54 protein-coding genes and 1 pseudogene are annotated in these 55,970 nt (G+C 66.3%); 22 read left to right on the forward strand and 33 right to left on the reverse strand.

Translation table 11 applies throughout. The annotated features are described in order from the left end of the window. The first annotated feature begins 133 nt into the window (after positions 1-133). Entirely contained in the window at positions 134-385 is a 252-nt protein-coding gene (locus B2X67_RS06415; protein WP_090231002.1) for an Lpp/OprI family alanine-zipper lipoprotein, read from the forward strand. Positions 386-494: 109 nt separating this feature from the next. Here B2X67_RS06415 and B2X67_RS06420 read toward each other — a convergent pair whose 3' ends face one another. From B2X67_RS06420 to B2X67_RS06430, 3 genes are all read right to left on the reverse strand, one after another. Further along, on the reverse strand, positions 495-1,451 hold the full coding sequence (locus B2X67_RS06420; RefSeq protein ID WP_286784977.1) for a L,D-transpeptidase family protein: 957 nt from the start codon (positions 1,449-1,451) through the stop codon (positions 495-497). An 88-nt stretch (positions 1,452-1,539) separates the two neighbouring features. Beyond that, positions 1,540-1,821, reverse strand: a complete 282-nt coding sequence (locus B2X67_RS06425; RefSeq protein ID WP_273231561.1) for a hypothetical protein — start codon at positions 1,819-1,821, stop codon at positions 1,540-1,542. A 67-nt stretch (positions 1,822-1,888) separates the two neighbouring features. Then, complete coding sequence (locus tag B2X67_RS06430) at positions 1,889-2,494, reverse strand: arylesterase (protein ID WP_286784978.1); 606 nt, start codon at positions 2,492-2,494, stop codon at positions 1,889-1,891. Positions 2,495-2,504: 10 nt separating this feature from the next. On the opposite strand from B2X67_RS06430, the gene B2X67_RS06435 reads away from it, so the two are divergent. Genes B2X67_RS06435 through greB form a run of 3 tightly spaced genes read left to right on the forward strand, consistent with a single transcriptional unit; the run spans position 2,505 to position 6,230 of the window. Further along, on the forward strand, positions 2,505-3,188 hold the full coding sequence (locus tag B2X67_RS06435; RefSeq protein ID WP_273231564.1) for an ABC transporter ATP-binding protein: 684 nt from the start codon (positions 2,505-2,507) through the stop codon (positions 3,186-3,188). Further along, on the forward strand, positions 3,188-5,692 hold the full coding sequence (locus B2X67_RS06440; protein WP_286784979.1) for an ABC transporter permease: 2,505 nt from the start codon (positions 3,188-3,190) through the stop codon (positions 5,690-5,692). The genes B2X67_RS06435 and B2X67_RS06440 overlap by 1 nt, the downstream gene beginning before the upstream one ends. A 40-nt stretch (positions 5,693-5,732) precedes the next feature. Continuing rightward, a complete protein-coding gene (gene greB, locus B2X67_RS06445; RefSeq protein WP_273231566.1) occupies positions 5,733-6,230 on the forward strand; it encodes a transcription elongation factor GreB in 498 nt (165 codons plus the stop codon). 22 nt (positions 6,231-6,252) lie between these two features. On the opposite strand, the gene B2X67_RS06450 is transcribed toward greB, so the two are convergent. Continuing rightward, positions 6,253-6,561, reverse strand: coding sequence for a hypothetical protein (locus B2X67_RS06450; RefSeq protein WP_090231009.1), 309 nt, complete (start codon positions 6,559-6,561; stop codon positions 6,253-6,255). A gap of 430 nt (positions 6,562-6,991) precedes the next feature. Between B2X67_RS06450 and B2X67_RS06455 the strand changes: the two genes are divergently transcribed. After that, positions 6,992-7,408 (forward strand): lipase secretion chaperone, encoded by a 417-nt coding sequence (locus tag B2X67_RS06455; protein WP_286784980.1) that lies wholly within the window; start codon positions 6,992-6,994, stop codon positions 7,406-7,408. A 1-nt stretch (position 7,409) separates the two neighbouring features. Here B2X67_RS06455 and B2X67_RS06460 read toward each other — a convergent pair whose 3' ends face one another. Beyond that, positions 7,410-8,828: a transglycosylase SLT domain-containing protein gene (locus B2X67_RS06460; RefSeq protein WP_286784981.1), complete on the reverse strand. Its 1,419-nt coding sequence runs from the start codon at positions 8,826-8,828 to the stop codon at positions 7,410-7,412. 184 nt (positions 8,829-9,012) lie between these two features. Here B2X67_RS06460 and B2X67_RS06465 point away from each other — a divergent pair, with 184 nt between their 5' ends. The 4 genes and pseudogenes from B2X67_RS06465 to B2X67_RS06475 all read left to right on the forward strand — a co-directional run bounded on the left by B2X67_RS06465 (position 9,013) and on the right by B2X67_RS06475 (position 11,918). Continuing rightward, positions 9,013-9,849 (forward strand): TatD family hydrolase, encoded by an 837-nt coding sequence (locus B2X67_RS06465; RefSeq protein ID WP_286784982.1) that lies wholly within the window; start codon positions 9,013-9,015, stop codon positions 9,847-9,849. A gap of 587 nt (positions 9,850-10,436) precedes the next feature. Then, a pseudogene (locus tag B2X67_RS20790) lies at positions 10,437-10,598 on the forward strand (HAMP domain-containing protein); the annotation flags it as partial. Positions 10,599-10,712: 114 nt separating this feature from the next. Next, entirely contained in the window at positions 10,713-11,468 is a 756-nt protein-coding gene (locus B2X67_RS20795; RefSeq protein WP_414704003.1) for a methyl-accepting chemotaxis protein, read from the forward strand. Positions 11,469-11,570: 102 nt separating this feature from the next. After that, a complete protein-coding gene (locus B2X67_RS06475) occupies positions 11,571-11,918 on the forward strand; it encodes an Mpo1-like protein (protein ID WP_286784983.1) in 348 nt (115 codons plus the stop codon). A gap of 12 nt (positions 11,919-11,930) precedes the next feature. On the opposite strand, the gene B2X67_RS06480 is transcribed toward B2X67_RS06475, so the two are convergent. The 6 genes from B2X67_RS06480 to B2X67_RS06505 all read right to left on the reverse strand — a co-directional run bounded on the left by B2X67_RS06480 (position 11,931) and on the right by B2X67_RS06505 (position 17,800). Beyond that, the gene (locus tag B2X67_RS06480; RefSeq protein WP_286784984.1) at positions 11,931-12,728 is read right to left on the reverse strand and encodes an acyl-CoA thioesterase; all 798 of its coding nucleotides are present in this window, start codon (positions 12,726-12,728) and stop codon (positions 11,931-11,933) included. Positions 12,729-12,835: 107 nt separating this feature from the next. Next, positions 12,836-14,845: a transglutaminase TgpA family protein gene (locus B2X67_RS06485; protein WP_286784985.1), complete on the reverse strand. Its 2,010-nt coding sequence runs from the start codon at positions 14,843-14,845 to the stop codon at positions 12,836-12,838. Next, entirely contained in the window at positions 14,842-15,819 is a 978-nt protein-coding gene (locus B2X67_RS06490; protein ID WP_286784986.1) for a DUF58 domain-containing protein, read from the reverse strand. The genes B2X67_RS06485 and B2X67_RS06490 overlap by 4 nt, the downstream gene beginning before the upstream one ends. Then, on the reverse strand, positions 15,819-16,736 hold the full coding sequence (locus tag B2X67_RS06495; RefSeq protein ID WP_286784987.1) for an AAA family ATPase: 918 nt from the start codon (positions 16,734-16,736) through the stop codon (positions 15,819-15,821). The genes B2X67_RS06490 and B2X67_RS06495 overlap by 1 nt, the downstream gene beginning before the upstream one ends. Positions 16,737-16,851: 115 nt before the next feature. After that, positions 16,852-17,460 (reverse strand): flavin reductase family protein, encoded by a 609-nt coding sequence (locus B2X67_RS06500; RefSeq protein WP_286784988.1) that lies wholly within the window; start codon positions 17,458-17,460, stop codon positions 16,852-16,854. Positions 17,461-17,521: 61 nt separating this feature from the next. Next, a complete protein-coding gene (locus B2X67_RS06505) occupies positions 17,522-17,800 on the reverse strand; it encodes a hypothetical protein (protein WP_090231018.1) in 279 nt (92 codons plus the stop codon). Between the two features lie 139 nt (positions 17,801-17,939). On the opposite strand from B2X67_RS06505, the gene B2X67_RS06510 reads away from it, so the two are divergent. The 3 genes from B2X67_RS06510 to B2X67_RS06520 all read left to right on the forward strand — a co-directional run bounded on the left by B2X67_RS06510 (position 17,940) and on the right by B2X67_RS06520 (position 20,819). Further along, positions 17,940-18,965 (forward strand): patatin-like phospholipase family protein, encoded by a 1,026-nt coding sequence (locus B2X67_RS06510; protein ID WP_090231019.1) that lies wholly within the window; start codon positions 17,940-17,942, stop codon positions 18,963-18,965. A gap of 100 nt (positions 18,966-19,065) precedes the next feature. Next, a complete protein-coding gene (locus tag B2X67_RS06515; RefSeq protein ID WP_273231591.1) occupies positions 19,066-19,800 on the forward strand; it encodes a response regulator in 735 nt (244 codons plus the stop codon). Next, positions 19,800-20,819, forward strand: coding sequence for an ATP-binding protein (locus tag B2X67_RS06520; protein ID WP_376747763.1), 1,020 nt, complete (start codon positions 19,800-19,802; stop codon positions 20,817-20,819). Before B2X67_RS06515 ends, B2X67_RS06520 begins: the two co-directional genes overlap by 1 nt. 43 nt (positions 20,820-20,862) lie before the next feature. Here B2X67_RS06520 and B2X67_RS06525 read toward each other — a convergent pair whose 3' ends face one another. The 11 genes from B2X67_RS06525 to B2X67_RS06575 all read right to left on the reverse strand — a co-directional run bounded on the left by B2X67_RS06525 (position 20,863) and on the right by B2X67_RS06575 (position 30,518). Next, a complete protein-coding gene (locus B2X67_RS06525) occupies positions 20,863-21,942 on the reverse strand; it encodes an AI-2E family transporter (RefSeq protein ID WP_273231593.1) in 1,080 nt (359 codons plus the stop codon). 78 nt (positions 21,943-22,020) lie between these two features. After that, positions 22,021-22,818, reverse strand: a complete 798-nt coding sequence (locus tag B2X67_RS06530; protein WP_286785024.1) for a DUF4892 domain-containing protein — start codon at positions 22,816-22,818, stop codon at positions 22,021-22,023. A 20-nt stretch (positions 22,819-22,838) separates the two neighbouring features. Then, positions 22,839-23,498, reverse strand: a complete 660-nt coding sequence (locus B2X67_RS06535) for a glutathione S-transferase family protein (RefSeq protein ID WP_286784989.1) — start codon at positions 23,496-23,498, stop codon at positions 22,839-22,841. A gap of 50 nt (positions 23,499-23,548) precedes the next feature. Then, positions 23,549-24,412: an alpha/beta fold hydrolase gene (locus B2X67_RS06540; protein ID WP_286784990.1), complete on the reverse strand. Its 864-nt coding sequence runs from the start codon at positions 24,410-24,412 to the stop codon at positions 23,549-23,551. Continuing rightward, positions 24,409-25,221 (reverse strand): alpha/beta fold hydrolase, encoded by an 813-nt coding sequence (locus B2X67_RS06545; protein ID WP_286784991.1) that lies wholly within the window; start codon positions 25,219-25,221, stop codon positions 24,409-24,411. The genes B2X67_RS06540 and B2X67_RS06545 overlap by 4 nt, the downstream gene beginning before the upstream one ends. Before the next feature lie 124 nt (positions 25,222-25,345). Further along, positions 25,346-25,987 carry a LysE family translocator gene (locus B2X67_RS06550; protein ID WP_286784992.1) on the reverse strand — a complete coding sequence of 214 codons (642 nt, stop codon included), beginning with the start codon at positions 25,985-25,987 and terminating at the stop codon, positions 25,346-25,348. A gap of 49 nt (positions 25,988-26,036) precedes the next feature. Beyond that, complete coding sequence (locus B2X67_RS06555) at positions 26,037-26,840, reverse strand: AraC family transcriptional regulator (protein WP_286784993.1); 804 nt, start codon at positions 26,838-26,840, stop codon at positions 26,037-26,039. Positions 26,841-26,913: 73 nt separating this feature from the next. Then, the gene (locus tag B2X67_RS06560; protein WP_286784994.1) at positions 26,914-28,581 is read right to left on the reverse strand and encodes an AMP-binding protein; all 1,668 of its coding nucleotides are present in this window, start codon (positions 28,579-28,581) and stop codon (positions 26,914-26,916) included. 107 nt (positions 28,582-28,688) lie between these two features. Further along, positions 28,689-29,150, reverse strand: a complete 462-nt coding sequence (sixA, locus tag B2X67_RS06565; protein ID WP_286784995.1) for a phosphohistidine phosphatase SixA — start codon at positions 29,148-29,150, stop codon at positions 28,689-28,691. Beyond that, positions 29,147-29,479 (reverse strand): DUF4389 domain-containing protein, encoded by a 333-nt coding sequence (locus tag B2X67_RS06570; protein ID WP_286784996.1) that lies wholly within the window; start codon positions 29,477-29,479, stop codon positions 29,147-29,149. The genes sixA and B2X67_RS06570 overlap by 4 nt, the downstream gene beginning before the upstream one ends. Before the next feature lie 16 nt (positions 29,480-29,495). Continuing rightward, a complete protein-coding gene (locus tag B2X67_RS06575; RefSeq protein WP_090231032.1) occupies positions 29,496-30,518 on the reverse strand; it encodes an NAD(P)H-dependent glycerol-3-phosphate dehydrogenase in 1,023 nt (340 codons plus the stop codon). Between the two features lie 138 nt (positions 30,519-30,656). Here B2X67_RS06575 and B2X67_RS06580 point away from each other — a divergent pair, with 138 nt between their 5' ends. The 6 genes from B2X67_RS06580 to B2X67_RS06605 all read left to right on the forward strand — a co-directional run bounded on the left by B2X67_RS06580 (position 30,657) and on the right by B2X67_RS06605 (position 38,527). Then, positions 30,657-32,807, forward strand: coding sequence for a TonB-dependent receptor plug domain-containing protein (locus B2X67_RS06580; protein WP_376747764.1), 2,151 nt, complete (start codon positions 30,657-30,659; stop codon positions 32,805-32,807). Position 32,808: 1 nt separating this feature from the next. Beyond that, positions 32,809-33,726 (forward strand): ABC transporter substrate-binding protein, encoded by a 918-nt coding sequence (locus B2X67_RS06585; RefSeq protein ID WP_286784998.1) that lies wholly within the window; start codon positions 32,809-32,811, stop codon positions 33,724-33,726. Next, complete coding sequence (locus B2X67_RS06590; protein ID WP_273231617.1) at positions 33,723-35,648, forward strand: response regulator; 1,926 nt, start codon at positions 33,723-33,725, stop codon at positions 35,646-35,648. The genes B2X67_RS06585 and B2X67_RS06590 overlap by 4 nt, the downstream gene beginning before the upstream one ends. Before the next feature lie 176 nt (positions 35,649-35,824). After that, on the forward strand, positions 35,825-36,340 hold the full coding sequence (gene fabA, locus B2X67_RS06595) for a 3-hydroxyacyl-[acyl-carrier-protein] dehydratase FabA (RefSeq protein ID WP_090231035.1): 516 nt from the start codon (positions 35,825-35,827) through the stop codon (positions 36,338-36,340). An 11-nt stretch (positions 36,341-36,351) separates the two neighbouring features. Then, the gene (fabB, locus tag B2X67_RS06600) at positions 36,352-37,569 is read left to right on the forward strand and encodes a beta-ketoacyl-ACP synthase I (protein ID WP_090231036.1); all 1,218 of its coding nucleotides are present in this window, start codon (positions 36,352-36,354) and stop codon (positions 37,567-37,569) included. Positions 37,570-37,756: 187 nt separating this feature from the next. Further along, entirely contained in the window at positions 37,757-38,527 is a 771-nt protein-coding gene (locus B2X67_RS06605; protein WP_286784999.1) for a DODA-type extradiol aromatic ring-opening family dioxygenase, read from the forward strand. A gap of 66 nt (positions 38,528-38,593) precedes the next feature. On the opposite strand, the gene B2X67_RS06610 is transcribed toward B2X67_RS06605, so the two are convergent. The 4 genes from B2X67_RS06610 to B2X67_RS06620 form a co-directional block, all read right to left on the reverse strand. Next, a complete protein-coding gene (locus B2X67_RS06610) occupies positions 38,594-40,288 on the reverse strand; it encodes a DEAD/DEAH box helicase (RefSeq protein ID WP_273231622.1) in 1,695 nt (564 codons plus the stop codon). Between the two features lie 404 nt (positions 40,289-40,692). Next, positions 40,693-41,736 carry a methyl-accepting chemotaxis protein gene (locus B2X67_RS20800; RefSeq protein WP_376747766.1) on the reverse strand — a complete coding sequence of 348 codons (1,044 nt, stop codon included), beginning with the start codon at positions 41,734-41,736 and terminating at the stop codon, positions 40,693-40,695. A 2-nt stretch (positions 41,737-41,738) separates the two neighbouring features. Next, positions 41,739-42,836 carry a hypothetical protein gene (locus B2X67_RS20805; RefSeq protein WP_376747765.1) on the reverse strand — a complete coding sequence of 366 codons (1,098 nt, stop codon included), beginning with the start codon at positions 42,834-42,836 and terminating at the stop codon, positions 41,739-41,741. 155 nt (positions 42,837-42,991) lie between these two features. Continuing rightward, on the reverse strand, positions 42,992-43,741 hold the full coding sequence (locus B2X67_RS06620) for a spermidine synthase (protein ID WP_286785000.1): 750 nt from the start codon (positions 43,739-43,741) through the stop codon (positions 42,992-42,994). A gap of 142 nt (positions 43,742-43,883) precedes the next feature. Between B2X67_RS06620 and B2X67_RS06625 the strand changes: the two genes are divergently transcribed. Beyond that, positions 43,884-45,230 carry a class II 3-deoxy-7-phosphoheptulonate synthase gene (locus B2X67_RS06625; protein ID WP_286785001.1) on the forward strand — a complete coding sequence of 449 codons (1,347 nt, stop codon included), beginning with the start codon at positions 43,884-43,886 and terminating at the stop codon, positions 45,228-45,230. Positions 45,231-45,234: 4 nt separating this feature from the next. On the opposite strand, the gene B2X67_RS06630 is transcribed toward B2X67_RS06625, so the two are convergent. From B2X67_RS06630 to B2X67_RS06640, 3 genes are all read right to left on the reverse strand, one after another. Further along, positions 45,235-46,440, reverse strand: a complete 1,206-nt coding sequence (locus B2X67_RS06630) for a winged helix-turn-helix domain-containing protein (protein WP_286785002.1) — start codon at positions 46,438-46,440, stop codon at positions 45,235-45,237. Then, entirely contained in the window at positions 46,427-47,368 is a 942-nt protein-coding gene (locus B2X67_RS06635; RefSeq protein WP_286785003.1) for a DMT family transporter, read from the reverse strand. The genes B2X67_RS06630 and B2X67_RS06635 overlap by 14 nt, the downstream gene beginning before the upstream one ends. Before the next feature lie 162 nt (positions 47,369-47,530). Then, positions 47,531-47,785: a DUF1127 domain-containing protein gene (locus tag B2X67_RS06640; protein ID WP_286785004.1), complete on the reverse strand. Its 255-nt coding sequence runs from the start codon at positions 47,783-47,785 to the stop codon at positions 47,531-47,533. 202 nt (positions 47,786-47,987) lie between these two features. Here B2X67_RS06640 and B2X67_RS06645 point away from each other — a divergent pair, with 202 nt between their 5' ends. Continuing rightward, complete coding sequence (locus tag B2X67_RS06645) at positions 47,988-48,842, forward strand: LysR substrate-binding domain-containing protein (RefSeq protein WP_090231044.1); 855 nt, start codon at positions 47,988-47,990, stop codon at positions 48,840-48,842. A gap of 12 nt (positions 48,843-48,854) precedes the next feature. Here the strand turns inward: B2X67_RS06645 and B2X67_RS06650 are convergent, their stop codons facing one another. Together B2X67_RS06650 and B2X67_RS06655 are read right to left on the reverse strand one after the other, a co-directional pair. After that, positions 48,855-49,601, reverse strand: a complete 747-nt coding sequence (locus B2X67_RS06650) for a sulfite exporter TauE/SafE family protein (RefSeq protein WP_286785025.1) — start codon at positions 49,599-49,601, stop codon at positions 48,855-48,857. A gap of 100 nt (positions 49,602-49,701) precedes the next feature. Then, on the reverse strand, positions 49,702-50,874 hold the full coding sequence (locus B2X67_RS06655) for a mandelate racemase/muconate lactonizing enzyme family protein (protein ID WP_286785005.1): 1,173 nt from the start codon (positions 50,872-50,874) through the stop codon (positions 49,702-49,704). Positions 50,875-50,974: 100 nt separating this feature from the next. Here B2X67_RS06655 and B2X67_RS06660 point away from each other — a divergent pair, with 100 nt between their 5' ends. Beyond that, positions 50,975-51,844, forward strand: coding sequence for a LysR family transcriptional regulator (locus tag B2X67_RS06660; RefSeq protein WP_286785006.1), 870 nt, complete (start codon positions 50,975-50,977; stop codon positions 51,842-51,844). A 59-nt stretch (positions 51,845-51,903) separates the two neighbouring features. On the opposite strand, the gene efp is transcribed toward B2X67_RS06660, so the two are convergent. Continuing rightward, entirely contained in the window at positions 51,904-52,470 is a 567-nt protein-coding gene (gene efp, locus B2X67_RS06665) for an elongation factor P (protein WP_090231047.1), read from the reverse strand. Between the two features lie 124 nt (positions 52,471-52,594). Then, positions 52,595-53,737 (reverse strand): elongation factor P maturation arginine rhamnosyltransferase EarP, encoded by a 1,143-nt coding sequence (earP, locus tag B2X67_RS06670; protein WP_286785007.1) that lies wholly within the window; start codon positions 53,735-53,737, stop codon positions 52,595-52,597. A 185-nt stretch (positions 53,738-53,922) separates the two neighbouring features. On the opposite strand from earP, the gene B2X67_RS06675 reads away from it, so the two are divergent. Then, positions 53,923-55,557: a methyl-accepting chemotaxis protein gene (locus B2X67_RS06675; RefSeq protein ID WP_286785008.1), complete on the forward strand. Its 1,635-nt coding sequence runs from the start codon at positions 53,923-53,925 to the stop codon at positions 55,555-55,557. The last annotated feature ends 413 nt before the right edge of the window (positions 55,558-55,970 follow it).

Consider the following 55,970-nt stretch of genomic DNA (forward strand, 5'->3'; position numbering starts at 1 on the left):
AACTTCTTCAAAAAACTACCTATACCTTGCGCTTGCCGCGTTTACTTGGCCCAAGTTATAGGTAACATATAGCCCGCAAATTTCCTGGTTCGGGAAATTGCTTGAATAGATTGTCCACCTTAAGGGGAACACGATGAACAACGTTCTGAAATTCTCTGCTCTGGCTCTGGCCGCAGTTCTGGCTACCGGTTGCAGCAGCGTCACCAAAGAAACTGAAGCCCGTCTGACCGCCACCGAAGACGCCGCTGCTCGCGCTCAGGCTCGTGCCGACGAAGCCTACCGCAAAGCCGACGACGCCATGGCCGCTGCTCAGAAGGCTCAGCAAACTGCTGACGAAGCCAACGAGCGCGCTCTGCGTATGCTGGAAAAAGCCAGCCGCAAGTAATAGTCTCCGGACTATCGAAGCCGACCCCTGGGTCGGCTTTTTAATGCCCGCGATTCGCCCAATAAAAAGCCCCGCCGGCAATGCACGGCGGGGCTTTTTGTCAGAGAGATCACTGAACGCCGGGAAGGCTCGCGGCGTGCAGGACGCTCTCGGCGACTTCGATCGGCAGGCCGTCTTCGGCCGCCACCACCTCGCGAACGATTTCCCAGTCCATCTGCTGGTTGGCGGCGATGTCCTGACGCTGCAGCAGCGTGTTGATCACCGCGGTGTGCTTGTCGACGTGCGAAGGGTCACCGTGGTCATTCAGTGGCTGATGGGCTTCGAGATAGATCTTTCCGCCGCTGACGCCGAACTTGTAGGGCTCGTTGATGATGCGTACCGGCGTGCCCACCGGCGCCATCTTGGCCAGTTCCAGCACGTTCTGGTTGAGCATGCGGAAACAGCCGTGGCTGACGCGCATGCCGATGCCGAACTTCTTGTTGGAACCGTGGATCAGGTAACCGGGCAGGCTCAGGCTGAACTTGAACGGACCCAGCGGGTTGTCCGGCCCCGGCGGCACCACCGCCGGCAGCGGGTCACCCTCGGCGGCGTGTTCGGCGCGGATCGAGGCCGGCGGATACCAGGCCGGGTTGGCGGTCTTGGCGGTCACCTTGGTCAAGGTGATCGGCGAACCCCAGCCCTCGCGACCGATGCCCAGCGGGTAGGTGTGCACCACGTTCTCGCCTTTCGGGTAGTAGTACATGCGGTACTCGGCGAGGTTGATGACGATGCCTTCGCGCGGACCGGGCGGAAGGATGAAGCGCGTCGGCAGGATGATTTCTGTGCCGGCACCTGGCAGCCACGGGTCGACACCGGGGTTGGCGGCGACCATTTCCAGGTAGCCGAGGTCGTTGGCCTCGCCGACGTCGGCGAAGGTGTCCTCGTATTTGGCGGTGACCACCTGAATCTGCCCGACCACGTCCTCACCCGGCGGCGGCAGGGGCAGCTCCAGTGCGGAGGCGGAACCCGCGACACTCAGCGCGGTGACGAACAATGAGCAGGCGACCGCAGGAACGCGCGACGACATCCGAAAAATCCTTGAGGGGTATGACGGGAAAGAGGCGAAATTGTACACGCAGGCCTCTGCCTCGGGGAGTCCTCGGGGCGGCCCGACCTCAGGCCATCGGCCATTCGGGGCGGCTACCGCGCCGGTGCTGCTGCAGCATGGCCTTGCAGTGCACGCACAGGCGCCGATCGTGCAGCGCGGCTCGCTCCATGCTCCGCCAGCGCGGCATGGCCGGCAACAAACCGCCGCACAGGGTGCGATCGGCATGCCCGCTCAATTCGAGTTGGCGTTCGACGATATGCAGGCGTATCTCGCGACAGGCGAACAGGTCGAGCTGTTCGTCCGGCTCGATCAGTTGATAGGCATGCAGAGACCAGGCGGGACGCGGCATCGGGGGCTCCAGAACGGGGCCGCCACCTTAGCCGAAAGGCCCCGCGCGGAAAAGATGGCGCCGCGCGTTAAAGCAGCGGTTCCAGGGTCGGCCACAGGTTGTCGAGCATGCGCGGCTGACCCACCGCCGCCGGATGGATGCCGTCCGCCTGCATCATCCCCGGCACGCCGCCGACGCCTTCGAGGAAGAACGGCACCATCGGCACCTTCTCCTGCTCGGCCAGCGTCGCGAAAACCTGCTCGAAGTTGCGGTTGTAGCGCGTGCCATAGTTCGGCGGCAGACGCATGCCCAGCAGCAGCACGCGAGCACCACTGTCCTTGGACTTCTCGATCATGGCAGCAAGATTCTGTTGCAATTGCAGGGGGGGCTGGCCACGCAGCCCGTCGTTGCCGCCAAGCTCGATGATCACCAGCTCCGGCTTGTGTTCGGCGAGCAGCGCGGGAAGCCTGGAAAGCCCGCCGGCGCTGGTGTCGCCGCTGATCGAGGCGTTCACCACCTGATGATCCACGCCCTTCTGCTGCAGGCGTTTTTCCATCAGGGCGACCCAGCCCTGGCTGGTATCCAGTCCCAAACCCGCGCTGATACTATCGCCGACGACCAGCAGGGTGCCGGCAGTCGCCCCTTGGGCCCACAGCAGCAAGGCGATGGCGGTACCGAAAAACCACGTACGCATTGGATTCTCCATGAGCGCAAGCATTCTCAAAGCGCAGAACCTTAGCAAAGTGGTCCCCAGCGCGGAAGGCGCGCTGACCATCCTCCACGACCTCTCCCTCGATCTTCAGCCCGGCGACAGCATGGCCATCGTCGGCAGCTCCGGCTCCGGCAAATCGACCCTGCTCGGCCTGCTCGCCGGGCTCGATCTGCCCAGTTCAGGTGAAGTGACGCTGGCCGGGAACAGCCTCAACGACCTAGACGAAGACCAGCGCGCCCAGGTGCGTGCCGATCACGTCGGGTTCGTCTTCCAGTCGTTCCAATTGCTCGACAGCCTGAGCGCGCTGGAGAACGTGATGTTGCCGCTGGAACTCGACGGCCGTCGTGATGCCCGTGAACGCGCCCGCGACCTGCTCGACCGCGTCGGCCTGGGCCAGCGTCTCACCCACTACCCACGGCAGCTTTCCGGCGGCGAGCAGCAGCGCGTGGCGATTGCCCGCGCCTTCGCCGCCGAACCGGATGTGCTGTTCGCCGACGAACCCACCGGCAACCTGGACAGCCACACCGGCGCGCACATCAGCGACCTGCTCTTCACGCTGAACCAGGAAAACGGCACCACGCTGGTCCTGGTCACCCATGACGAACGCCTGGCCCAGCGCTGCCGCCGCGCGATCCGCCTGGAGGGCGGCCAGCTGGTGGATCGTCGGGAGCCCTGATGAAACGCCTGCCCCTGACCCGCCTGTTCGCCCTGGCCTGGCGCCAGTCGCTGCGCGATGCCCGAGCCGGGGAGTTGCGCGTGCTGTTCTTCGCCTTGCTGGTCGCCGTGGCAGCGAGCACCGCCATCGGCTACTTCGGCGCCCGCCTGAACGGCGCCATGCTGATGCGCGCCACCGAATTTCTCGGCGCCGATCTGGTACTGCGCGGCTCCTCGCCGGCGTCCCCGGAGCAAGTCGAGGCCGGCACCGCGCTCGGCCTGGACCACGCCCAGGCGGTGGAATTCTCCAGCGTGATCGCCACGGACAGCGGTATCCAGCTGTCCAGCGTCAAGGCGGTGGACAGTGCCTACCCGCTGCGCGGTGAACTGAAGAGCGCCGCCGAGCCCTACACAGAGGAACGCGCCGGCGGCGGCCCGAAACCCGGCGAAGCCTGGGTCCAGAGCCAGTTGCTCGCCGCACTCGACCTGAAGATCGGTGACTCCATCGATGTCGGCGAGAAGACTTTGCACCTGACCCGTGTGCTGACCTACGAGCCGGACAGCAGCGCCGACTTCTACAGCCTGACGCCACGCGTGCTGATGCACATCGACGACCTCGCCGCGACCGGGATCATCCAGCCCGGCAGTCGCGTGCGCTACCGCGAGCTCTGGCGCGGCGACAGCCAGGCGCTGGCGCGCTACCGCGATGCGGTGACCCCGCAACTGCAGCCCAACCAGCGGCTGGAAGATGCCCGCGACGGAAACCGGCAGATCGGCGACGCCCTGGGCCGCGCCGAACGCTACCTGAACCTCGCCAGCCTGGCCGCCGTGCTGCTCGCCGGGGTTGCCGTGGCGCTGTCGGCGGCACGCTTCGCCGCGCGGCGCTTCGATGCCAGCGCGCTGCTGCGCTGCCTCGGCCTGTCGCGCCGCAGCACGCTCGGCCTGTATGCGCTGCAACTGGCGCTGGTCGGTCTGCTCGCCTGCACGCTTGGCGCGCTGCTCGGCTGGCTGGCCCAGTACGCGCTGTTCCATCTGCTGCGCGGCATGCTGCCGGCCACCCTTCCAGGCGGTGGCGTGGGGCCGGCGCTGGCGGGGATCGCCACCGGCATGGTCGCCCTCGCCGGCTTCGCCCTGCCGCCATTGGCGGCACTCGGTCGCGTTCCGCCGCTGCGCGTGCTGCGCCGCGACATGCTTCCGGTGGCCCCGAGTTCCTGGTTCATCTACGGCGCCGCCTTGCTCGCCCTTGGCCTGATCATGTGGCGGATGAGCCTCGATCTGATGCTCACCTTCGCCCTGCTCGGGGGCGGGATCGCCGCGGCGCTGTTGCTCGGCGGCCTGTTGTTGCTGGCGATGCGCGGACTCCGTCGGCTGCTGGCGAAGGCTTCGCTGCCTTGGCGACTGGGTCTTGGCCAGTTGCTGCGCTATCCGCTCGCCGCGGCCGGCCAGGCGCTGGCCTTCGGGCTGATCCTGCTGGCGATGTCCTTGATCGCGCTTCTACGCGGCGAGCTGCTGGACACCTGGCAGAACCAGTTGCCGGCGAACGCGCCGAACCACTTCGCGCTCAACGTGCTGCCCGCCGACAAGGATGCCTTCGCCGCACGCCTTGCCGAGCTGTCGCCGCATCCGGCCCCGTTGTTCCCGATCATTCCCGGTCGCCTGCTGACGATCAACGGCGAGCCGGTGCGCGAACTCGTGAGCAAGGACACCCAGGGCGATCGCGCGGTGCGCCGCGACCTCAGCCTGACCTGGGCGCAGGACCTGCCCAGCGACAACATGCTCACCGCCGGCACCTGGTGGGACGCGCCACCGGCCGGCGGGCTGCCCGGCCTGTCGGTGGAAACCCAGCTGGCCGAAAGCCTCGGCCTGAAACTCGGCGACCGCCTGCGCTTCAACATCGGTGGGTTGGAGCGCGAGGCCCAGGTCACCAGCCTGCGCGACGTGCATTGGGACAACTTCCAGCCGAACTTCTACATGATCTTCCAGCCCGGCACGCTGCAGGATCTGCCGGCCACCTATCTGACCAGCTTCTATCTGCCGCCCGGCAACGACAAGGCGCTGGTCGGGCTCGCCCGGCAGTTCCCGGCCGTGACGCTGCTGCAGGTCGAGGCGCTGCTCGCGCAGTTGCGCAGCATCCTCGCGCAGGTCACCGCGGCGGTGGAGTTCGTCCTGCTGTTCGTTCTCGCCGCCGGTCTCGCGGTGCTCTTTGCCGGCCTGCAATCGACGCTGGACGAGCGCATCCGCCAGGGCGCGCTGCTGCGCGCGTTGGGCGCCGGCCGGTCGCTGCTGCTGAAGGCCCGCCGCGCGGAGTTCGGCCTGCTCGGCGGCTGCGCGGGCGTGCTCGCCGCGCTCGGCTGCGAACTGGTCAGCGCCCTGCTCTACCGGCTGGTCTTTGACCTGCCCTGGCATCCGCATCCGTGGCTGCTGCTGTTGCCGATGATCGGTGCGCTGCTGGTTGGCGGCGCCGGCGTGATCGGCACCCGTCGCGCACTGAATGCCAGCCCGCTGACCGTTCTGCGCGAGGGTTGAGCTTGCTAGACTCCGCGCCCCACACCTCGCTGCGAACCCCATGAGCCGCTATCGCCCACCGCGTACCGCCGGAACCCCGCTGATCACCCCCGAAGGCGAGGCACGCCTGCGCGCCGAACTGCACGAGCTGTGGCACGTGCGTCGGCCGCAGGTCACCCAATCGGTGAGCGAAGCCGCCGCGCAGGGCGATCGTTCGGAAAACGCCGAGTACACCTACGGCAAGAAGATGCTGCGCGAAATCGACAGCCGCGTGCGCTTCCTGACCAAGCGCCTGGAAAGTCTAAAGGTGGTGGATGCGCGCCCTGCCGATGCCGGCAAGGTGTATTTCGGCGCCTGGGTGACGCTGGAGGACGAGGATGGCGTCGAGTCGCGCTACCGGATCGTCGGCCCGGACGAACTGGACCTGAAGCAGAACCTGATCAGCATCGATTCGCCGCTGGCCCGCGCGCTGGTCGGCAAGGCGCTGGACGCGGAAGTCAGGGTCCATACCCCGACCGGCGAGAAGACCTGGTACATCGTCGCCATCGACTATCCGTGAGCACGCGGCGAACTCGTTGACCTCAGCGCCGGGTGATCAGTCCCTGCCGCGCGACGCGGGTCAGTTCATGTATGCAGGCTTCCAGATTCTTCGCATCCGGCGCAGGTAGCACCGCGAAATCGAAGCTGTCGCTGGCGAGGTCGGCCAGGGATTCGTCGGCACGCACGAACTGGATGAGGAAGTTGCAGGCCTTGTTGCGATCCTTCGGCCAACCATCGAGGTAGCGCAGCAGTCGCGGCTGGTTGTCGCCGGCGAGAAGGATCTTGGGGTTGCGCGGTAGCAGCCTCGAGGTGATCGGGGCCAGGCGCAGATTGGAAGGAGAAGGAATCACGTCTATTAATCTCTGCCTCGGGGTCCGCTGGGCAGCGGCGAGAGGCATCACCGAACCAGCGCTTTAGCGGTATTTCGAAGCCTTCGGCCCCCGGCGCCCCGCAAGTAGCTGACTAAATCGGCGCAGGGGTGAAATGCTAGAGAACCGCGCCCGCCACTGTCAACCGCCGGACGACCCGCAGGTCACCCTGAACCATCGGGCGTTAACCAAAGCGGCGCATACGCGGGTAATGCTGCAACCCTCGCCGCACATGGCGTTCCACCTCGTAACAACCGGTTGTCTGGCGCGCGGCCTGGCCAGCATTTGGCCATGCCGCCAGGGACCGCGTCATAGAGGCATCGGGCCTTAAAACACGCCACGTGGCACGCATCCTGCGATGCCAGGGTGGCAGACGCGCCATGGGGACGCGTCGCGAAATCGGTCGCCATCCATGAAGAAGCACCTCAGCGTCGCTTCGCCAGCGGAGCATCGCCCTTATCGAACGGCGCCAAGGTTTGCGCTTGCCTCCCGCGCGAAACCGACGGCTGCTCGCCGCCTTCTGCCGGTGTTGCTGCTGACTGCGGTGTGCCTGGCCGCCACGCTGCACTCCGCACCCTTGCAGCAGAACGGCGGCGGCCTGTCGAACGCCGAGCAGCGTGCCGAGCTCGAACAGGCTCAACGCTGGGATCACCGTCTGCAGTCATTCCGCAAATCGAAGGCGCGTATCGAGCTGAACGAGCAACTCGATCAGGGAGAACGCGCGGTGGCGATCCGGCGACTGGCCGAGGCGTCCTTCGCCGCCGACGAGATACGCTGGCTGGAAGCGTCCGAGCAACTCGCCTTGGCCCGTAGCGGCGGTAATCGCTGAGTCAGTTGGCGCTCAGCGCGGTGCGCCGCGGCTCCAGCCGTTCGCGCTCGCGCTGGTAGGCGAGGAAATACTTGTTTACCGCATTCACGTAGCTGACCACGCCCATGCCCACCTGCTCGGCGGCCACGCGCTCCACCTGGAAGAACCACTGATTGGGGTTGAGCCCGCGACGCTTGGCTTCCGCACGCAGCCCCTGGACCCTTTGCGGGCCGAGGTTGTAGGCGGCGAGCACGAACGCCATCCGCTCGCGCTCATCGAGCCTGCCACTGTTGAAGTACTGGCGGCGCAGCATCGCCAGGTACTTCGCACTCGCCTGCACGTTGTTGTCCAGCGACTGCACATTGTCGACCCCCACCGTGCGTGCCGCCGCCGGAGTGATCTGCATCAGCCCCACCGCGCCGCTGGCGCCACGCGCTGCCGGGTTGAGGGTCGATTCCTTGAACGCCAGCGCAGCAAGGCTCAGCCAGTCGAACTCATGCTGATCGGCGTAGCGCTGCAGCACCGGACGCACCTTCTCCAGGCGCTGCCGCTCGCTGCGCGCCAATGGATCGTGTACCTGGTAGAGCCTGCGATAGACACGCTGGAACGTGGCGTCGCCGTTCGCCGGTGCGCGATAGCCCTGCAGGAAGCGATCGACGCTGGCGCGCAGCATGGGCGCATCGTGGCTGGCGAACCACGCCACCTGGCCCTCGTCGCCCAGCGCGATGTTGCGGTCGACGCGCAGCTTCGGCAACACCTTGGCCCAGCGCTCGGCAATCGGGCGTTCGACCACGGTGAGCGGATAGATGCCGGCCTGGACCATCTCCAGCACGTCCTCCACCGCCAGCGACGGGTCCACCCATTCGATGAGGATCGGCTTCTGCTTGCGCCGGGCCAGCTCCTGATTCACCTTGCCCAGCGCCTCCCCGGCCGCGCTGCCGGCGGGCAGGACGACGGTGCGCCCGGCCAGCTGGTCGACCCGTTGGTAACGGCGATTGCCCGCGCGCGCGACCAGCACCAGAGGCACCTTGTCGATGACCGCGGTACTGGCGCTGACGCCACGCTCGTTGCGCACCACCATCAGTTCGCCTGGCACAACCAGGTCGCCCTCGCCGCGCTGCAAGGCACCGAACAACTGATCCTTGGCCCGCGGAATCAGCTTAAGGCTGAGCGTCCTGCCATCGCGGGCGTTACGATTGAGGTATTGCTCGAAGGCCCGCAGGCGGTTGTACTCCACGCCGATGGACTCTCCGGCGACCTCGCCGGAGGTGTTGCGGCTCTGGTTCACCAGCACGCGCAGCACGCCGCTGCGGCGTATATCGGCGAGATCGCGCACGTCGCTCTGCGGCTGCCAGTTCTCGGCCTGACCCGCCAGGCGCGCTGCGGCAGGCAGCGGAGCCAGGGCCAGAAGGCCGAGAAGAAGGAGCAACGCTCGCGTCATCGGATCTCCCGGCCGGAACGCCTGCATGCAGGGGCTCCAGCCGTCCAGGAATGAGAGACTGTCGGCGGCCGTAGCCGCCCACTCGATCGGCGAGAGTCTCACAGGCCGTGCAAAGGCGCCAGCCCGACAGGGCAAAGCACATTAAGTAATATTCTTATCACTATGTTTTTATTGAAGATATTAGATGAGTAAAGATACTGATACGCGGCCCCACGAGCTGATCGACATCGGCGTCAACCTGACCCATCCGAGTTTCGCGAGTGACTGTGAAGCCGTGCTGGATCGCGCCTACGAGGCCGGTGTGAGCCAGTTGGTGCTGACCGGCACCAGCGTCGAGGAGAGCGAAAAAGCGCTGCTGCTGTGCGAGACACTCGACCCGGATGCCGTTCGCCTGTTCGCCACCGCCGGCGTGCACCCGCACGACGCCAGTCAGTGGTCCGCCGACAGCGCTAGCCAGCTGCGCGTGCTGCTCGGCGATCCGCGTGTGCGCGCCGTCGGCGAATGCGGGCTGGACTTCAACCGCGACTTCTCCCCGCGGCCGCAGCAGGAAAAGGCGCTGGAGGAGCAGCTGTCCCTCGCCGTGGAACTGAACCTGCCGGTGTTCCTGCACGAACGCGACGCCAGCCAGCGCCTGCTGGAAATCCTCCGCGACTATCGCGATCGTCTGCCCGCCGCGGTGGTGCATTGCTTCACCGGCGAGAAACGCGCGCTGTTCGGTTATCTCGACCTGGATCTGCACATCGGCATCACCGGCTGGATCTGCGACGAACGCCGCGGCCTGCACCTGCAACCGCTGGTGCGCGAAGTGCCCCGCGGCCGCCTGATGCTGGAAAGCGACGCGCCCTACCTGCTGCCACGCAGCCTGCGGCCCAAACCCAAGAGCAACCGAAACGAGCCAGGCTATCTCGGCGAAGTGCTCGGCGTGGTGGCGCGCCACCGCGAGGAGTCGCCAGCGCTCCTGGCGGAGCACAGCAGCGCTTGTGCGCGAGAGTTTTTCCGCCTTCCGCTGCCGCCGAGATAAATCGGTCGCTATCCTCAAGCCTGAGGTTTAGCCGCCGTTAACCTGTCATGACGGCTTGACCATCGTCAGCAGCCAACGAGCCATTGCTGGCAAAATACTGGCACTGCCAATCGATCAGTTTTGAATAGAAGAAGAACGCCATGGGTGTCTGGATTCGCGACCTTTCTCTGAAGTACAAATTCTGGGCGCTCAATGCAGTGTCGTTCCTCACCACCTTGCTGGTGGTGCTCTACGCGATGCACCTGGAACAGGGTGGTCGCAGCGTCGACGCGCAGCGCCATGCCCAGGAGCAGGCCCGGATCGTCGCCAGCTGGCCGGCGCAGCAGCCCCTGCCCACCTCTTCCAGCCTGCTGAGCTTCAGCAAGGACGCGCCGCCCCGCCTGGAGAACAACCTCGGCGCCGAACTGACCCGCGCCAACGGCTGGATCGAATTGCCGCACGATTCGCTGTTCGGCGACCAGCCGTTGATCGGCGCCCAGGTGATCGACCTGAATGGCGCGCGCGTCGCGCTGCTGGCGCGGGCGCCGAGCCTTCTGGATATCTTCATCGAACGCGCTCCGGCCTATGCCATTGCCGTGGCCGTGCTGATGCTGCTGTTGCTGGCCGCCTCGCAGCTGCTCATCCGTTTCCTGCTCAGCCACCTGAACATGCTCAAGGACGTGATGCTGCACGTGGAAAGCAGCGGCGATCTGTCCGCCCGCGTGCCGCTCGAAGGCAAGGACGAGGTCGGCCGCATGGCCAGCGCCTTCAACGCCATGCAGGCGGGTTACCAGCGTGTGGTGAGCACCGTCGCCCAGGCCGCTTCGCGCCTCGACGAAGGTGCGGGCAGCCTCGCCACCAGCATGAGCGAGGTGCGCCAGGGCATGCTCGGCCAGCAGAGCGAGACCGACCAGGCCGCCACCGCGATCAACGAGATGTCCGCCACCGTTCACCACATCGCCCAGCACACCGCCGACACCCGCGATCAGTCACGTTCGGCCGACCAGTTGGCCGGCGCCGGGCAGAATGTTGTAGGCCGGGTCAAACAGTCGATTTCCGGGCTTTCCACCGGCGTACAGCAGACCGCCGAGATGATTCAGCAACTGGCGGCCGACAGCCAGAAGATCAGCAGCGTGGTCAGTGTGATCCACGGCATCGCCGAACAGACCAACCTGCTCGCCCTCAACGCCGCCATCGAGGCCGCACGCGCCGGCGAAATGGGCCGCGGCTTCGCCGTGGTCGCCGACGAAGTGCGCAACCTGGCCAAGCGCGTCCAAGACTCCACCGACGAGATCACCAACATGATCGGCGCGCTGCAGTCCGGAACCCGTGACGCCGTGGAATTCATGCAGGAAAGTTCGCTGAAGGCCGATGACTGCGTGAAGCTGGCCAACGATGCGGGCGAGGCGCTGGAGGCCATCACCCAGGCCGTTGCGCAGATGCGCGACAGCAATACCCAGATCGCCGTCGCCGCCGAGCAGCAGAGCCAGGTCGCCGAGGAAATGACCCGTTCGGTAGTGGGCATCCGCGACGTCACCGAACAGACCGTGCAGCAGACCGTCTCCTCCGCCGCCACCAGCAGCGAAATCGCCTCGCTGGCCGGCGAGCTGAGCCGTGCGATCCGTCAGTTGAAGCTCTGAGCCTTTCCGCATAACTGCCTATGGCCTCCATAGGCAGTCCTCATTCGCCGCCCGGCATGGCCGCACCCTAGACTTCAGGCATCTCTTCAAGGAATGCCGACCATGGGCCTGCGCCTGCACTACCCGTCCCGCTCGACGCCGGACTACGCCGCCACTCACCGTCACCCGACCAACCTGCTGCTGCACCTGATCGCCGTGCCGCTGTTCATCGTCGCCAGCCTGCTGTTGCTCGCCGGGTTGCTGGGCGCGAGCCTGTTGCCGGTGGTGCTGGGGGTGATCGGGCTTGTCGCCGCGCTGGCGCTGCAGCGCCAGGGGCACAAACGGGAGGAACAATCCGTGGAGGCCGATCAGGAATGCCTGCAGGAGGTTCTGCTGGAGCAGTTCGTGACCTTTCCGCGCTTCCTTCTGAGCGGCGGCTGGTGGCGTGCCTGGAAGCGTCGCCGACCCTGAACGCGCGACGGCTCAGCCAAACACCGTGACTGTTTGCCGGCTCAACGCGACCAGTTCGCCAGCGGGTGTCCACAGTGCAGCGGCGACGTGGCCGTAGCCGTCACGGGCATGTTCGATTTCGGCGCGGTACAGGCACCAGTCGTGGGTGGTCAGCGGCGGTATCGGCTGGACGAATTCGATGGTCCAGGTCAGCGAGCTGCCCGGCACCGGGCTGCGCAGGTGGGAAAGCGGCGCCGGCGGCCAGGCGTCGACGAGCGCCAGCAGGTGCGCCTCGTTCACCGGCAACTCATCGACCTCACCGCGCAAACGCACCCAGCCGCCCATTTCCCGAGACGGATTGTTGCTGAATGGAAAGCCGCCGAGTCCCCAGCGCATCGACAGATGACGGCCGAATTCCGGTGTGATCCCCTTGATGTAGGGCAGCTCCGGGCACTCCTCGACCGGTTTCATGGCCGGAGCCGGCAATGCCGGAACATTCACCGCGGACTCGCGGGACGCGCCGAAGCTGCCCTGGACCAGCGTCACTACCTGGCCATCCTGAACGGCGCGACCGAGCACCTGGCTCACCGCCTTGCCCTCACGCAGCACCTCCGCCTCGAAGCGCACCGGCTTCTCGCAGACCAAAGGGCCAACGAAGGTGATCGCCAGCGATCTCGGCGGCCGGCCTTCCGGCACTTTCGCCCGCATCGCCTCGTATACCAGCGCCGCCGCTAGCCCGCCGAAGCCGGCGCGGCCCTGGCCCCACTCCTTGGGAACCTCGATGGCGCTGGGGTCCATGCGTACAGCCTGGATCAGTTCGAACAGCGTCATGCTCACCTCATCATTGTGCACTGCGGCCTGGAAAGGGATGCATCTTAGGGGATGGATGCCGGCGCCAGACAAGGCTGTTATGCCAATTGCGCTGGCTGAACGGCGCTTCAGCGGGTGCTGCGGGTGAACCGCCAGGGCAGGCGCCGACGCAAACCGGTGAGTGCCTGACGCAGTTCGCCGACGGCGGCGGGCCTGCCGGCATAACGCTGCGCCTCGTAGAGGCGGAGGAACGCGCGGATGCTTTCGGCCTGTTGCGGCAGTGCCGTGGCGGCACGCTCGGCGAATGCACGCGGCCCCTCGCCCCGCGCCCGGCGCAAGCCGTGGCGCGCCAGCAGACGCTCGAAGCCCAGGAACACCCGCTGCTGCGGATCGCGTTCGCGACGCCAGGGCTTCAATAGCCCGAGCGCCACGACCGACAGAATCAGCCCACCGCCACCGACCAGGGCAATCAGCAGCAGACGTGTATCGAAGGCGCCGAACCATCGCTGCAACAGATTGGCCTGCTCCTCACCCTGGTACGCCAGCACCCAGCGTTGCCAACCGTAGTTCAGGTTGTCCCAGGACAGGCGCAGCTGGTTCATCCAGCCGATTGAGCGGTAGCGCAACGCGGAGAACGGCGAGCCTTGCAGGAAGCTGCGCTCTCCGGCCACCGCCTCCTCCAGGCCCTGTTCGATACGTGTCGGGGCGACCTGGAACGTGGGATCGACGCTCACCCAGCCGCGTTCGGGAAGCCAGTACTCGACCCAGGCGTGGGCGTCGAACTGGTGGACCGAGATGTAGTTGCCGGCCGGATTCACCTCGCCCCCCTGGTAGCCCGCCACCACGCGTGCCGGAATGCCGGCCGCGCGCAGGACGAAGGTCATGGCGCCCGCGTAGTGCGCGCAGAAACCGCGGCGGGTATCGAAGAGGAACGCATCGATGCCATCCACACCGGTCGGCGGCGGTTTCAGCGTGTAGACGTAGGGTTCCTGATTGAAATGCTGCAGCAGCGCCTGCACCAATGCCTGCGGGTCGGCATAGCGGCGCTTGAGATCGGCGGCCCAGGCCCGGGCGCGCGGTTCGCCCTGCTCGGGCAGTTGCAATGCGCGGCGCCGAAGGACGGGCGAATCCTCGGGTTCGCGCACGGCATCCGGCCATGAGGTCACCTGATAGAACAACGACTTGTCCACCGGACGATAACGCTCCAGGCGGAAATCACTCATCAGCCGGGTGCGCTCCAGGCTGGTCTCGCCGGTATCCAGGGTGAACAGCCAGGGCCTGGAGCTGGGCTGCATGATGACGTTGTAGCGCAGCGCCTCGCCGCGCTTCTGCCACTGCGGCTCGATCGGGTACTGCGCCACCGACGACTGCGACCAGCGTCGGCCATCGAAACGCTCCAGTGTCAGCGCCCGCCAGTAGAGCTGCGAGCGCGGCGGCATCGGGCCTTCGAAGCTGGCCCGGAAGGCCAGTTCACCGGACTGGCTGAGCTCGGCGATATCCCCGGGCTCGATATTGTCGGAAAGCCCGGTCACCGCGCCGCCCGCCGGTTGCGGCAACGACCACAGGGGACCGAGCCGGGGGAAGAAGACGAACAGCAGCAGCATCAGCGGCAACGCCTGCGCGAGCATCCCACCGGCCAGGCGCAGGGTCGGCCAGGGCCGCTCGGCGAACGCGCTTTGCTGCAGGCCGATCAGCGAGGCCAGCAAGGCGCTCACCGAAAGCAGCGTGAACAACGCGAGGAGCATGCTGTCGTCGAACAGGTAACCGGTGACCACCACGAAGAAACCGAGGAACACCAGCACTAGGGCGTCGCGTCGGCTGCGCGTCTCCACCAGCTTGAGGACGAACGCCGAGATCAGCAGCACGCTGCCGGCGTCCAGGCCGATCAGACTGCCGCGGGAAAACCATACCCCGGCCGCGGCGCCGGCCATCAGCACGACCTTGGCCAGCGCATTCGGATAGGCCGCGCGCATGCGGTAGATCTGGATGCGCCAGAGCGCGCAGACCAGCCACAGGGCGATGGTCCAGGCAGGCAGATGGAACAGGTGCGGCACCATCACCAGCGCCTGGGCGACCAGCAGCCAGGTCAACGCCACCCGCGGGATGGGCTGCGCGACGCCGGAACGGCGGGTGCTCACGGGCGGTTCCCCGGACGCTGCTCGCTTGCGTACAGCGCCAGTGCGCGCAGGCACGCCTCGCGATGGGTCTCGCCACTGTCCGGCCCGAGCTGGACGCCGGGAAGATGCAGCGCGAACGCCTGGCCTTGGTCGCAGAACTGGAGCACCCAGTGACAGAGCAGCGACAACCTGGACTCGAGGTCGCCTTCCAGCGCATCCAGATCCAGGTGCAAGTCGCGACCGCTGAGCGCGGCGAATTCCTTGACCAGCAGGCCATGCCCGCGCGAGTAAGCCTTCCAGTGCAGGCGCTGCTTCGAGTCGCCCGGCTGGTAGGTCTTGAGGCCCTGGTAATCGTCCGCGCCCTGGCCCAGTTGATGGCTCCCGGACTCCTCGCCGTCGTCGCCCCGGCCGGCGGCCAGCGGCAGGTCACCGGGCAGCGGCCGCGGATAGACCAGCAACGCCTGGTCCAGATCGACCCACGACCAGGCGACCAGGATGCCCAGCGGGAAGCGGCTTTCCACCTTCAGCCGACCGGGACGCAACCAGCCGCGACGCAACGCCGGCTGGCTCAATTCGCACTCGCCAAGGCCAAGCGCAGGCACATCGAGGCTCTGCAGCTCCGCCGGCGGCCAGCCGATGGCGATCGCCTGGTGCGCCCGCCCGCTGCTTTCCAGCAGAACCTTGAAGCGCGCCTGCTCGCCGACGAATACCGCGCCGCCGCCCCCGGCCTTGAGCACCAGCCCGGCCAGGTTGCGATAGGTATGCAGGATGGCGACGATGCCCACCGAGGCCAGCAGGAAGGTCAGCCCATAAGCCAGGCTGTTCTGGTAATTGATCCCGGCCAGCAGCATGAGCAGCAGGGATACGCCGAACGCCGCGCCGACCCGGCTGGGCACGATGAAGATGCGCCGCTGATCCAGGCGCACCCGCTGGGCCGCCGGAATACGTTTGGCCAGCCAGCGATCCCAACGCGGACGCCGCAGGGTATCGGCCATCAGACCGCCGCCACCTCGGTCAGCAGCCAGCGCACCAGCGCACCGCCACCGTGCCCGCTGGGATCGGCGCGCTCGCGCAGGCGGTGGCCGACTACCGCCGGCAGGACCGCCTGCACGTCCTCGGGAATCACGTACTCGCGGTCGGCGAGGAACGCCCAGGCACGGGCGGCGGCGAGCAGGGCCAGGCTCGCACGCGGCGACAGCCCCCAGGCGAACTGCGGCTGGCTGCGCGTGGCCTCGACCAGCCTCAGCACATAGTCGACCAGTGCATCGCTGGCGCGGACCTGCGGCACCAGCTCCTGCAGCTTCGCCAGCTCGGCATGGTCGAAGACCGGCTCCAGGCGCGGCAGCAGATCGCGACGCGCCTCGCCGAGCAACAGGGCCTTTTCGGCGCCCTTGGCCGGGTAGCCCAGCGAGAGGCGCATCAGGAAGCGATCCAGCTGCGATTCGGGCAACGCGAAGGTGCCGCCCTGGGTCACCGGGTTCTGCGTGGCGATGACGAAGAAAGGGTCCGGCAATGGCCGGGTGGCGCCTTCGATGGTCACCTGGCCCTCCTCCATCGCCTCGAGCAGCGCGCTCTGGCTCTTCGGCGTGGCGCGGTTGATTTCGTCGGCGAGCACCAGCTCGGCGAATACCGGCCCGGGATGGAAGGCGAACTGCCCGCTGTCCTTGTCGAACACCGAGGTGCCGAGGATATCCCCGGGCAGCAGGTCGGACGTGAACTGGATACGCTGGAAACTCAGGCCCAGGGCCTTCGCCAGGGCATGGCTCAGGGTGGTCTTGCCCATTCCCGGCAGGTCTTCGATCAGCAAATGGCCGCGCGCTAGCAGGCAGGTCATCGCCAGGCGAACCTGATGTTCCTTGCCCAGCAGGACACCGTTGACCATCTGCAGGCAGGCATCGAGTTTGGTGCGCATGCGGCTCTCCTCCGGGATGAAAGGCCGATGCTACTGGCCCCTTCCCGGCCGGCAAAGCCTTTGTAACCTTTACTGACGAAAAACCGGCGTCATAAAAGTCGACGCGCGCGAGGCGTCAGTTCGGCCGCGTCAGGTCGAAACGCTCGCGGGTGTAACTGTAGGACTTGCCGCCCAGGCGTCCGACGATATCCAGCTTGCCGGCATCGATCCGGCCCTGTTCGTCGAGCACGCCCTGATCGATGTGCGCGTAGAGTATTTCGGCGAACACCAGGGTGCAGTTCGGCTCGTGCGCCGGATAGGGCAACAGTTGCGCCACCCGGCACTCGAAGGCCACCGGCGCACCCTTCACCCGCCGCGGCGCGACCCGCACCGAGGCCTCGCTGGCGATGCCGCAGTATTCGAACTCGCTGGTGCCGCGTGGCAGGGTCGCGGAGCTGGCGTTCATCGCCTCGACCTGATCGGCGCAAACCAGCTGGATCACCAGCTCACCAGTTTCTTGCAGGTTCAGCATACTGTCCTTGAGGCTGCCATCGCCGCGTGTGGAGATGTTCACCATCAGGGTCGGCGGGGTATCGCTGATCACCTGGAAGAAGCTGAACGGCGCCAGGTTGGCGACACCGTCGGCGGATAGCGTGGAGACCCAGGCGATCGGCCGCGGCGTCACGGTGTTGGCCATCCAGCGATACGCTTCGAGCGACGTCAGGGCGGAGAAATCGATCTGCATCGGGGAACCACTTGGTAGGAGGATCGCCACCGGCGCCACGGGCGTGGCGCCGGCGTGCGGGTCAGCGGCCGGCGCGGGATTCGCGCAGGTAGAAGCGCGCTTTCTCGACCTTCTTCACGCAGCCCGAATAGGCTTCGAACTGCTGCTGGGTCTTGGCGGCGGTGAGCAGGGTCACGGCCTTGGAATAGCTGACCGTACCGGCGAAGCCTTCGGCTTCGGCGAGGCTCTGCTCTTTCCAGGCGGCATCCAGACCATTGGCGCAGCTGGTGCGGTACGAGGTCTTGCCTGCACAACCGGCCAGCGTGAGCGCCATCAGGGGAATCAGTATCCAGGCTTTCATGTGTTTCTCCTTCGGAAGGTGTACAGCTTGCCTTCGCTGAGACCGGTCTGCCACACAAAAAGTGCCGGCCTGGCGCGGCTTCTTGGCGTCGGCAAAGCGGACGCGTATCGTCGCACGATCGGTTTCCGGGGAGGTGTGGATGAGCAAGCGAGTGGCCCTGGTTCTGGGTTCGGGGGGCGCGCGTGGCTACGCGCACATCGGTGTCATCGAGGAGCTCGAGGCGCGCGGCTACGAGATCGGCTGCATCGCTGGCTGTTCGATGGGCGCGGTGGTCGGCGGCGCCTATGCCGCCGGGAAGCTGCGCGAGTACCGCGAGTGGATCGAGAGCCTGGACTACCTCGACGTACTGCGCCTGGTCGACGTCAGCTTCTCGCTGGGGGCGATCCGCGGCGAGAAGGTCTTCGGCCGAATCCGCGAGATCGTCGGCGAGATCGATATCCAGGACCTGCCGATTCCCTATACCGCGGTTGCCACCGACCTCACCCACCAGCAGGAAATCTGGTTCCAGGAAGGCAGCCTGCACCAGGCGATGCGCGCCTCGGCGGCGATTCCGAGCCTGTTCACCCCGGTAGTCCAGGGCAACCGCATGCTTGTCGATGGCGGCCTGCTGAACCCGTTGCCGATCGTGCCGGTGGTGTCCAGCCACTGCGACCTGATCGTCGCGGTCAACCTGAACTCGTCCGGCCAGCAGCATTACCGCTTGCCGGTGATCGAGCGCCCGGCGCTGCTGAAATCGCGCTTCGATGCGCTGGTCGCGGCGCTGAGCACGCGGTTGCCCTTCCGTCGCCGTGAAGAAAGCGGCGAGCCGCTGCTGCTGATCGCTGCGGAAGGCGGCGAGACCGTAGACCCCTGGCTGGATGCCGCGCCAGACGCCCAGCAACCCTCGGCCGCGCCGCAGGGCAACAGCTCGCCGAAATCGGCCAGCGGTTCACGGGTACTGGAGAACGTCGGCCCGGCGTCGCTGCTCGACCTGGTCAACCAGAGTTTCGAGGTGATGCAGACCTCGCTGGCGCAGTACAAGATCGCCGGCTATCCACCGGATGTGCTGATCAACGTGCCCAAGCGCGTCTGCCGCTTCTTCGAGTTCTACAAGGCGCCGGAGCTGATCCAGCTCGGCCGGCAGATCGCCAGCGACACCCTGGACAGCTACGAGGCGACGCACTAACCCGGCATGTAACGATCTCGTTACCTGGCGGAAAACGGGCCGATATGAATGCGTGCGAGCATCGCGACCTTTTTTGTAATCGCCTCGGGAGCCGAGCCTCGTGGAAACAGCCAGCAGCGCCTTCAAAGCCACCCGCGTCCTGATCGTCGATGACGATGCCGACATCCGCGAACTGCTCTGCGGTTACCTGGAGCGCTTCGGCATCCAGGCCGAAGGCGTCAGCGACGGCGTGGCGATGCGCGCGGCGCTGGATCGCGAGCATTTCGACGCTCTGGTGCTGGACCTGATGCTGCCCGGCGAAGACGGACTCTCGCTGTGCCGCAGCCTGCGCGCCAGCTCCGACATTCCGATCCTGATGCTCACCGCGCGTTGCGAACCCACCGACCGCATCATCGGCCTCGAGCTGGGCGCCGACGACTACATCGCCAAGCCCTTCGAGCCGCGCGAGCTGGTGGCGCGCATCCAGTGCGTATTGCGCCGGGTGCGCGATGGCCGTGACGCGCCACGCAGCGACCAGCGCAAGAGTGTCCGCTTCGATGGCTGGCGTCTGGACAGCGTGCTGCGCCAGGTCGAGTCCGCGGACGGCATGCTGGTGCCGCTGTCCAACGCCGAATTCCGCCTGCTCTGGGTGTTCCTCGAACGCCCGCGGCGTGTGCTCAGCCGCGAACACCTGCTCGACGCCGCGCGCGGGCGCAGCATCGAGGCGTTCGACCGCAGCATCGACTTGCTGGTCTCGCGGCTGCGACAGAAGCTGCGCGACGATCCGAAGGCACCCCGGCTGATCAAGACCGTGCGCGGCGAGGGCTATCTGTTCGACGTGCGGGATATCGACTGATGCGCCGCGGCGATACGCTGTTCGCCCGGCTGTTCGGCATCTTCGTCGCCGCCATCGTGCTGGGCCATCTGATCGGCTTCCTCTGGTTCCGCGCCTATGGCCCTCCGCCACCGCCCAAACACCCGAGTTCGCTGGTGCTTCTCGAAGAGTCCGAGCTGCGCCAGCCCTCGCCACTCAGCGGGCCGCTGATGCCGCTGCTGCTGCAACTTCTCCTGTTGCTGGCCGCCGCCTGGTTCGGCGCGCGCCTGCTGACCCGGCCGATCCGCCAGTTGAGCGCCGCCGCCGAACGCCTGAGCGAGAACATCGACAGCACACCGCTGGCCGAGGGCGGCCCGCAGGAGGTGCGCAAGGCCGCCCGCTCGTTCAACCGCATGCAGGCGCGCATCCGCGAACAGATCGCCCAGCGCAGCCGCATCCTCACCGCCGTCTCCCACGACCTGCGCACGCCCCTGGCGCGGATCAAGCTGCGCGTCGAGGAACTGGAGGACGGCCACCTGCGCACCCGCATGAGCCACGACCTGGGCGAAATGACCGCGATGCTCGACGCCACCCTCGCCTACCTGCGCGAACAGCGCACCAGCGAGACGCGGCACCTGTTCGACCTGCAGTCGCTGGTCGAATCACTGGTGGAGAACGCCCAGGACAACGGCGCCGCAGTCAGCGTCGTCGGCACGTGCCGGCCGCTGCACACCCAGCCGCAGGCCTTGCGTTCGTGCCTGAACAACCTGCTGGACAACGCGCTGCGCTACGCCGGCCACGCGCGCATCGAGCTGCACGACGGCGAGGGGCAGGTCGACGTGCGGGTCATCGACAATGGCCCGGGGATTCCGGCCGAAAAGCGCGAAGCCGTCTTCGAACCGTTCTTCCGCCTGGAAAGCTCGCGCAACCGCAACTCGGGGGGTGTTGGACTGGGGTTGTCGATCGCCCGTGAGGCGGCGCTCCGCCTGGGCGGCGAGCTGCTGCTGGAAGAAAGCCCCGGCGGCGGATTGACCGCCGTGCTGCGCCTGCCACGCCGGTAATGCCTGCCCTCCCACTCCGCCAGGATTAAACGCGCGCCGACGCTCAGAGCGGCGGCGCATCCTTCTCCTCGCCGGCTGGCAGGGCCTGGTGCGCCCGCGGCGCGATCCAGTCGGAAATCAGGCTGAAGGCCACCGCCAGGAGCGTCGGGCCGAGGAACAGGCCCATGAAGCCGAACGCCAGGATGCCGCCGAACACGCCGAGCAGCACCACCACCAGCGGCAGGTTGCCGCCCCGGCTGATCAGGTAGGGCTTGAGCACGTTGTCCACCCCGCTGATGACGAACACGCCCCACACGCCGAGGAAGATGCCCATCCCGTAGCTGCCGTGCCAGAGCAGCCAGGCCGTCGCCGGAATCCACACCAGCGGCGGGCCGACCGGTATCAGGCTGAGCACGAAGGTCAGCAGGCCGAGCACCAGCGCGCCCGGAATCCCGGCAATGGCGAAACCGATCATCGCCAGCAGCGCCTGAGCCGCGGCGGTGCCGATCACACCGTTGACCACGCGCTGGATGGTGCCCGCCACCAGCCGCTGATAGTGATCGGCGCGCTCGCCGATCAGCCGCTCCAGCAGGCGCATGACGAAATCGGCCATGCGCGGGCCGTCGCGGTAGAAGAAGAACACCAGCACCAGGCTCAGGGCGAGTTCCAGCATGCCGCCGCCGACCCGGGCGCTGCGTGCCAGCAGCCAGTTGCCGACCTCGCCGACGTAGGGGCGCAGGGTGACGAAATAGGCGGTGCCCTGCTCGTCGACCCGAGTCCACCATTGCACCAGCCGATCGCCCACCAGCGGCACGTTGTCCAGCCAGTCCGGCGGAGGCGGCAGGCCGTCGACCTGGACTTCCTTGATCAGTTGCATGCCGTCGCGGATGTGGTCGGCGACGTTGAAGCCGAGCAGCACCAGCGGCACCGCCACCAGAATCATCCAGCCCGCCGTGAGGATCGCCGCCGCGAGGTTCTCTCGCCCTTTCAACGCCCGCGTCAGCAGGCGCATGAGCGGCCAGCTGGCAAAGGCCAGCACAGCGGCCCAGAACAGCGCGGAAACGAACGGCGCCAGCACCCACAGGCACGCGCCGAGCAGCCCGAGGAGCAGAATCTGCACCAGCAGGCGGTCGTTGTTGGGCATCGAAAAACGCTCCGAAAAACGGTTGGGGGAGGATCAGGCCGCCGAGTGTGACACTTCGGCGGCCTGGCGGCATGAGGCCTAGCGCAACAGGTCCAGATGCAGCCCCTGGCGGGTCGCGCCGTCCACCTCGATGCGCGGCGCGCGTACGCCGCCCTGCACCAGCGCATCGCGCCATTGCTCGGCCTGCACACCGGACAGCGTCACGCGTACGCCGCTGTTCTGGTTGAGGCTGCGCGCCAGCAGTTTCACCCAGTCGTCCTGCGGGCCTTCGTCGAGCAGGCTCAGGTCCAGCTCGCCGCTATCTAGCAGTTGCCGCAGCAGGGTCGCCGGGGTCGGCAGGACCACGCCCAGCGGACTGCTGGCGTCGAACTGCTCGACATGCAGATAGGCGCGCCGGTTACCGCGCGTGATCGCATAGAGCGCCACCAGGCGGTCGTCCATCTCGCCGACGCTCAGGCGAACCAGCGCATAGGCCTGGCGATCGTCGGGGCCGTAGAGCTTGGAGCTGCCGAACACCGCGTTGGCCCACAGGCTGCTGGAGCCGCAATCACGCCCCTCGCACCAGTAGAGCAGGTGTCCGCCCTGCTCTTGCAAGGCGCGGCGAGCCTGGGTGAAGGCCTGCTCGGAGGTGTGTTCCGCGGGCAGTTCGTAGGTCAGCGAAAGCTGTCGTCCCTGGGTCGCCACCTGCTGCTCGAAGCGCAGGTCGCCGCTTATCCTGCGGATCGAGCCCTGCGGGAAGATGCGCTCCAGATCGGCGGTTTCGCGGAAATCGACGATCTCGGCGTTCGCCGGGCGTGGCAGCATCTCGAGATCGTGACTGCCAGCGACGTCCGCGGCCTGGGCATGGCAGGCCGCGAGAAAGAGGCCGAGCAGCATCGGCCGAAGGCTATGAATGCTCACCGGACGAGGATGTCCTGTGCCGTCTTGATCTTTGCGTCGCCCTCTTCCCGGCTCGGCCTGGCGAGGCCGCGCTGCACCGCGGGTCGTGAGTCGATGGCGTCCAGCCAGCGCTGCAGATGCGTCAGCCCGTCAAGTGAAACACCGGACCAATCGTGGATCTTCACCCAGGGGAAGGTGGCGATATCGGCGATGCTGTAGTCGCCGGCGAGATACTCGGCCTCGCCTAGCCGGCGATCGAGAACCTCGTAGAGCCGCCGGGTTTCGTTCTGGTAGCGGGAGATCGCGCCAGGCAGTTTTTCCGGAAAGTAGCGGAAGAACACGTTGGCCTGGCCTTGCATCGGGCCGACGCCGCCCATCTGGAACATCAGCCACTGCAGCACCCGCGAGCGGCCCTTGACGTCGCTGGGCATCAGTTGGCCGGTCTTCTCGGCGAGGTAGACCAGAATTGCCCCGGACTCGAAGACGGCGAAGTCGTCGTTGTCGCGGTCGACGATCGCGGGAATCCGCCCGTTGGGGTTGATGCGCAGGAATTCGGGGGTCTTCTGCTCCTTGCGATCGAAGCTCAGCACGTGCAGGTCGTACGGCAGGCCGAGTTCCTCCAGAGCGATTGAGACCTTGTGGCCATTGGGCGTGGCGGCGGTATAGAGGTCGATCATGATCTTCTCCCTTGTCTGGCCGCCCAGCCTTCCCAGTTGCCGGCGGCAAGTCAAGCCGAAGCGAAGCGCCTATTGAAACAGTCTGCTACGGAGGCGGCACCGGCTTCGTCGTCCAGGTGCAGGTGATGACCGCCGGCGAGTCGGGTGACGTTGAACGGCAATGATTCGAGCATCTGCAACAGAGGCAGCTCGCCCTTCAGCAGGCCGTTCTCGGCGAGCACCAGGTCGACCGGGCACTGCACAGCGGCGAGAAACGCCTGGCTGTGCGCACGGGTGAAACGCAACGGGCTGGGCAGCGTCAGCCGCGCATCGGTACGCCAGGTGTAGCCGCCGGGCACCGGCATCAGCCCGCGCTGCGCGAGCAGCTCGGCGGCTTCGCGGCTGACCGCGCCAACGCCCTTCATCCGCGCCATCACCGCCTGCTCGACCTTTTCGTAGACCGGCTTGCGCTTGTTCGGCAGGTCGAGCTGCGCCTGCAGCGCCTCGCCCAGTTTTCGCGGCGCATCGGCGGCCTCGCCCAGGTAGGGAATCAAGCCATCGATCAACGCCAGGCGCTCGATGCGCTGTGGCATGGCGCCGGCCAGCAGGACCGAGACGATGGCGCCCATCGAGTGGCCGAGCAACGAGAAGCGCGACCAGCCCAGTTGCCCGGCGACGTGCAGCACGTCCAGCGCGTAATCCCAGAGTTGGTAACCGGCGCCCGCGCCGCGGTGCGCGGAATGCCCGTGCCCGGCGAAATCCAGGGCGACGATGCGCATCCCGGTCAGCTTGGGCGCCAGCCGGGCGAAGCTCGCCGCGTTGTCCAGCCAGCCGTGCAGGGCGATCACCGGCCGCCCGTCCTCCGGACCGTAGAGATGGGCGGCCAGCTCGATGTGCGGGAGGTTGAGGCGGATCTCTTCGACGGGCGCGCTCATGCGGGCTCCTTTTCGGCGTCGGAATGGGATTCCCAACGCTGGAACAGCGACCTGAGCAGGTCCGCCGTCTGCGCCGGGCGTTCCAGCGGGAACATGTGGCCGCCAGGCAGCGTCAGGTACTCACCGCGCGGGATGCGCTGCACGGAACGCGCATGGTGCGGCAGTACTACCCGACTATGCCGGCCGCGCACCACGGCCAGCGGCACCTGCAACTGCTGCGGCCGCCCGGGGCTCAGGTGCGGCACGCTGCGGTAGATACTGATCTCCGTAGCCGGGTCGAATTTCAGGCGCAGTCCCTTATCGCTGGGGGCGAGGCCGTGCTCGACGTAGGCGTCCAGGCATTCCGGATCGAAGCGGCGGAACAGCCCTTTGCCGGCGAAGTACAGGCGCGCCTGCGCGGCGTCGTCGAAGGCTTCGCGGCGCCCGAGGGTTCGCCCGGCCGGGGTGATACGGTCGATGAAGCCAAAGCGTTTGGCGGCGCGAATGACCAGCCGGTCGGCGAGCGTCAGCACCGGCGAGTCGAGCATCACCACCCCGCGGTACAGCTGCGGACGGCGTAGCGCCGCGTGGTAGTGCAGCACGCCGCCGAGGGAGTGGCCGACGCCCCACACCGGCTGATCGAGCGCTTCGAGGTGATGCAGCAGCTCGTCGACCAGCCCGCCCCAGTTGTCATCCACCGGGAAGCGCGGATCGTGGGCGTGCTGCTCCAGGTAATGCAGCGGGTAGTCGGGTTGCAGCGCGGCGAACAGCTTGCCGTAGGTGGCGGACGGAAAGCCGTTGGCGTGGGCGAAGAAGATCGGCGATGGCATGCGCGGCACTCGGCTCGGGATTCTCTGGGGAATCTATCGGGGAATCGTCCAGCAGATTCTCCGGCAGCCGTTGCTGCTCAGCAACGATCGTAACTGCCAGTGATGGCGGTGCAACGGCCAGGCGTCAGTGCGGCAACGCCAGCCGCAGCAGGATCGCACCGGCCACCAGCAGGAACACCAGCCCGCAGAGGCCGTCGATGACAGGCGCGGCGCGCAGCAGGCGGCGCTGCAGGCGCGGCTGGGTCAACGCGACGCTGAGCAGGCTGAACCAGGCCAGGCCGAAGAAGAACAGGATGCCCGCGGCGGCGAACTTGCCCGGCAGGGACATGTGCGGCGGGATCAGGCTGGTCAGCAGCGCGAGGAAGAACACCAGGGCCTTGGGATTGAACAGGTTGGTCGCCACCCCGCGCAACCAGGGGCCGAGCGGCGACGGCGCGAGTTCACCGTCGAGCCCGCCGCCGGACGCCTCGCCGCGGCGAAACCAGGCGCGCAACGCACCGACGCCGAGCCAGCCGAGGTAACCGGCGCCGAATAGCTGGATCGCCGTGAACAGCAACGGCGAGCGGCTCAGCAGCAGCGAAACGCCGGTGAGCACCAGGGTGCCGTGCAGCAGGATGCCGCACGCCAGGCCCAGCGCGCTGAGCAGACCGGCGCGACGGCCCTGATGGATCACGGTACGCACCACCAGCGCCACGTCCGGCCCGGGGCTGACCAGCGCCACGGCGAACACCGCCATCAACGACAGCAAGACGGAGGTCTCCTGCATGCTTTTCTCCAGAATTCGGGGGTAAGGTCGAAATGAACGAGCGTGGCCGTCAGCCCTGACGCAAGCGCGCCGGCGGCAGCCCGTAGGTACGGCGGAACAAGCGGGAGAAGTGCGCCTGGTCGTAGAAGCCCAGGCGCAGGGCGATGTCGCTCAGGGGAAGACCGCGCAACACCAGCGGCAGCGCCCTCTCCAGACGCAGCGACATCAGCCACTGGTGCGGCGGCAGGCCGGTTTGCCGGCTGAAGCGGCGCAGCGCCTGCCACGAGCTGACACCACAGAATGCCGCCAGCTCTTCCAGGCTCGGCGGCGACTCGAGGCGCGATTCGAGCCAGTCGCGCAGGCGCCTCCAGGTCGTCGGGTCGAAGCCCTGGGCGGGCTCGCGGATACGCAGGCTCGAACCCATCTCCAGCAGATGCGCCAGCGCCTGCCAGAGGGTGCTTTCCTGGGACAGCGGCGAGCCGCCGAGCATGGCCGCGTGGAAATCCTGCAGATGCGCTTGCAGGCGAGGATCGCGCAGCACCGCGCTGGTCAGCCGCGGCGCGCCCTGGCGCCCGTCACTGAGGCTGCGGCTGGCGTCGTCGAGCCATTGCGGGTCGAGCGCCATCACGCGGATGCGATAACCCTCGCCCGTCAGGCTGGCGCCGTCGTGGATGCATTCCGGAGCCATCAGCAGCATGTCGCCGGCGCCGACCTGGCGCTTTTCGCCGCGATGCACGTAGCGGTGCTCGCCGCGCAGCAGCAGGCCTAGGTGGTACTCCAGGTGGAAATGCCGGGGGAATGCGAAGCTGTGGTACTCGGCGTCGATGAGACGCACGCCCGACAGCCCGCTGGTGATGTGGTTGATCTGCTCCATGCGCCCATTTTACCCGCTGACGGCGCCACGCTCTTGGACAAAATTGCAGCGCGGCGCCGGAGGGCACCGGCGGTCAGTCGTGCCAGAGCACCGCCTGCGAGCGGGCCGCCCATTCGCCGAAGCGCGCTCCGTAGGCATCCTCGATCATCGCCCGCTTGATCTTCAGAGTCGGCGTGAGGAAGCCGTTGTCCACCGCCCAGATGTCCTTGACCAGCACCAGCCCCTGCAGCCGTTCGTGCTTGTCGAGACCGCCGTTGACCTCTTCGAGCAAATTGCGCAGGCTGTTTTCCAGTTCATTGCGAGTACCGTTCGCCGCCTCCGCGCGGCCGACTTCGGAAAGTACGCAGAGCGCCATCGGCTGCGCGAGGCCATCGCCGATCACGCAGACCTGCTCGATCCGCGAATGCACCGCCAGGCGGTTCTCGATCGGTGCCGGGGCGACGTACTTGCCCTTGCTGGTCTTGAAGATTTCCTTGATCCGCCCGGTCAGGCGCAGGTAGCCCTCGGCATTCTGTTCGCCCTTGTCGCCGGTACGCAGGAAGCCGTCCTCGGTGAGGGTCTCGGCGGTTCGCTGCGGGTCCTTGTAGTAGCCGCTCATGGTCGCGTCGCTGCGAATCAGCACTTCGCCGGAATCGTCGATCCGCACTTCGACGCCGGGGCTGGCGATGCCGATCCAGCCCGGGCGTTGCAGACCCGGGCGGCCCAGGTGCGAGTAGCCGCAGTTCTCGGTCATGCCGTACACCTCGAGCACCTCCAGGCCGAGGCGCCGATACCAGTCGAGCAGCGCCTCGGGCACCGGCGCGGCACCGGACAGCGCGAAGCGCACGGCGTCCAGGCCGAGGCCGGCGAGCACTTTGCGCCCGACGACACGGCCAACCAGCGGCAGCGCCAGCAGGCGATCCAGCTTGCGCGCGGGCATCTTGCTGTAGACGCCCATCTGGAACTTGGTCCAGATCCGCGGCACGCCGAAGATCACCGTAGGCCGCGCACGCCGCATGTCATCGAGGAAGGTCTCCAGGCTTTCGGCGAAGAACACCGTGAGCCCGGCGTACAGTGAGGCCATCTCGACGAACATCCGCTCGGCGACATGACACAGCGGCAGGTAGGACAGCACGCGATCGTCCTCGCCCACCTCGGTGAGCTGGCTGCCGTTGCTGGCGGCGAAGCCGAAGCTGCCGAAGGTCTGCATCACGCCCTTGGGCGTGCCGGTGGTGCCGGAGGTGTAGATGATGCTGGCGAGCTGCCCGGCCGGCGGCAACGGATTGTCGCGGATCGGCGAGCAGGTCTGCAGCTCGTCCCAGGTGTGGTCGAAATCGGCCGCCGGGTGCAGCGGCAGGCTGACCGTCTTCACGCCAGGCGGCACGCCCGGCGCCATCGCGCCCCAATCGTCCAGCTTGCCGATGAAGGCCACCTGCGTCCCGGAATGCTCGAGCACCTGGCGCACCGAATCGGCCGTGAGGTTGGGATACAGCGGGACGGAGACATGCCCGGCCATCCAGATCGCCAGGTCGGCGACGATCCAGTGCGCGCAGTTCTTCGAGATGATCGCGACACGGCTGCCCGGCTCCAGTTCGAGGCCGCGCAGCCAGCACGCGGCACGTCGCGCCTGCTCGCCCACCTCGCCCCAGCTGAGCACCTGCAGTTCTCCGCCGGGCAATGGCTGGACCAGATAACGCTTGTTCGGATGCCGCTGTTCGCGCTCATAGAAGAGCGCGAGGGGTAAACGCTGCGCAGTAGCCACAGGGACGCCTCCATTGTTGTTGTTATGGGGATCAACCAAGCACTTGCTTGGTTGACTATTCCATGAGCAACAAGGGGCTGCAACCGCGAGATTGTGTCTTTTTGAAATCAGACCCGCGGGTGGGTCAGGGAAACCAGCTGCATGCCGCCGGCCAGAGCCATTTCGCCGTCGAGGACCGCCAGGCTCGCGGTGCTCATGGGCAGCGGCTGCTGGCGGTGGCCGTGGACCAGCAGCCCGCCCAGCGCGCCGACCAGGGGCTGATGGGTGACCAGCAGCAGTTCGTCTTCGCTGCGCTCGTTCAGGCGGTCGAGGGCTTCGCGCAGGTCGCTGTCGGGGGTCAGCCAATCGGCGCTCTCGATCACCCCGCGGTAGCCGAGCTGGGTCGCCACCAGCTCGGCGGTCTGCTGGGTGCGCACGTAGGGGCTGGCGAGGATCGCCTGCAACGGTCTTTCGGCAAGCAACGACGCGCTGGCGCGGACTTCGTCGCGACCGTGTTCGGTCAGTGCGCGGCGCGCATCGTTGGTACGCGGTGCCTCGGCCTCGCCGTGTCGCAGCAGGTACACCCTCACGGTTGTGCCTCGTCGCGGCTCAGCGGCTCGACCGGACGCAGGGGGGCTTCGCCGTCGGCGACACGCGGCGCCGGCCAGTCGGCGAACGGCCAGGGCTTGCTGTCGGTGTGAAAGGCGCCGAAGCGACCGATCTGCGCCAGGTACTGCGCGAGGCTGTCGCCAAAGTCCATCAGCGCACCGCTCGGCGCGCCGTTGATCAGACGGAATACCACCTGCGCCACCACCAGCAGCGCCAGCAGGACCTCGGTCACCTGCCAGACGAGGAAGAACAGCAGCATCCAGAGAATCCGCAGCACAAGGGATTCACGGCGCGGTTTGGCGTCGTTCATGTACAGCTCCTTGGGTTCAGAAATCGCTGATCGAGATGAAGTCCACGTCGGTCTTCGGCTCGGCGCGCATCAGGGCCTCGATGACCTGGGCCAGGGTACGGCCCTCGAAGAGAATCGCGTGAAGACCGGCGACCAGTGGCATGTAGACCCGCAGTTCCTCGGCCTTGGCACGCAGCACCTTGATGGTGTTGACGCCCTCCGCCACTTCGCCGAGGCGATTGACCGCCTGCTCCAGGCTGAGCCCTTCGCCGAGGGCGAAGCCGACCTGGTAGTTGCGGCTCTTCGGCGAGGAACAGGTGACGATCAGGTCGCCGACTCCGGCCAGGCCGAGAAAGGTCATCGGATTGGCACCCAGCTTCACCGCGAACCGGGTCATCTCGGCCAGCGCGCGGGTAATCAGCATGCTCTTGGTGTTTTCGCCCATGCCCAGCGCCACGGCCATTCCGGCGATGATCGCGTAGACGTTCTTCAGCGCGCCGCCCAGCTCGACGCCGAAGCGGTCCTGGCTGGCGTAAACGCGGAACGTGCGGCCGTGCAGGACCTGCTGCACGCGGCTGCAGAGGTCGGCGTTTTCGCTGGCGACAACCGTCGCCGTGAGGGCGTGCTCGGCGATTTCGCGGGCCAGGTTCGGCCCGGAAATCACCCCGATGGAAGCCTCCGGGGCGATCTCCTCGAGGATCTGGCTCATCAGCAGAAAGCTCTGCGCCTCGATGCCCTTGGTGGTGCTGACCAGGTACTTGCCGCTCAATCGATCGGCCACCGGCGACAGCACGCTGCGCAGCGCGCTCGAGGGCAGCGCAACGAACAGCAGATGGCTGGCCTCGAGCGTGGCGGCCAGATCGGTGACCGGTTCCACCGCCGGATGCACCTTGATGCCCTTGAGATAACGCGGGTTTTCGCGGTTCTGGCGAATCGCCTCGGCCTGCTCGGGGTCGCGCATCCATTGGCGGACCGCCTGGCCGTTCTCGGCCAGAAGGTTGGCGATGGCGGTGCCGAAGCTGCCGCCACCGAGGACCGCGATGGGTTGCTGTGCTGTCATGGAAGGTCCGCAGGGTTATGGCAATCGGCGTCCATTATACGGCGCGCCGTTGAAGCGACCAGTGGCACGGCCAAATGCCACCGCGGTGCGCTGGCAAAGCCCGGCCGCTCGGTTAACATGCGCGCTTTGCTGCCCCCGATGATCGCCGTCGTGCCACTACGCCCTTCGCTCCCCTTCTCCTTCGCGCTGCTGGCGCTGGCCACGACCCATCCGGCAGCTGCCGAAGACCTCTTCGCCGACGGCGAAAGCGTGCCGCAGATTCTCACCGCGACCCGACTCAAGCAGTCGCCCGCCGCCGTTCCCGGCAGCGTGACCCTGCTTGACCGGCAACTGATCGAGTCCAGCGGCGCGCGCAGCGTGCCGGAGCTGATGCGGCTGGTGCCGGGGATGATGGTCGGCTACCTGTCCGGCAACCAGGGCATGGTCAACTATCACGGCAGCAGCGTCAGCGAAGCGCGGCGCATGCAGGTGCTGATCGACGGCCGCTCGGTATACCGCGCCGGCCTGGCGACGGTGGACTGGGCGGACATTCCGGTGGCCCTGGAAGACATCGATCGGATCGAGGTGTTTCGCGGGCCGAATACGGTCAGCTACGGTGCCAACGCGCTGATGGGTGTGATCAACATCATCACCCGCTCGCCGTCCGAGAGCATCGGCACGCGCCTGAAGGTCACCCGCGGCAAGCGTGGCGTGAACGACTGGTACGCCAGCCAGGGCTTCAACTGGCAGGACGGCGACATGCGCCTGTCGCTCTCCGGGCTGCAGGACGACGGTTTCGACCATGACGACGAAGGCAACGACTTCCGCGACAGCACCCGCGCCAACCGTTTCAACCTCTCCACCACTCACCGCCTCGATGCGCAGCAGACGCTCGACTGGCAGTTGGCGGCCAAGGAAGGAACCAACCAACGGCCCTACAACTATGAACCGGTGTTCGACAGGCTGATTCCGGGTGGCATCGCGCCGGGGGACAACAACTCCGACGTGGTCGCCCGCGACTATGCCGGCTCGATGCGCTGGACCTTCGACATGAACCCGCGCCACAGCCTTTACATCCAGGGAGCGGCGCAGCACTGGGACCGCAAGCAGGAATGGGTGGCCTGTGACGCCGCTCTGGCCTTCAGCCCGCAGCTCGCCGAGCTCTGGAGCCTGAATCCGGTACTGACCAAGCGGGTATTCCGCTTCCCTACCCGCCCACTACCTGCCGGCACCACAGTGACGGAAGCAGCCCTGGCGCAACAGGTGCTGCAACAGATGCAAGAACAGGTGACCACGCAGCAGCCGGCCGTCTGCGGCGACGTCAACCAGAACATCCGAGAAACCCGCTACGACCTCGAACTGCAGGACACCTACAGCGTCACCGACAGCCTGCGCCTGCTCAGCGGCGCCGGGTACCGCCGCGAGGAAGTGGCGTCGGACACCTACTTCGGCGGCAAGCTGGACAACGACATCCTGCGCACCTTCGCGCACCTCGAGTGGACGATCGACCCGCACTGGATCCTGCAGGGCGGCGCGATGCTGGAGAACGACCGCAACAGCGGCGAATCGCTTACCCCGCGCCTCGCCGTGAACTACCTGATCACCCCCAGCCACGGCTTGCGCGCGGTGTATTCCGAAGCCGTGCGCACCCCCGACATGGCCGAGAACAACCTCGACCTGCGCTATGAGGTGAGCAACCTTTCGCCGAGCGTGAACGGCCAGAACAGCGCCTATTATTTCTCCAGGGTCACGGGTACGGGTGGCCTCAAGGAGGAGCACATGCGCTCGCGCGAGCTCGGCTACAACGGACTGTTCTCCAACCTGGGGTTGAGCATCGACCTGAAGCTGTTCCGTGAAGACGTGAGCGACATGATCAGCGAGGCCTTCACCAGCGATGGCTACACCCCCAGCAACGCCAACAGCATGAGTTTCCAGGGCGCCGAACTGCAGGCGGACTGGCGCCTGAGCGCCAGCGACCGCGTGCGCCTGACGTACGCCTATGTCGACCAGTCCGGCACCGAAGACCGCGACCTGCGCCTTTCGGCACGCAACAGCGGGTCGGCGGCCTGGATGCGCGAGTGGGCCCACGGCTGGTCGAGCAGCATCATCTATTACGGTGCCGACGCCCTCAACGAACGACGTTTCGAGCGGCTCGACCTTCGCCTGGCCAGGCGCGTGCGCCTCGGCAGCACCGACCTGCAGATCGCCGGCGTACTGCAACAGCGGCTGGACGACGAGGCACTGACCTGGAAAGAAAACCTCTACGACGACCGCCAGCAGTTCTACCTCAGCGCCGAACTGGGCTTCTGAGATGCGCCCCTCCTCAAGGACGAGTCTGCTGAGCGCCACGCTGGCCTGCGTGTCGATGCTGCTCGTCCTCGCGCTGCGCGGCGCGGATGCCGCCGAGATCATCCTCAGCGCCCAGGACGCTCCGGCGGTGCGCCAGTTCACTGCCGCACTGGCGGCGCAGCGGCCCGAAGATCAGGTGCGCTTTGTGCCGATCGGCGAGCTGGCGATCGGCCCGCTTCCTTCACCGACCACCCGGCTGATCCTGATCGGCGAAGACGCCCTCGCGTGGCGCCTCAAAACGGCCATCGAATCGCCCACCCTGATCATGCGGGTCAACCGCCTGGAGGCTCGCCGCTGGCTGAACGGCCAGCGGCCGGAAAACGTCACGCTGCTGTGGAACGATCCGCCGCTGGATCGCCAGCTGAAACTGCTGCGCCTGCTGCTCCCCCATGTGCGCCGGGTCGGCGTGCTTTTTGACGTAGACAGCCAGCACCTGCTCGAACCGTTGCGCCAGGCCGCGGCGCCCCTGCAGCTGGAGATCGTCGCTCGGGAATGGCCCAACCCGCGCGACAGCCGTCCACTCCTGGAGCTGCTCAACGACAGCGAGGTGCTGCTCGGTTTCGAGGCGCCCAGCCTGTACAACCCGCTGACCGCCAAGAGCCTCCTACTGACCAGCTACGCCCGCCAGCGCGCGCTGATCGGCCCCAACGCGCCCTTCGTCCGAGCCGGTAGTCTGAGCAGCACCTACAGCGACCAGGACGACTGGCTGCAAAGCCTCGATGAACTGCTCGACCAGCCCCCCACGAGCTGGCCGAGAGCGCTCTATCCGACGCATTTCAAAGTGCTCAGCAACCCCCAGGTCGCCCGCGCCCTGGGCATCGCCCTGGACGACGACGCCGAACTGGCGAGGCGCCTGGCAGCAGGAGAACACAGCCGATGAAGTTCCGACCGAGCTGGGATATCCATACCCGGACGCAGCTGATCAGCGTGGGGCCGGCGCTGTTGCTGACCCTGCTGCTCACTGGTCTGTTCACCTTCACCCGCCTGCAGGACCTGCAGCAGGAGCTGCAGCACACCGGCCAGTTGATCGCCGACCAGTTGGCGCCGGCCTGCGAATACGGGGTGATTTCCGGAAACCTGCCGGTCCTGCGCAGCCTGCTCAAGGCGACGATGGAAACGCCCCATGTGCGCTATCTCGAGGTACGCGACCGCGACGACAAGGTCCTGGTCTATCTCGAACGCGGAGGCCGGGATAGCGGAGGGAAATCCTCGGCGACCTTCCAGGCGCCCATACGCCTGCAGCCGCTGGTATTTCCCGATGACGAGGCAAGCCTGACCGGTGAGCCGGAAATACCGCCGCTGGCTAATAGCGAGCACCTCGGCCGCGTGGTGGTCGGCATGTCCAACGATGCGTTCAGCAGCCGCCAGCAGGAAATCCTCCTGAAAGCCGCCGCGCTGGCGCTGTTCGCGCTGGTCTTCACCTTCATGCTGGCGCGCCGGCTGTCGCTGCGCCTCGCCGAACCGATCAGCGCGATGGGCCAGGCGGTGCAGGCGATCCGCGCGGGTCGTTTCGAGACCCAGCTACCGGAAGTCGACGAACATGAGCTGGGCGACCTGGCGCGGCACATCAACCGCCTGGCCGACGGCCTCGCCCAGGCCAGCGCCGAACAGGAAGGCACCATCGCCCAGCTGACCAACGCCCGCGAGGAAGCCGAGCAGGCCAACCGGGCGAAATCCGACTTTCTGGCGATGATGAGCCACGAGTTGCGCACACCGATGAATGGCGTGCTGGGCATGCTGCAACTGCTGGAAACCACCGAGATGACCCGTGAGCAGGAGGAATACGCCGCGCTGGCCAGCGAATCCACCGAGCATTTGCTCAAGGTGATCAACGACATCCTCGATTTCTCGCGTATCGAGCGCGATGCGCTGGAGCTGGAGCGGATTCCCTTCTCGCTCTTCGAGCTGATCCAGACATCGGCCATGGTCTTCCAGCACAGCGCCGCGCAGCGCGGCCTGGAGCTGCGCATCGATACCCAGCCAGGGCTGGAATGGCTTCAGGTACAGGGCGATCCGACACGCATCCGGCAGATTCTCGTCAACCTGATCGGCAACGCGCTGAAGTTTACCGAGGAAGGCCAGATCCTGGTCGAGGTGCGCTGGCAGCCGCTGGACGCCGAAGTGCTCTGGCTCACCTGCGCGGTGAAGGACAGCGGCATCGGTATCCCGCCGGAGCGGCTCGAGCACATGTTCGACGCCTTCCAGCAGGCCGACAGTTCCATCTCCCGCCGCTACGGCGGCACCGGCCTCGGCCTGCCGATCGCGCGGACGCTGGCGGAGCGCATGGGCGGCACGCTGCGCGCGGAAAGCCAGGCGGCGCAAGGCTCGGTATTCACCCTGGAGATTCCCCTGCCGTTCCGCCAGCAGGTGCCTGGTGGTCACGGCCAGCGCGCCGTCGTCGGCAGTACCGGCAGCGGCCAGCGCGTGTTGCTGGTGGAAGACAATCCGGTCAACCAGACGGTCATAGAGGCGATGCTGCGCAGCCTCGGTTACACCGTCGCGCTGGTCGACGACGGCGTGCAGGCGGTGCGCGAAGCCGAACGCAACGAATTCGACGTGATCCTGATGGACTGCCGCCTGCCCGGCCTGGACGGCTATGAGGCGACACGTCGCATCCGCCGGCTCGAAGGTCGCGCGATGCTGCCGATCATCGCGCTGACGGCGAACGCCCTGCAGGGTGACCGCGAACGCTGCCTGGAAGCCGGGATGAACGATTACCTCGCGAAACCATTCAAACGGGCAGAGCTGCAGCAGTTGTTGCTGCGCTGGCTGCCGCCCCGCCCGTTCGGAAGCGGTGAGTAATGATAAAGTGCCGCACGCCCGCCGAATCGGCGACAATGCAAGTGTACGACTGTACTCGCTGCGCTGTGACTTTCAGCCAGGCCGCGCAGTCTATGACTAGGCTGACGGCATGCGCTGCCGTCGCCAGGACGACGATCCACCCCGGTCTTCACGCACGGGACCATTGAGGAGCTCGCATGACCAAACAACACGCCTTTACCTACGAAGACCTGCTTGCCTGCAGCCGCGGCGAGCTTTTCGGTCCGGGTAATGCGCAACTGCCCGCCCCCAACATGCTGATGATCGATCGCATCGTTCACATCAGCGAAAGCGGCGGCAAGTACGGCAAGGGTGAGATAGTCGCAGAGCTCGACATCAACCCTGACCTGTGGTTTTTCGCCTGCCATTTCGAGGGTGACCCCGTCATGCCGGGCTGCCTGGGCCTCGACGCCATGTGGCAACTGGTCGGTTTCTACCTCGGCTGGCAGGGCAATCCGGGCCGCGGCCGTGCGCTGGGGTCGGGCGAGGTGAAGTTCTTCGGCCAGGTCCTGCCGACCGCCAAGAAGATCACCTACAACATTCATATCAAACGCACCATCAACCGCTCGCTGATCCTCGCCATCGCCGATGGCTCGGTAAGCGTCGATGGCCGCGAGATCTACAGTGCCGAAGGCTTGCGCGTCGGCCTGTTCACATCCACTGACAATTTTTAAGGGTTATCCGCATGCGCCGCGTCGTAATCACCGGTCTGGGTATCGTTTCCTGCCTGGGCAATGACAAAGACACCGTCTCAGCCAACTTGCGCGCCGGCCGTGCAGGGATCCGCTTCAACCCGGAATACGCCGAGATGGGCCTGCGCAGCCACGTCTCCGGCTCGGTGCAGCTGAACCTCGAAGAACTGATCGACCGCAAGCTGTTCCGTTTCATGGGCGATGCCGCCGCCTACGCCTACCTGGCGATGCAGCAGGCCATCGAAGACGCCGGCCTGAGCGAGGAGCAGATCTCCTCGCCGCGCGTCGGCCTGATCGCCGGTTCCGGCGGTGCCTCGACGCTGAACCAGATGGAAGCCATCGACACGCTGCGCGAGAAAGGCGTCAAGCGCATCGGCCCATACCGCGTCACCCGCACCATGGGCAGCACCGTTTCCGCCTGCCTGGCCACGCCGTTCAAGATCAAGGGCGTCAACTTCTCGATCTCCTCGGCCTGCGCCACCAGCGCGCACTGCATCGGCAGCGCCATGGAGCAGATCCAGCTGGGCAAGCAGGACATGGTCTTCGCCGGCGGCGGTGAAGAAGAGCACTGGAGCCAGAGCTGCCTGTTCGACGCCATGGGCGCCCTCTCCACCCAGTACAACGACACGCCGGAAAAAGCCTCGCGCGCCTACGACGCCAAGCGTGACGGTTTCGTCATCGCCGGTGGCGGCGGCATGGTGGTGGTCGAGGAACTCGAACACGCCCTCAAGCGCGGCGCGAAGATCTACGCCGAAATCGTTGGCTACGGCGCCACCTCCGACGGCTACGACATGGTCGCGCCGAGCGGCGAAGGTGCGCTGCGCTGCATGCAGCTGGCGATGAGCACCGTCGACCAGCCGATCGACTACCTGAACACCCACGGCACCTCGACGCCGGTGGGTGACGTCGCCGAGATCAAGGCCGTGCGCAACATGTTCGGTGACAAGGCCCCGGCGATCAGCTCCACCAAGAGCCTGTCCGGTCACTCCCTCGGTGCCGCCGGCGTCCAGGAAGCGATCTACTGCATGCTGATGATGGAAGGCAACTTCATGGCCGGATCGGCCAACATCGACGAGCTGGACGCCGAGGTCGGCGACCTGCCGATCCTGCTAAAGACCCGCGAGAACGCCAAGATCGACACAGTGATGAGCAACAGCTTCGGCTTCGGCGGCACCAACGCCACCCTGGTGCTGAAACGCTTCCAGAACTGATCGATCGCGATGACGAAAACGGCGCCCAAGGGCGCCGTTTTTCATTGTCGCGACGCATGTCGCCCATCGTCACCACCCTCGCTCCGTCGCGCTCTGCATCGGCGAATTCGTTCATACGCATTGGAATTTTCCGCTGGAAACACCGCGCGGCGCTGCCGAAGATGAAGGCCTGATCAAGGAGTTCACCATGCTGCCCAGCCTGTTCATTTCCCACGGTTCGCCGATGCTCGCGCTGGAACCCGGCGCCAGTGGTCCGGCCCTGGCGCGCCTGGCCGCCAGCCTTCCGCGCCCGCGAGCGGTGCTGGTGGTATCCGCGCACTGGGAAAGCCCCGACCTGCTGGTCGGCAATGCCGTGCAGCCGGAAACCTGGCACGACTTCTACGGCTTCCCGCCGGCGTTGTACGCCGTCGACTACCCGGCACCGGGCGCGCCGGGCCTGGCCGACGAGGTGATCGCGCAGCTCCGCCAGGCCGGGCTCGATGCCCAGCTCGACCCGCAGCGCCCCCGCGACCACGGTGCCTGGGTGCCGCTGCGGCTGATGTACCCGCAGGCGGATATCCCGGTGCTGCAGCTTTCCCTGCCGTCGCGTCGCGGCCCAGCCTTCCAGCAGCAGGTCGGGCGCGCGCTCGCCGCCCTGCGTGAGAGCGACGTGCTGCTCGTTGGCTCCGGGAGCATCACCCATAACCTTGGCGAACTGGACTGGCACGCCGGGCCGGACCGCATCGAGCCCTGGGCGAGCGCGTTTCGCGACTGGATGGTCGAGCGCCTGGCCGGCGACGACGAGGCCGCGCTGCTCGACTACCGTCGCCAGGCGCCATTCGCGGTGCGCAATCACCCCAGCGATGAACACCTGCTGCCGCTGTATTTCGCCCGCGCGGCTGGCGGGCCGGCGTTCAGCGTCGCGCACGCCGGCTTCACCCTAGGCGCACTGGGGATGGACATCTACCGCTTCGACTGAGCGCAGCACTTTCCAGCACCCATGAAAAAGCCCCGCAACGGCGGGGCTTTTTCGTTCAGCGAAGGATCAATCCTCGCGATAGCGACGCAGCTTCAGCTGCTTGCCGGCAACACGGGTGTCCTTGAGCTTGCCCAGGAGGCGGTCCAGGCCGTCTTCCGGCAGCTCCACCAGGCTGAAGCTCTCGCGGATCTGGATGCGGCCAATGGCTTCGCGAGCCAGACCACCCTCGTTGAGGATGGCGCCGAGGAGGTTCTTCGCGGCGATGCCGTCGCGAGTACCCAGCGCGGTGCGGCAACGCACGCGACCTTCAGCCAGCGGAACCGGCGCACGGCGTTCGCCGCTGCGCTCGCCATCACGCTCACGGCGTTCGCGCGGAGCGCTGGAGCTCGGCACCAGCGGCTGCTCGCGCTCGACTTCGGCAAGGGTCAGCGCCTGGCCGTTGGTGGCCTTGCGCAGCAGCGCTGCGGCGAGTGCACGCGGGCTGCAGCCGATGTCGGCGATCAGACGGTCGAGCAGATCGCCGTGGCTGGCTTCGGCATCGGCCACCAGGGGCGAAAGGCTGGTGGTCAGCTTGCGGATGCGCGCATCGAGCACCTGCTGGTTGTCGGGCAGGCGCACCTCGGCGACTTTCTGCCCGGTGACGCGCTCGATGACCTGCAGCATGCGGCGCTCACGCGGAGTGACCAGCAGCAGCGCGCGACCGGCACGCCCGGCGCGGCCGGTACGGCCGATGCGGTGCACGTAGGACTCCGGATCGTAGGGCATGTCGACGTTCATCACGTGGGTGATGCGCGGCACGTCCAGGCCACGGGCGGCGACGTCGGTGGCGACGACGATGTCCAGACGGCCATCCTTGAGCGATTCGATTACGCGCTCACGCTGGTTCTGCGCGATGTCGCCGTTCAGTGCCGCCACCTTGTAGCCCTTGGCTTCCAGCGCCGACGCGAGGTCCAGGGTGGCCTGCTTGGTGCGCACGAAGGCGATCAGGGCGTCGAAGTCCTCGACCTCCAGCAGACGGCAGACGGCAGCGACTTTCTGGTCGGCATGCACCATCAGGTGCGCCTGCTCGATCGCGGTCACGGTCTGGGTCTTGGTCTCGATCTTGACGTGCTTCGGCTCTTTCAGGTGCTTTTCGGCGATGGAGCGGATCGAGTGCGGCAGCGTGGCGGAGAACAGCACGCTCTGGCGGGACTCCGGCATGGCCTGGAAGATCACTTCGAGGTCGTCCATGAAGCCGAGCTTGAGCATTTCGTCCGCTTCGTCGAGCACCAGGTGCTGGATGGTCGACAGAACCTTCTCGTCACGACGCAGGTGGTCGACCAGGCGACCCGGCGTGGCGACGATGACCTGGGCGCCCTGGCGGATAGCCTTGAGCTGCGGGCCCATCGGCGCGCCGCCGTAGACGGCGATGACGTTCAGGCCGGGCATCTGCTTGGCGTAGGTTTCGAACGCGGTGGCGACCTGCAGGGCCAGTTCGCGGGTCGGCGCGAGGATCAGCGCCTGGGGTTCTTTCTTGGCCGGGTCGATGCGCGACAGGATCGGCAGGGCGAAAGCCGCGGTCTTGCCGGTACCGGTCTGCGCCTGGCCGATCATGTCGTGGCCGGCGAGGATCACCGGAATCGACTGCAATTGGATGGCCGACGGCTCTTCGTAGCCGGTTGCGATAACCGCTGCGAGTACGTTGGGATTGAGTCCGAGCGCGGCGAAGCCGCCGAGTTCCTGGGTCATGGGTCTGCCTCGTGTGCATCCGCAAAGACCCATTGCTCCAAGGCTGCACATGCCGTGTAGGACCTTTTGGGTCACCCTGGCAGCCTGGTCGGCGAGAATTTGCGAGAACGCGTGATGAATGAATGAAACTAGATGCCCGCCTTGCGTGTGCAACCGAAGCAGCGCTTCGTGAGGTGCACAGTAACGGGGCCGGCTTTACGGCGGGCGCGCATCATACCGGAAAAACCTGACCTGTGGGCAGGTTTTTTCGATGGACGACGCGTACTTAGCCAACGCCGAAGCAAGTCCTGCTACTGCCCGCCCCCGGATCGAACGCCTCGGTGGCGAACCATTCTGACCCGCGCGTCGCGCGAAGATTCAGCAGGGCGGCCTGAAGTCCCCAGGCTAGAGGCCTTCGGACATCAGGCGTGGCCGCCTCCCTGGAGTCGCCATCCGCCTCAGTAGGCGGCCGACAAGCCTGCCACCGAGCTGACCTCGAACTGGCCGACCAGCTTCTGCAGCTTGTTGGCATTCAGCCGCACGGTTTCGGCGCTGTTCTGCAGCACGATGACGGTCTGGCGCATTTCTCCGGACGCCTGGTCGACCTGCTGGATGGTCTTGCCGTAGTCCAGGCTGCTCTCGTTGAGCTGCTGGATGATGTTGAACATCCGCTCGACCGCCTGATGCAACTGGACGTTCTCCGACGAGGCTTCTTCAGCCAGGCGCAGGCTGTCGTCGACATCCTTCACGCCCTCCTCCATGAACGCCACGGCCTGCTGCGTTTCTCCCTGCAGCCCTTCGACCACCTGGCGTATCTCCTCCGCCGCCTTGGACGTGCGCGCCGCCAGGGTGCGTACCTCGTCGGCGACCACCGCGAAACCGCGTCCATGGTCGCCAGCACGCGCGGCCTCGATGGCGGCGTTGAGGGCCAGCAGGTTGGTCTGGTTGGTGATGTCCGAAATCAGCCCGACGATGCTGCCGATCTGCGACATGCGGCTGTCGAGCATCCGCACGCTACTGGACGAGCGCTCGACCACGTCGCGGATGTTCTGCGTGCCGGCGCGCACGGCCTGGAACTGCTCGCGGGCGCGGCCGACCACCTCGTCCATCGCCCGCTTCATCTCTTCCGCGGTCATCGACGCCTGCTGGATTTCGCCCAGTTGTCCCTCGACGATGACCATCATGCGGTGGACCGCCTCCGCGACCTCGCCGGACGTCATGTTCGCCTCCTGGCTGCGCCCGAGCATCATCTCGTTGGTCCTGCCGACGGTGAGGGACGCATTGATCACCTGCCCGACGATACCGTCCAGGTTATCGATGAAGCTGTTGATCCAGCGTCCCATGTCGCCGGTCTCGTCGTTCGCCATGTGCGCGACGTCCAGGCGCTGGCTGAGGTTGCCTTCGCCCTCGGCGAGCGTGCGGATGACCCCGGTGAGCTCGTTCATCCGTGCCGCCAGCCGCCTCGGCCCCAGGGTGGAGAACAGCAACGCGGCGAACAGCATGCTCAGCAGTTGCAACCCGTCGATCCAGGCCAGGCTGAGGCCGCTGTAGTGCTGCACGATGAAATTGCAGCCGAGCACCCCAGCATGGTGAAGACGTAAGGCTTCATCAGGTTGAAGCTCAGGGAGCGGCGTCGATAGACCTCTTCCAGGTCCGCCTCGCACATCATTCCCCAGCGGTCCGGCGAGCCGGGCAACTGGAAGGTAACGCCCTTGCCGATCACCGGAATGTGCCGGTAATCCGAGTAGCCGGGATAGGTGACGAACAGGTTCGAGCCGTTGCGGATGGTCTCGCGCACGCCGGGGTGCAACTGCTTGGTCGCCGGGTCGATGAAGCGCAGCTCCAGCTCGGTGTGGCGCTGGATGCGCACCGGGCCCCAATCGGTATTGACGCCGCTGCGCAGGTTTTCGCCGAGGGTGAAGGTGTCATCCTCGAAGCGCGAGCGGGACAGCGCCACGCCCGGCTGGATGGAGGGGTCGAAATTCGAACGCACCATGAACAGGTAGTTGTCGCCGGACTCCGTATAGATGTGCCCGGCCTCGCGCTGGATCAGATCGCCCAGCACATCGTTCGGCACGCGGCCACACAGGCAGCCCAGGGTGGTGCCGTCGAGCACCAGCGGCTGATAGAACATCAGCGTCACTTCATCGTGGAAGCGCGAGGAGGAAGGCCCGATCTTCAGAGTCAGCGGATCGGTGTAGGGGCCGTGCAGAAAAGGCTGCCTGAGTCCCTGCGACAGTGCACGCGGGTCGAGATCCTTGCCGTTGCAGTGCGCCTGGTGCGTCGAGGCGATCACCTCGCCACCTGGCGAGACGACGAAAAGCTCCGAGAAATCCCTGGCCTGGAGCAGTTTTTCGCCAAGTACGCGCGGGTCCAGGGTGTCGAACTCGCGGGCTAGGGTGGTCGCCAGCTCGGCCAGGTGGTCCCACTGTTCCTGCGTCCAGTTCTGCAGGAGCTTCACGCGGGTCTCGGCGATGCCCTCGAACGTCTGCTCGATAATGGGATAGATCGATCGGTTGGCGCGGCAGGCCCAGCCCATCGCCAGTTTCCCGGTCTTGCCGAACACCGGTAACCAGCTTTTTTCCGCGGAGGTTAGTTGCATGGATTCACTGCGAAGATACATGGCCCGACTCCTTGACTTCTGCGAACAAGGCACATCGAATCTGATATCAATGCGACATCATGCAGAGCAAGTTCCGGACCATTGCAGTCGGTTATGGGACGAGACCTGACACACGGCGGGTTCGACCCGCCGCTCTAGCTCGAGGGGCGCAACGCGGCGAGCAGCGAATCCAGCGAATAACCGAGCCGGCCTTCCAGTGCCTTGCAGCGCGCACGCAGGGCGTCCATGTCGAGCGACTGCTCGAGGTCGGCCGGCACCAGCAGGATGACGTTGCCCTCCTTCACCGGACACTCCCAGTAATGCCGATGGAAGAGGCCGCGCAGCAGCGCCGCGCCCAGCGGCTTGCCGTCGGTGGTGGCCCACTGGTTGATCACCAGCCAGCCGCCCGGATTGAGCTTGAGCTGGCAGGCTTCGAGGAATTTCCAGGCCAGGTGGCCGACGCCCGGCCCCTGGTCGGTATAAAGGTCGACGAAGATCAGGTCGGCGGTTTCCGCCGAGTCCAGCAAATCCAGCGCGTCGCCGATGCGGATGGTCAGCCGCGGATCGTCGGTCAGGCCGAGGAATTCCATGGCGAGCCGCGGCACGTCGGGGCGCAGCTCAATGACTTCGACATCCTCCAGCGGCAGGAAGCGCAGGCACGCCTGGGTCAGGTTGCCGGCACCCAGGCCGAGGAACAGCGCGGTTTCCGGCGCCTGGTGGCAGAGCGCGCCGATCAGCATGGCGCGGGTGTAGTCGTACTCCAGCCAACTCGGATCGCGGACGAACACGCAGCTCTGCTCGACCGAATCCCCGAATTCGAGGAAGCGATAATCGCCCACCTCCAGCACCCGGATCAGGCCGAAGTCGTCGTGCACTTCGGCCAGCAGGCGTTCCTCTCGTTCCATTCCCGACTCCTCGTTGGCTCGGCGCATCTTAGAGGCTGCGCGAGGCGATTTCACCCCGCCGCCATACAGGCGCTCTATCGGCGGCCCGGCGGATGATCGGTTACCATGCCGCACCGCCGCCCTTCGACGAACAGAGCACGCAATGAGCCAGACCTGGAGCCCCGATAGCTGGAGAAGCAAGCCGATCCAGCAGCAACCCGAATACCCCGACGCCGCGCACCTGGCACAGGTCGAGCGCACGCTGGCCAGCTACCCGCCGCTGGTGTTCGCCGGCGAGGCGCGCGAGCTGCGCCGGCAGTTCGCCGAGGTCACCCATGGTCGCGCCTTCCTGCTGCAGGGCGGCGATTGCGCGGAGAGCTTCTTCGAGTTCTCCGCGGCGAAGATTCGCGACACCTTCAAGGTGCTGCTGCAGATGGCCATCGTCATGACCTTCGCCGCCGGCTGCCCGGTGGTGAAGGTCGGACGCATGGCCGGGCAATTCGCCAAGCCGCGTTCCTCCGGCAACGAGACCATCGACGGTGTGACCCTGCCGGCGTACCGCGGCGACATCGTCAACGGCATCGGCTTCGACGAGAAGAGCCGCATCCCGGACCCGGAGCGCCTGCTGCAGGCCTATCACCAGTCAACCGCCAGCCTCAACCTGCTGCGCGCCTTCGCCCAGGGCGGTTTCGCCGACGTGCACCAGGTGCACAAGTGGAACCTGGATTTCATCGCCAATTCGGCGCTGACCGAACGCTACAGCCAGCTCGCCGACCGCATCGACGAGACCCTCGCGTTCATGCGCGCCTGCGGCCTGGACAGCGCACCGCAACTGCGCGAAGCGAGTTTCTTCACCGCTCACGAGGCGCTGCTGCTGAACTACGAGGAAGCCTTCGTCCGTCGCGACAGCCTGACCGGCGAATGCTACGACTGCTCGGCGCACATGCTCTGGATCGGCGACCGCACGCGCCAACTGGACGGTGCCCACGTGGAATTCCTCAGCGGCGTCGGCAACCCCATCGGCGTCAAGGTCGGTCCGAGCATGGACACCGACGAGCTGATCCGCCTGATCGACATCCTCAACCCGGAGAACGATCCGGGCCGCCTCAACCTGATCGTGCGCATGGGCGCGGATAAGGTCGAAGCCAATCTGCCGCGCCTGGTTCGCGCCGTGCAGGGCGAAGGCCGCCAGGTGCTGTGGAGTTCCGACCCCATGCACGGCAATACCATCAAGGCGTCCAGCGGCTACAAGACACGCGACTTCGCGCAGATTCTCGGCGAGGTGAGGCAGTTCTTCGACGTGCACCAGGCCGAGGGCAGCTACGCCGGCGGCATCCACATCGAGATGACCGGGCAGAACGTCACCGAATGCATCGGCGGCGCCCGGCCGATCACCGAGGACGGTCTATCGGATCGCTACCACACCCATTGCGACCCGCGGCTCAATGCCGACCAGTCGCTGGAACTGGCCTTCATGATCGCCGAGACGCTGAAACAGGTTCGCCGCTGAGCTTCTAGAGCGCGGCCCGGAGCCGCGCGTCCAGCTCTCCACTGCCGGTCAACGCCACCTCCGGCAGGCCCAGCCAGCCGGCCATCGCTCGTAGCTGGCCGGCGAGCGCGGCCAGCGCCGCATCGTCCAACCCCGTACTTTCCGCATGCACGCCGTGCACCGCCAGGCGGCCATGGGCGCGCTCGGCGCGCAGGTCGACGCGGCCGACGAGGCGTTCGCCGTGCAGGAACGGCAGCACGTAGTAGCCGTACACGCGCTTGTGCGCCGGGGTGTAGATCTCCAGCCGGTAGCGGAAATCGAACAGCCGTTCGGTGCGCGCCCGCTCCCAGACCAGCGAATCGAACGGCGACAGCAGCGCGCTGGCCTCCACCTTGCGCGGGATACGCGGCTCGCCGAGGCAGTACGCCGGCGTCTGCCAGCCCTCGACGCTGAAGCGCCGGAACGTGCCGGCCTCGACCAGCTCCGCCAGACGCGCCTTGCTGTCCGCCGGGGTCAGCCGGAAATAGTCGCGCAGGTCCTTTTCCGTGGCGACACCCAGCGCCTGCATCGTATGCAGCAGCAGGCCGCGTTGCGCCTGCGCCGTCTCCAGTTCGGGCGCGTTGACCAGCGCCGCGGGCAACACGCGCTCGGTCAGGTCGTAGAGACGCTCGAAGCCCCGGCGCCCGGCGACGCTCACCTGGCCGGCGGCGAACAGCCATTCCAGCGCGGCCTTTTCCTTGCTCCAGTCCCACCAGGGGCCGGCCTTCTCCACCCGTTTGGCGAGCGCGCCGGCGCCCAGCGGCCCCTGTTCGCGCACCGTCTGCAGCACCTGGGCGATGGCCTGCGGATGCTCGCGGCCGAAACGCGACAGCCAGTCATAGATTCCGATGCCCTGCTCGGCGCGGCGCATCCGCCAACGCAGCAGCGGGTAGAAGCCGAGAGGTAGCAGCGAGGCCTCATGGCCCCAGTATTCGAACAGCGAACGGCGTCGTTTCGGACCCCAGGCCAGTTCCTCGAGCAGCGCGGCGGGATAGTCGCCCAGGCGGGAGAACAGCGGCAGGTAGTGCGAGCGCACCAGCGCGTTGACCGAGTCAATCTGCAACACGCCGAGGCGTTCGATCAGCCCGCGCACGCGGCGCGTGTCGAGCGTCCCGATCGGCTTGCCGAACTGCTGGGCCGACAATGCCAGGCGCCGGGCCTGCTTCAGCGAGAGCGAATCACTGCCGCGCATCGGCGCTCCCGACTGCCCGCAGGCGAAACGCCTTGCGTAGCAAGGCCTCGCCATTCACCAGGCCGATACCGGCCAGCACCAGCAGCGCGGCGGCGATGAAGCTGGGCGCCAGTTTTTCGCCGAGGATCATCACACCGAAGCTGACACCGAACAGCGGGGTCATGAAGGTGAACACGCCGAGGTTCGCCGCGCGATAGCGGCGCAGCAGCCAGAACCACATGAAGAAGCTGAAGAAGGACACGACCAGTCCCTGGAACATCAGGCTGGCGACGCTGATGCCGGTCAGCCGGACATGATCCAGTTGCCCGCTCAGCGCGGCGTAGGCCAGCAGCAAGACCACCGCCATCGACAGCTGGTAGAACAGTGTCAGGCTCGGCGGTGCGTCGGACAGTTTCGAGCAGCGCACCACTACCGTGGTCGCGCCCCACGCCAGCCCCGCCAGCACCCCGAGGGCATCGCCGATCAGCACGCTCGAACCCATCGCCCGGCTGAAGCCGCCACTGAAGGCCACGCCGATGCCGATGAAACACAGGCCGATGCCCATCCACTGCAAGGGACGCAGGCGTTCGGTGGGCTGCAGCAGGTGCAGGCCCAGCGCGGAGAAGATCGGCGCGGTGTAGAGGAACACCACCATGTGGGAGGCCGAGGTGTATTGCAGCCCCACGGCGACCAGGCAGAACTCCAGGGCGAACAGCGAACCGGCGAGCATGCCGACCGCGCGCGTGCCCTTCCCCGTGGCCCAGGCGCCGCTCCAGCACAGCGGAATCAGCATCAGCAACCCAGAGATGACCGAACGCAGCGCCACCTGCATGACGGGCGCGATGTCGCCGGCGGCCAGCTTGATCGACACCTGCTGGCCACCCCAGATCGCGCAGAGCAGCACCATCAGGAGGAATGCCTGGACATCGGCATTCTTGCGTCCGCTCATCGACGGACTCCGGCCAGGCAGGAGGGAACGGCTTGGAACGACACGCGGATACCCTTGTTGGAGGCTGACGGGAAAGAACCCTCGCGGAGAACCTGTTCACGATCCGGGAACGTCGCAACTGACGCGGTCGTGAACAGTTTCCGAGGGGCGGCAAGAATAACCTCAATCATGCGGCCGGTCGTCCCTGAGCACGTCGCTCTCCGCCGGGCCGTCCCAGAACGGGCGATGGATTTCCTGCTCGATATCGGCGCGGGAGAGACCGAGGTCCTTCAACGTCGCCTCGCCCAGGGTCGCGAGACGATGACGCTGTACCGAGAGCGCGTGCCAGGACCTGACGCGTTGTGCCAGCCGCCGCCACAGCGGCAGGTAAGACGTTGGGCGCACTACCAGGGCGTAGCCTTGCTGTTGTTTTTTCATGCTGCCTCCGAGCGGAACGGGTCCGCGGACCGATTGATTCGTCCAGGAATCTATCCGGCGAAAGCCCGGAGCTCTTGGACGATCCTGCACGCCCGACACCGAATCGACTGCATATCGGAGAAGGGATTGGCAACAGTCTCAGCCCCGGCATAAGATCAATCCAACGAATGTTTCTTATACGTCGCATCTTGGAGATTGATGAATGAGCAGCTTCCCCAGCATCGATACCGAGTTGCTGCGAACCTTCGTCGCGATCGCCGACAACGGCGGCTTCACCCGTGCGGCGAAGATGGTCAACCGCACGCAGTCGGCGGTGAGCATGCAGATGAAGCGGCTGGAGGAAGACGTGCTGCAGCGTTCGCTGTTCGCCCGCGACGGGCGGCAGATCCGGCTGACGGCGGAAGGCCAGGTGCTGCTGGGTTTCGCCCGGCGAATCCTCAAGCTGCATGGCGAGGTGTTCACCACGCTGCGCGAACCGCACATGATCGGCGCCGTGCGCATCGGCACGCCGGACGACTACGTGATGCGCTTTCTGCCGGGAATCCTGTCGCGCTTCGCCCAGGCCTATCCACTGGTGCAGGTGGACGTGCATTGCGAATCCTCGCTGCAGCTGTTGCAGCGGCAGGACCTCGACCTGACCATCGTCACCCGTGAGCCGGGCAAGGAAATCGGCCAACTGCTGCGCCAGGAGCGCTTCGTCTGGGCCGAAGCCAACGGCTTCACGCCGCACGAGCAGAACCCGATTCCCCTGGCGATGTTCAACACCGACTGTTTCTGCCGCGACTGGGCTTGCAACGCGCTGACCAGCCTCGACCGGCCCTACCGCATCGCCTACACCAGCCCGAGCCTGTCGGCGATCATGGCGGTGGTCAGCGCCGGGCTGGCCGTCACCGCGCAGTTGCAGAGCCTGATCACCGCGGACATGCGCATCCTCGGCGAGGCCGAGGGGCTCTGCGAGTTGCCGGTGGCTAACATCATGCTGCTGCGCAACGCCTCGAGCCAGGGACCGATTACCGAATGCCTGGCCGAACACATCGCCGAAGGCTTCAAGCTCTGAGCGACGCGGCGCTCACTTGAGATAGAGCGCCACCGCACTGATCACCAGGAACAGGCAGAAACCGGCCCGCAGTGCCTGCTCCGGCAACGTATGCGCCAGGCGCACACCCCAGCTGATGCTGAGCAGCCCGCCGATGGCCATCGGGATGCCCAGCGCCCAGTCCACGTCGCCATGCAGCGCATAGCTGACCAGCGTCACGAAGGTGCTCGGCAAGGCCAGCGCCAGGGAAAGCCCCTGGGCGACCACCTGGGAGGCGCCGAACAGGCTGGTCAGCCCCGGCGTGGCGACCACCGCGCTGCCCACCGCCATCAACCCGCCCATCACGCCGGCAATCGCACCCAGTACGGCGAGCGCGAACAGCCCGTGGCGCAACTGCGCACCGCCCGAGGGCGCGCGGGTGACCAGTCGATAGAAGTTGTAGAAGGCCAGGACCAGCAGGAACACCACGAAGAACAGGCGCATCACCTCGGCCGGCAGGCTCAGCGCCAGGCGCGATGCCAGCAGCGCGCAGCTAAGGCCGGGAATCGCCAGCGCGGCGGCCTGGCGAAGGTCGATGCGGTTGTGCTGGTTGTAGCGCCAGACCGCGAGCACCACATTGGGCACCACCATCACCAGCGCCGTGCCCTGCGCCATCTGCTGGTCCAGACCGAAGAACAGGCCGATCACCGGAATCGCGATCAGGCCACCGCCGATCCCGAACAGCCCCCCGATGGTGCCGAGCACCAGGCCCAGTAACAGATCCAACAGCACGCCCAGCACAGTCATTATTGTTATCCCGAAAAAAAGCGGGTCATCCTACCGCAAATGCACGGCAGGTTGACCCGCGATGGCGTTCGCCTTTCCGCCCGCTGTCGATGCGTCAGGCACCCTCGCCCAGTTCGCGCATCACTGTGTACAAGGCCGACTTGGCCTCGAAGCCGACGCCCGGAATGTCCGGCAGGCCGACGTAGCCGTTCTCGACGCGGATGCCGTCGGCGAAACCACCGAACGGCTGGAACACATCGGGGTACGACTCGTTGCCGCCCAGGTGCAGGCCGGCGGCGATGTTCAGCGACATCTGGTGACCGCCGTGCGGTACCACGCGGCGCGACGACCAGCCCAGCTCGTCCATGACTTCCAGCGTGCGCAAGTACTCGACCAGCCCGTAGGACAGCGCGCAGTCGAACTGCAGGAAGTCGCGTTCCGGGTTCATGCCGCCGTGACGCAGCAGATTGCGCGCGTCCTGATGGGAGAACAGGTTCTCGCCGGTGGCCATCGGCCGGTCATAGCGCTTAGACAGTTCGGCCTGCAGCGCGTAGTCCAGCGGGTCGCCTGCCTCTTCGTACCAGAACAGGTTGTAGGGCTTCATCGCTTCGGCATAGGCGATGGCGGTTTTCAGGTCGAAGCGCCCGTTGGCGTCCACGCACAGGCGCTGGCCGTCGCCGACCACATCGAGCACCGCTTCGATGCGGCTGATGTCCTCGTCGAGCGAAACGGCGCCGATCTTCATCTTCACCGTGCTGTAGCCGCGATCCAGATAGCCGCGCATCTCATCCTGCAGCTTGGAGTGGTCCTTGCCCGGGTAGTAGTAGCCACCGGCGGCGTAGACCCACACCTTGTCGTCGGCCACGCCGCCGCGATAACGCTCGGCGAGCAGGCGATAGAGCGGCTTGCCGGCGATCTTCGCCACCGCGTCCCATACCGCCATGTCGATAGTACCGACCGCCACCGAACGCTCGCCGTGGCCACCGGGCTTCTCGTTGGTCATCAGGGTCTTCCAGATGGCGAACGGATCGAGGTTGTCGTTGGCGTGGTCGATCAGGCTTTCCGGATCGGCTTCGGCGATGCGCGCGAGAAAGCGGTCGCGCATCAGCGCGCCCTGCCCATAGCGCCCGTTGGAGTTGAAGCCGTAGCCGATCACCGGCTTGCCGTCGCGGATCACGTCGGTGACCACCGCGACCACCGAGCAGGTCATCTTGGAGAAATCGATGTAGGCGTTGGCGATGGGCGATGCGATGGACGCAGTCTTTTCGCGGATTTCGACGATGCGCATGGGAGCGGCCTCTTGTTGTAGAGGCCCGGACAGTAAGGCTTGTGAGCGCGCGACGACCAATGCTAAAAATGCGCCGCCCCATGCAGCCACGGCATCACCCATGGAATTGATCTGGTTGGAAGATTTCGCGGCCCTCGCCGAGCACGGCAACTTCTCGCGGGCCGCCGAGGCGCGACACGTCACCCAGCCGGCCTTCAGCCGGCGCATCCGCGCGCTGGAAAACTGGATGGGTGCCGAACTGTTCGAGCGCAGCGTGCACGGCGCCAACCTGACCGACGCCGGCCGCCAGGTGCTCGGTGGCGCCCGGGACCTGACCCGTCGCCTGCAGCAATTGCGCAGCGAGGCGCAGGAAGTCGCCGGCAAGGCCGCCAGGACGCTGCAGTTCGCCGCGACCCACTCGCTGTCGTTCACTTTCTTCCCGCGCTGGATTCGGCGCGCCGAGCGCGGTGCGCCGATCGAGGCCGTGCGCCTGCTGTCCGACAGCATGGCCAACTGCGAACAGATGCTGCTGCAGGGCCAGGTTCAATTCCTGTTGTGCCACGGCGACCCGCACGCCTCGCCGCTGTTCGAGCCCGAGCGTTTCCACAGCAAGGTGATTGGCAGCGACGTGCTGCAGCCATTGGTCAGCCCTGCGCTAGGGCCGGGCGATGCGACCGGCGCCCTTCCCTATCTGGCCTACAGCGCGGACTCGGGGCTCGGCCGGATCGTCGCCGCGCGGCTCGCCAGCCGGGCGACGCCGCACGCGCTCGACGCCCTGTTCAGCAGTCACCTCGCCGCCGTGCTGATGTCCATGGCGCTGGAAAACAAGGGCGTCGCCTGGCTACCGGAAAGCCTCGCCGAGGCGGAAGTCGCGGACGGCGCACTGATCCGCGCGTTCGACCAGGACTGGGACATCCCGCTGCAGATCCAGCTGATCCGCCCAAAGGCCCCGCTGAGCGATTTCGCCGAGGCGTTCTGGGCGCGTCTCTGACATTTGTGCAGGCATGAAAAAGCCCGGCACATGGCCGGGCTTTTTCGTCGCGACAAGGATCAGGCCTTGATGCGCGACTTGTACTCGCCGGTACGGGTATCGATCTCGATCGAGTCGCCGATTTCGCAGAACGCGGAAACCTGCAGCTCGGCGCCGTTGTTAAGGCGTGCGGTCTTCATCACCTTGCCAGAGGTATCGCCACGTACGGACGGCTCGGTGTAGGCGATCTGGCGAACGATGGTGGTCGGCAGTTCGACGGAGATGACCTTATCGCCGAAGAAGATCGCTTCGCAGACGTCGGTCATGCCGTCTTCGATGAAGGTCAGCACGCTTTCCAGGTCGTCTTTCTCGATCTCGTACTGGTTGAACTCGGTATCCATGAACACGTACAGCGGATCGGCGAAGTAGGAATAGGTCACTTCCTTGCGATCCAGAATGATCGGCTCAAGCTTGTCGTCGGCCTTGTACACGGTCTCGGTAGCGGAACCGTTGAGCAGGTTCTTCAGCTTCATCTTGACCACGGCGCTGTTGCGGCCGGACTTGTTGAACTCGGCTTTCTGGATGACCCAGGGAGCGCCGTTGATGTTGGCTACCTGGCCAGCGCGAAATTCTTGTGCGGTTTTCATACGGGATATCCGGTTGGATGAGTGACGAAAAATTGGCCGCCTATGATAGCCAATTTGCACCGAGCTGTAACCAGGGGCCGACCGGGGGCCCAGGCACCTGAGTCAACGGGGTCGGCCCGCGCGGTCAGGGGCGTGGAATCGCCCGGGAGAACGCCAGCAGTTGCGTGGCCAGATCCTCCTGTACCGCCAACGCCGCACACCAGTGCTCGGCATGCGCGTTCAGTTCCGCCTCGTGCTGGGCCAGTTCCGTCCATGCCGCGCCAATCGCTCCGCCGGCATTCCAGGCGCGCCAGAGCGCCTCGGACGCGGCGCGCATCGGAGCCGACAGCCCCTCGAGGTAGAGCCTGAGGAACGCCTCCAGCTTGTCCCAGTGCGCGTCGTCCTGCTGGGGATAGATGTGCCAGAGCAACGGACGGCCGGCCCACTGCGCGCGGAGGAAGGAATCCTCGCCGCGAACGGCGTTGAAATCGCAGCACCACAGCAGACGGTCGTAGTCACCCTGGCCGAGGAAGCTCAGCACTTGAATCGTCAGGGCGCCGCGCGCGAAACGCTCGCCGGCGCGGACGGACTCCACGCCGAGCCAGGCGGCCAGGCTGGTCCCGATGCGACCTTGGGGAACCAGCAACTGGGTGGGTCTGCTGTCGCCGGACAGCGCCTCCAGCCAACCGCCCAGTGCGCGGTTCTCATAGGCGAACAGCGAGACCAGGCGGGCTTCCGCCACCCGCTCCACGCCGAGACCGGAGAGAAAGGCGGCCTGCGCCGCCGGGTCCTGCTGGAATGCCTCACGGCGCTCGAGCAGATCGCCTTCGCGCAACAGGCCGCCGGTGCCGGAAACGAAGCCGGGAAAGAAGAAATACTTGCGCACGCCATTCGGCTGCAGCGACGGCAACGCGTGGCAGTTACCCACCCACTCCTCGGCGCTGAGATATTCGAGGTTCAGCCAGAGACTGCGCGCGTGGCTGGCCATGGCGGCCTCGTACGCCTCGGGCAGCCGGCAGGCGAACGCCTCGATCACCACGTCGGCGGGCTCGGTAGCGTTCGGCCAGCGCCGAGGCCATTGCCGAACCTCGACACCTTCATGCCACTGCTGCGCCGCGAGCGGGTCGGCTTGCGGACACAGCGCGGCGAACGCAGCGAGGTCGTCGACCCACAACCGGACCTCCTGGCCATACTCGCGCGCCAACTGCTTCGCTAGACGCCAGGTCACCCCGATATCGCCGAAGTTATCCACCACTGCGCAAAAGATGTCCCAGGATCTGCCCTGCATGCCCGCCTCGTTCGATCGGATTTCAGATTGATGATGCTCTTTACTATCGGAGCAATAGTTAAACCGACATGGTCTTTCTGTAGACTTCCTGTAGAGTTTTATTGACGTCAATATGACATCACACAGCAGGCACTTCCGCTAGGCTGTTCAGGCGATGGATCGCGCGTTTCCCCACGGGTGAAAAAATGAATCTTACCGTCAAGGCGAAGCTGGGCCTCAGCTTTGCCTCCGTCACCGCCACGGCACTGCTCGTCTCGCTGATTTCCCTCTACGCACTCAACGCCGCCAACGACCGACTCTCGGACATCGTTCACGGTGCCAACGAACGCAGCCAGTTGGCCGGCAAGGCCCGTCTGGCCACAACCCTAAGAGCCATCGCCGCACGCAACCTGGTACTGGTCAGCGAGAACGACGATCGCCAGCACGAGCGCGCGGCGGTGCTGGCCGCCCACGAGGACGTGCAGACCACCATGGGCCAGCTGAAGCAGAAGATCGCTGCCAGCCCGGACGTAACGCCCGAAGAGAAGGACCTGGTTGCCCGCATCGACAGCGTCGAAGCGCAGTACGGCCCGGTGGCGTTGAAAATCGTCGACCTCGCCTGGAAAGGCGACCGGGAAAAAGCCATCAGCATGATGAACACCGACTGCATGCCACTGCTGAGGCAACTGATCGCGGCTACCGGCGACTACATGGCCTACAGCGAACGCCAGGCCGAGCGTGATTTGGGCGACGCCCAGAATGCCTACTTCAACCAACGCAACCTGCTCCTGCTGGTTTGCGTCGCCGCCATCATCCTCGCCGCGGTGCTCGGCCTGGCCATCACCCGGGGCCTCTTCACCTCCTTGGGAGCGGAACCTTCGCTGCTTTCCGACGAAGCCCGGCGTGTCGCCGAGGGCGATCTGCGCGCCGCCGCCGCCAGCCAACCCGCGGGCAGCGTGATGGCATCGCTCGGCGAGATGCAGGCGAAACTCAACGAGCTGATCGGCAGCGTGCGCGGCTCGGCCAACGTCATCTCCTCGGCGGCCGAAGAGCTTTCCACCAGCGCCGAGCAGACCCGCGCCGGCGTCGCCGCGCAGAAATCCGAGGTCGACCAGGTCGCCGCGGCGATGCACCAGATGACCGCCACCGTGCAGGAAGTCGCGCGGCATTGCGAACAGGCCGCCGCCGCGGCACAACACGCCACCGACGAAGCTACCGCAGGCAGCGGCATGGCGAGCCGTGCAGTGAGCCAGATCGAGCGTCTTTCCGGCGAAGTGAACCGCTCGGCCGAGGCCATGGGCCGTCTGCAGCAGGAAAGCACCAACATCGGCGGCGTGCTGGACGTGATCAAATCGGTCGCCGACCAGACCAACCTGCTGGCCCTCAACGCCGCCATCGAAGCCGCCCGTGCTGGCGAAGCGGGCCGCGGTTTTGCCGTCGTCGCCGACGAAGTACGCAGCCTCGCACGCCGGACCCAGGACGCCACCCAGGAAATCGAAACGCTGATCGCCGGGCTACAGAAGATCGCCCAGGAAGTCTCCGCCATCATGCTCAACTGCAAGGTGACCAGCGACGCAACGGTCAAGGACGTTGGCGACACGGGCAACGCGGTCCTGAGCATCACCCGCAAGATCAGCGACATCCAGCAGATGAACCTGCAAATCGCGACCGCCGCCGACCAGCAAAGCCAGGTCGCCGAGCAGATCAGCCGCAACGTCCACAACGTCAGCAGCATCGCCGACCAGTCAGCCAGCGCCACCGACGAAACCGCCGCCTCGAGCATCCAGCTCGCCCGCTTGGGCAGCGACCTGCAATCGAAGGTGGCGCGTTTTCGGCTCTGACGCTCGGCGAGAAGCCGCAGCTGTCAGCACAGCCGGCCGATCCCAGAAGGCCCGGAAAACAAAAAGCCCCGAGAACCTGCTGGCTCTCGGGGCTTTCTGCTTATGGTCTGGTGCGAAGGCGGGATTCGAACCCGTTTTGGCACACATTCGTTAGCGGCAACTTCGGTCAAAGCCAGCCAAAACAAGCCTCCCCTTCTCTTTCATCCGGTCACTCTTGCCTTGCATGGGATGTGGTTTCGACACCATGGCTTCCGGCCATTGTTCTTCGCTTCATCTGCAAGCTAATCTCCGCTCAACCGCCAGCTCGCTGGCAAAGGGACTTGCAGGGCTGAGGCCGGCGTATAACGCCCCCTCGTAGCGCATGCCGCTGGCTTGAGCCGTGCGCTGGATTCGCAAGAGATTTTTATCCACCA

This window comes from Pseudomonas sp. UBA3153 (assembly GCF_002364635.1).
In the GTDB taxonomy this organism is placed as follows: domain Bacteria; phylum Pseudomonadota; class Gammaproteobacteria; order Pseudomonadales; family Pseudomonadaceae; genus Pseudomonas_O; species Pseudomonas_O kuykendallii.

Coding starts and splice junctions, on each gene's coding strand:
- B2X67_RS06415 (WP_090231002.1), top strand. CDS start 134: ATGAACAACGTTCTGAAATTCTCTGCTCTGGCTCTGGCCGCAGTTCTG.
- B2X67_RS06420 (WP_286784977.1), bottom strand. CDS start 1,451: ATGTCGTCGCGCGTTCCTGCGGTCGCCTGCTCATTGTTCGTCACCGCG.
- B2X67_RS06425 (WP_273231561.1), bottom strand. CDS start 1,821: ATGCCGCGTCCCGCCTGGTCTCTGCATGCCTATCAACTGATCGAGCCG.
- B2X67_RS06430 (WP_286784978.1), bottom strand. CDS start 2,494: ATGCGTACGTGGTTTTTCGGTACCGCCATCGCCTTGCTGCTGTGGGCC.
- B2X67_RS06435 (WP_273231564.1), top strand. CDS start 2,505: ATGAGCGCAAGCATTCTCAAAGCGCAGAACCTTAGCAAAGTGGTCCCC.
- B2X67_RS06440 (WP_286784979.1), top strand. CDS start 3,188: ATGAAACGCCTGCCCCTGACCCGCCTGTTCGCCCTGGCCTGGCGCCAG.
- greB (WP_273231566.1), top strand. CDS start 5,733: ATGAGCCGCTATCGCCCACCGCGTACCGCCGGAACCCCGCTGATCACC.
- B2X67_RS06455 (WP_286784980.1), top strand. CDS start 6,992: ATGAAGAAGCACCTCAGCGTCGCTTCGCCAGCGGAGCATCGCCCTTAT.
- B2X67_RS06460 (WP_286784981.1), bottom strand. CDS start 8,828: ATGACGCGAGCGTTGCTCCTTCTTCTCGGCCTTCTGGCCCTGGCTCCG.
- B2X67_RS06465 (WP_286784982.1), top strand. CDS start 9,013: ATGAGTAAAGATACTGATACGCGGCCCCACGAGCTGATCGACATCGGC.
- B2X67_RS20795 (WP_414704003.1), top strand. CDS start 10,713: ATGCTCGGCCAGCAGAGCGAGACCGACCAGGCCGCCACCGCGATCAAC.
- B2X67_RS06475 (WP_286784983.1), top strand. CDS start 11,571: ATGGGCCTGCGCCTGCACTACCCGTCCCGCTCGACGCCGGACTACGCC.
- B2X67_RS06480 (WP_286784984.1), bottom strand. CDS start 12,728: ATGACGCTGTTCGAACTGATCCAGGCTGTACGCATGGACCCCAGCGCC.
- B2X67_RS06490 (WP_286784986.1), bottom strand. CDS start 15,819: ATGGCCGATACCCTGCGGCGTCCGCGTTGGGATCGCTGGCTGGCCAAA.
- B2X67_RS06495 (WP_286784987.1), bottom strand. CDS start 16,736: ATGCGCACCAAACTCGATGCCTGCCTGCAGATGGTCAACGGTGTCCTG.
- B2X67_RS06500 (WP_286784988.1), bottom strand. CDS start 17,460: ATGCAGATCGATTTCTCCGCCCTGACGTCGCTCGAAGCGTATCGCTGG.
- B2X67_RS06505 (WP_090231018.1), bottom strand. CDS start 17,800: ATGAAAGCCTGGATACTGATTCCCCTGATGGCGCTCACGCTGGCCGGT.
- B2X67_RS06510 (WP_090231019.1), top strand. CDS start 17,940: ATGAGCAAGCGAGTGGCCCTGGTTCTGGGTTCGGGGGGCGCGCGTGGC.
- B2X67_RS06520 (WP_376747763.1), top strand. CDS start 19,800: ATGCGCCGCGGCGATACGCTGTTCGCCCGGCTGTTCGGCATCTTCGTC.
- B2X67_RS06525 (WP_273231593.1), bottom strand. CDS start 21,942: ATGCCCAACAACGACCGCCTGCTGGTGCAGATTCTGCTCCTCGGGCTG.
- B2X67_RS06530 (WP_286785024.1), bottom strand. CDS start 22,818: ATGCTGCTCGGCCTCTTTCTCGCGGCCTGCCATGCCCAGGCCGCGGAC.
- B2X67_RS06535 (WP_286784989.1), bottom strand. CDS start 23,498: ATGATCGACCTCTATACCGCCGCCACGCCCAATGGCCACAAGGTCTCA.
- B2X67_RS06540 (WP_286784990.1), bottom strand. CDS start 24,412: ATGAGCGCGCCCGTCGAAGAGATCCGCCTCAACCTCCCGCACATCGAG.
- B2X67_RS06545 (WP_286784991.1), bottom strand. CDS start 25,221: ATGCCATCGCCGATCTTCTTCGCCCACGCCAACGGCTTTCCGTCCGCC.
- B2X67_RS06550 (WP_286784992.1), bottom strand. CDS start 25,987: ATGCAGGAGACCTCCGTCTTGCTGTCGTTGATGGCGGTGTTCGCCGTG.
- B2X67_RS06555 (WP_286784993.1), bottom strand. CDS start 26,840: ATGGAGCAGATCAACCACATCACCAGCGGGCTGTCGGGCGTGCGTCTC.
- B2X67_RS06570 (WP_286784996.1), bottom strand. CDS start 29,479: ATGAACGACGCCAAACCGCGCCGTGAATCCCTTGTGCTGCGGATTCTC.
- B2X67_RS06575 (WP_090231032.1), bottom strand. CDS start 30,518: ATGACAGCACAGCAACCCATCGCGGTCCTCGGTGGCGGCAGCTTCGGC.
- B2X67_RS06580 (WP_376747764.1), top strand. CDS start 30,657: ATGATCGCCGTCGTGCCACTACGCCCTTCGCTCCCCTTCTCCTTCGCG.
- B2X67_RS06585 (WP_286784998.1), top strand. CDS start 32,809: ATGCGCCCCTCCTCAAGGACGAGTCTGCTGAGCGCCACGCTGGCCTGC.
- B2X67_RS06590 (WP_273231617.1), top strand. CDS start 33,723: ATGAAGTTCCGACCGAGCTGGGATATCCATACCCGGACGCAGCTGATC.
- fabA (WP_090231035.1), top strand. CDS start 35,825: ATGACCAAACAACACGCCTTTACCTACGAAGACCTGCTTGCCTGCAGC.
- fabB (WP_090231036.1), top strand. CDS start 36,352: ATGCGCCGCGTCGTAATCACCGGTCTGGGTATCGTTTCCTGCCTGGGC.
- B2X67_RS06605 (WP_286784999.1), top strand. CDS start 37,757: ATGCTGCCCAGCCTGTTCATTTCCCACGGTTCGCCGATGCTCGCGCTG.
- B2X67_RS06610 (WP_273231622.1), bottom strand. CDS start 40,288: ATGGGTCTTTGCGGATGCACACGAGGCAGACCCATGACCCAGGAACTC.
- B2X67_RS20800 (WP_376747766.1), bottom strand. CDS start 41,736: ATGCTGTTCGCCGCGTTGCTGTTCTCCACCCTGGGGCCGAGGCGGCTG.
- B2X67_RS20805 (WP_376747765.1), bottom strand. CDS start 42,836: ATGCAACTAACCTCCGCGGAAAAAAGCTGGTTACCGGTGTTCGGCAAG.
- B2X67_RS06620 (WP_286785000.1), bottom strand. CDS start 43,741: ATGGAACGAGAGGAACGCCTGCTGGCCGAAGTGCACGACGACTTCGGC.
- B2X67_RS06625 (WP_286785001.1), top strand. CDS start 43,884: ATGAGCCAGACCTGGAGCCCCGATAGCTGGAGAAGCAAGCCGATCCAG.
- B2X67_RS06630 (WP_286785002.1), bottom strand. CDS start 46,440: ATGCGCGGCAGTGATTCGCTCTCGCTGAAGCAGGCCCGGCGCCTGGCA.
- B2X67_RS06635 (WP_286785003.1), bottom strand. CDS start 47,368: ATGAGCGGACGCAAGAATGCCGATGTCCAGGCATTCCTCCTGATGGTG.
- B2X67_RS06640 (WP_286785004.1), bottom strand. CDS start 47,785: ATGAAAAAACAACAGCAAGGCTACGCCCTGGTAGTGCGCCCAACGTCT.
- B2X67_RS06645 (WP_090231044.1), top strand. CDS start 47,988: ATGAGCAGCTTCCCCAGCATCGATACCGAGTTGCTGCGAACCTTCGTC.
- B2X67_RS06655 (WP_286785005.1), bottom strand. CDS start 50,874: ATGCGCATCGTCGAAATCCGCGAAAAGACTGCGTCCATCGCATCGCCC.
- B2X67_RS06660 (WP_286785006.1), top strand. CDS start 50,975: ATGGAATTGATCTGGTTGGAAGATTTCGCGGCCCTCGCCGAGCACGGC.
- efp (WP_090231047.1), bottom strand. CDS start 52,470: ATGAAAACCGCACAAGAATTTCGCGCTGGCCAGGTAGCCAACATCAAC.
- earP (WP_286785007.1), bottom strand. CDS start 53,737: ATGCAGGGCAGATCCTGGGACATCTTTTGCGCAGTGGTGGATAACTTC.
- B2X67_RS06675 (WP_286785008.1), top strand. CDS start 53,923: ATGAATCTTACCGTCAAGGCGAAGCTGGGCCTCAGCTTTGCCTCCGTC.